The 57,671-nt window shown below is 57.1% G+C and carries 51 protein-coding genes (1 of these 51 running past the window's edge); 28 read left to right on the forward strand and 23 right to left on the reverse strand.

Annotated elements, in window-relative coordinates; all coding sequences use genetic code 11:
* Positions 1 to 481 precede the first annotated feature (481 nt).
* Together malP and malQ are read left to right on the forward strand one after the other, a co-directional pair.
* Positions 482 to 2,872, forward strand: coding sequence for a maltodextrin phosphorylase (gene malP, locus V6942_RS20530; protein WP_333501755.1), 2,391 nt, complete (start codon positions 482 to 484; stop codon positions 2,870 to 2,872).
* A 10-nt stretch (positions 2,873 to 2,882) separates the two neighbouring features.
* Positions 2,883 to 4,964, forward strand: coding sequence for a 4-alpha-glucanotransferase (gene malQ / locus V6942_RS20535; protein WP_333501756.1), 2,082 nt, complete (start codon positions 2,883 to 2,885; stop codon positions 4,962 to 4,964).
* A gap of 136 nt (positions 4,965 to 5,100) precedes the next feature.
* Here the strand turns inward: malQ and gntT are convergent, their stop codons facing one another.
* The 3 genes from gntT to gntX form a co-directional block, all read right to left on the reverse strand.
* A complete protein-coding gene (gntT, locus tag V6942_RS20540) occupies positions 5,101 to 6,417 on the reverse strand; it encodes a gluconate transporter (RefSeq protein WP_106925114.1) in 1,317 nt (438 codons plus the stop codon).
* Positions 6,418 to 6,882: 465 nt separating this feature from the next.
* On the reverse strand, positions 6,883 to 7,458 hold the full coding sequence (nfuA, locus tag V6942_RS20545) for a Fe-S biogenesis protein NfuA (protein ID WP_106925116.1): 576 nt from the start codon (positions 7,456 to 7,458) through the stop codon (positions 6,883 to 6,885).
* A 58-nt stretch (positions 7,459 to 7,516) separates the two neighbouring features.
* On the reverse strand, positions 7,517 to 8,191 hold the full coding sequence (gene gntX / locus V6942_RS20550) for a DNA utilization protein GntX (protein ID WP_333501757.1): 675 nt from the start codon (positions 8,189 to 8,191) through the stop codon (positions 7,517 to 7,519).
* Between the two features lie 38 nt (positions 8,192 to 8,229).
* On the opposite strand from gntX, the gene bioH reads away from it, so the two are divergent.
* Positions 8,230 to 9,006 carry a pimeloyl-ACP methyl ester esterase BioH gene (bioH, locus tag V6942_RS20555; protein WP_182966854.1) on the forward strand — a complete coding sequence of 259 codons (777 nt, stop codon included), beginning with the start codon at positions 8,230 to 8,232 and terminating at the stop codon, positions 9,004 to 9,006.
* A gap of 113 nt (positions 9,007 to 9,119) precedes the next feature.
* Complete coding sequence (locus V6942_RS20560) at positions 9,120 to 9,389, forward strand: YdgH/BhsA/McbA-like domain containing protein (protein ID WP_106925119.1); 270 nt, start codon at positions 9,120 to 9,122, stop codon at positions 9,387 to 9,389.
* 49 nt (positions 9,390 to 9,438) lie between these two features.
* On the opposite strand, the gene feoC is transcribed toward V6942_RS20560, so the two are convergent.
* The 5 genes from feoC to greB all read right to left on the reverse strand — a co-directional run bounded on the left by feoC (position 9,439) and on the right by greB (position 15,622).
* Positions 9,439 to 9,675, reverse strand: coding sequence for a [Fe-S]-dependent transcriptional repressor FeoC (gene feoC / locus V6942_RS20565; RefSeq protein WP_106925120.1), 237 nt, complete (start codon positions 9,673 to 9,675; stop codon positions 9,439 to 9,441).
* A 9-nt stretch (positions 9,676 to 9,684) separates the two neighbouring features.
* Positions 9,685 to 12,003, reverse strand: a complete 2,319-nt coding sequence (feoB, locus tag V6942_RS20570) for a Fe(2+) transporter permease subunit FeoB (RefSeq protein ID WP_182966856.1) — start codon at positions 12,001 to 12,003, stop codon at positions 9,685 to 9,687.
* Between the two features lie 31 nt (positions 12,004 to 12,034).
* Positions 12,035 to 12,259 (reverse strand): ferrous iron transporter A, encoded by a 225-nt coding sequence (feoA, locus tag V6942_RS20575; protein ID WP_106925193.1) that lies wholly within the window; start codon positions 12,257 to 12,259, stop codon positions 12,035 to 12,037.
* 459 nt (positions 12,260 to 12,718) lie between these two features.
* Positions 12,719 to 15,049, reverse strand: a complete 2,331-nt coding sequence (locus tag V6942_RS20580) for a Tex family protein (RefSeq protein WP_333501758.1) — start codon at positions 15,047 to 15,049, stop codon at positions 12,719 to 12,721.
* A 99-nt stretch (positions 15,050 to 15,148) separates the two neighbouring features.
* A complete protein-coding gene (gene greB, locus V6942_RS20585) occupies positions 15,149 to 15,622 on the reverse strand; it encodes a transcription elongation factor GreB (protein WP_106925123.1) in 474 nt (157 codons plus the stop codon).
* Positions 15,623 to 15,850: 228 nt separating this feature from the next.
* Between greB and ompR the strand changes: the two genes are divergently transcribed.
* The gene (gene ompR / locus V6942_RS20590) at positions 15,851 to 16,570 is read left to right on the forward strand and encodes a two-component system response regulator OmpR (protein WP_001157751.1); all 720 of its coding nucleotides are present in this window, start codon (positions 15,851 to 15,853) and stop codon (positions 16,568 to 16,570) included.
* Complete coding sequence (gene envZ / locus V6942_RS20595; RefSeq protein ID WP_106925124.1) at positions 16,567 to 17,919, forward strand: two-component system sensor histidine kinase EnvZ; 1,353 nt, start codon at positions 16,567 to 16,569, stop codon at positions 17,917 to 17,919. The genes ompR and envZ overlap by 4 nt, the downstream gene beginning before the upstream one ends.
* Before the next feature lie 153 nt (positions 17,920 to 18,072).
* On the opposite strand, the gene pckA is transcribed toward envZ, so the two are convergent.
* Positions 18,073 to 19,689 (reverse strand): phosphoenolpyruvate carboxykinase (ATP), encoded by a 1,617-nt coding sequence (pckA, locus tag V6942_RS20600; RefSeq protein WP_106925125.1) that lies wholly within the window; start codon positions 19,687 to 19,689, stop codon positions 18,073 to 18,075.
* 378 nt (positions 19,690 to 20,067) lie between these two features.
* Between pckA and V6942_RS20605 the strand changes: the two genes are divergently transcribed.
* The gene (locus V6942_RS20605) at positions 20,068 to 21,783 is read left to right on the forward strand and encodes a DUF4153 domain-containing protein (RefSeq protein ID WP_333501759.1); all 1,716 of its coding nucleotides are present in this window, start codon (positions 20,068 to 20,070) and stop codon (positions 21,781 to 21,783) included.
* 94 nt (positions 21,784 to 21,877) lie between these two features.
* Here V6942_RS20605 and hslO read toward each other — a convergent pair whose 3' ends face one another.
* The 4 genes from hslO to V6942_RS20625 all read right to left on the reverse strand — a co-directional run bounded on the left by hslO (position 21,878) and on the right by V6942_RS20625 (position 26,075).
* On the reverse strand, positions 21,878 to 22,756 hold the full coding sequence (gene hslO / locus V6942_RS20610; protein WP_182966865.1) for an Hsp33 family molecular chaperone HslO: 879 nt from the start codon (positions 22,754 to 22,756) through the stop codon (positions 21,878 to 21,880).
* A 23-nt stretch (positions 22,757 to 22,779) separates the two neighbouring features.
* Positions 22,780 to 23,181 carry a ribosome-associated heat shock protein Hsp15 gene (gene hslR / locus V6942_RS20615; RefSeq protein ID WP_106925127.1) on the reverse strand — a complete coding sequence of 134 codons (402 nt, stop codon included), beginning with the start codon at positions 23,179 to 23,181 and terminating at the stop codon, positions 22,780 to 22,782.
* Between the two features lie 2 nt (positions 23,182 to 23,183).
* On the reverse strand, positions 23,184 to 23,861 hold the full coding sequence (yrfG, locus tag V6942_RS20620) for a GMP/IMP nucleotidase (protein ID WP_106925128.1): 678 nt from the start codon (positions 23,859 to 23,861) through the stop codon (positions 23,184 to 23,186).
* Positions 23,862 to 23,927: 66 nt separating this feature from the next.
* Positions 23,928 to 26,075, reverse strand: coding sequence for an intracellular growth attenuator family protein (locus V6942_RS20625; protein WP_333501760.1), 2,148 nt, complete (start codon positions 26,073 to 26,075; stop codon positions 23,928 to 23,930).
* Positions 26,076 to 26,383: 308 nt separating this feature from the next.
* On the opposite strand from V6942_RS20625, the gene nudE reads away from it, so the two are divergent.
* Positions 26,384 to 26,947: an ADP compounds hydrolase NudE gene (gene nudE / locus V6942_RS20630; RefSeq protein ID WP_106925130.1), complete on the forward strand. Its 564-nt coding sequence runs from the start codon at positions 26,384 to 26,386 to the stop codon at positions 26,945 to 26,947.
* Positions 26,948 to 27,024: 77 nt separating this feature from the next.
* Here nudE and mrcA read toward each other — a convergent pair whose 3' ends face one another.
* A complete protein-coding gene (gene mrcA, locus V6942_RS20635) occupies positions 27,025 to 29,577 on the reverse strand; it encodes a peptidoglycan glycosyltransferase/peptidoglycan DD-transpeptidase MrcA (protein ID WP_333501761.1) in 2,553 nt (850 codons plus the stop codon).
* Positions 29,578 to 29,697: 120 nt separating this feature from the next.
* Between mrcA and V6942_RS20640 the strand changes: the two genes are divergently transcribed.
* The 12 genes from V6942_RS20640 (at position 29,698) to trpS (ending at position 39,777) form a co-directional block, all read left to right on the forward strand.
* The gene (locus V6942_RS20640) at positions 29,698 to 30,486 is read left to right on the forward strand and encodes a pilus assembly protein (RefSeq protein ID WP_106925132.1); all 789 of its coding nucleotides are present in this window, start codon (positions 29,698 to 29,700) and stop codon (positions 30,484 to 30,486) included.
* Positions 30,477 to 31,019 carry a PilN domain-containing protein gene (locus tag V6942_RS20645; protein ID WP_146145696.1) on the forward strand — a complete coding sequence of 181 codons (543 nt, stop codon included), beginning with the start codon at positions 30,477 to 30,479 and terminating at the stop codon, positions 31,017 to 31,019. Before V6942_RS20640 ends, V6942_RS20645 begins: the two co-directional genes overlap by 10 nt.
* A complete protein-coding gene (locus V6942_RS20650; RefSeq protein ID WP_106925134.1) occupies positions 31,006 to 31,464 on the forward strand; it encodes a hypothetical protein in 459 nt (152 codons plus the stop codon). Before V6942_RS20645 ends, V6942_RS20650 begins: the two co-directional genes overlap by 14 nt.
* The gene (locus V6942_RS20655; protein WP_227673939.1) at positions 31,454 to 31,894 is read left to right on the forward strand and encodes a HofP DNA utilization family protein; all 441 of its coding nucleotides are present in this window, start codon (positions 31,454 to 31,456) and stop codon (positions 31,892 to 31,894) included. Before V6942_RS20650 ends, V6942_RS20655 begins: the two co-directional genes overlap by 11 nt.
* A complete protein-coding gene (gene hofQ, locus V6942_RS20660; protein WP_333501770.1) occupies positions 31,782 to 33,002 on the forward strand; it encodes a DNA uptake porin HofQ in 1,221 nt (406 codons plus the stop codon). Before V6942_RS20655 ends, hofQ begins: the two co-directional genes overlap by 113 nt.
* Before the next feature lie 280 nt (positions 33,003 to 33,282).
* Positions 33,283 to 33,804 carry a shikimate kinase AroK gene (gene aroK / locus V6942_RS20665; protein WP_035892101.1) on the forward strand — a complete coding sequence of 174 codons (522 nt, stop codon included), beginning with the start codon at positions 33,283 to 33,285 and terminating at the stop codon, positions 33,802 to 33,804.
* Positions 33,805 to 33,862: 58 nt separating this feature from the next.
* A complete protein-coding gene (gene aroB, locus V6942_RS20670; RefSeq protein WP_106925137.1) occupies positions 33,863 to 34,957 on the forward strand; it encodes a 3-dehydroquinate synthase in 1,095 nt (364 codons plus the stop codon).
* 84 nt (positions 34,958 to 35,041) lie between these two features.
* Entirely contained in the window at positions 35,042 to 36,364 is a 1,323-nt protein-coding gene (gene damX / locus V6942_RS20675) for a cell division protein DamX (protein WP_333501762.1), read from the forward strand.
* A gap of 117 nt (positions 36,365 to 36,481) precedes the next feature.
* Positions 36,482 to 37,315 carry an adenine-specific DNA-methyltransferase gene (gene dam / locus V6942_RS20680; protein WP_106925139.1) on the forward strand — a complete coding sequence of 278 codons (834 nt, stop codon included), beginning with the start codon at positions 36,482 to 36,484 and terminating at the stop codon, positions 37,313 to 37,315.
* Between the two features lie 33 nt (positions 37,316 to 37,348).
* Positions 37,349 to 38,026 carry a ribulose-phosphate 3-epimerase gene (gene rpe / locus V6942_RS20685; RefSeq protein ID WP_182966872.1) on the forward strand — a complete coding sequence of 226 codons (678 nt, stop codon included), beginning with the start codon at positions 37,349 to 37,351 and terminating at the stop codon, positions 38,024 to 38,026.
* A complete protein-coding gene (gene gph, locus V6942_RS20690) occupies positions 38,019 to 38,780 on the forward strand; it encodes a phosphoglycolate phosphatase (RefSeq protein ID WP_106925141.1) in 762 nt (253 codons plus the stop codon). Before rpe ends, gph begins: the two co-directional genes overlap by 8 nt.
* A complete protein-coding gene (gene trpS / locus V6942_RS20695) occupies positions 38,773 to 39,777 on the forward strand; it encodes a tryptophan--tRNA ligase (protein ID WP_106925142.1) in 1,005 nt (334 codons plus the stop codon). The genes gph and trpS overlap by 8 nt, the downstream gene beginning before the upstream one ends.
* Positions 39,778 to 39,939: 162 nt before the next feature.
* Here the strand turns inward: trpS and cysG are convergent, their stop codons facing one another.
* From cysG to tsgA, 4 genes are all read right to left on the reverse strand, one after another.
* Positions 39,940 to 41,313: a siroheme synthase CysG gene (gene cysG / locus V6942_RS20700; RefSeq protein WP_333501763.1), complete on the reverse strand. Its 1,374-nt coding sequence runs from the start codon at positions 41,311 to 41,313 to the stop codon at positions 39,940 to 39,942.
* A 147-nt stretch (positions 41,314 to 41,460) separates the two neighbouring features.
* Positions 41,461 to 41,787: a nitrite reductase small subunit NirD gene (gene nirD / locus V6942_RS20705; RefSeq protein WP_106925144.1), complete on the reverse strand. Its 327-nt coding sequence runs from the start codon at positions 41,785 to 41,787 to the stop codon at positions 41,461 to 41,463.
* Positions 41,784 to 44,327: a nitrite reductase large subunit NirB gene (gene nirB / locus V6942_RS20710; RefSeq protein WP_182929913.1), complete on the reverse strand. Its 2,544-nt coding sequence runs from the start codon at positions 44,325 to 44,327 to the stop codon at positions 41,784 to 41,786. Before nirB ends, nirD begins: the two co-directional genes overlap by 4 nt.
* A gap of 249 nt (positions 44,328 to 44,576) precedes the next feature.
* Positions 44,577 to 45,758, reverse strand: a complete 1,182-nt coding sequence (gene tsgA, locus V6942_RS20715; RefSeq protein ID WP_333501764.1) for an MFS transporter TsgA — start codon at positions 45,756 to 45,758, stop codon at positions 44,577 to 44,579.
* Positions 45,759 to 46,036: 278 nt separating this feature from the next.
* Here tsgA and ppiA point away from each other — a divergent pair, with 278 nt between their 5' ends.
* From ppiA to argD, 3 genes are all read left to right on the forward strand, one after another.
* Positions 46,037 to 46,609: a peptidylprolyl isomerase A gene (ppiA, locus tag V6942_RS20720; RefSeq protein ID WP_106925148.1), complete on the forward strand. Its 573-nt coding sequence runs from the start codon at positions 46,037 to 46,039 to the stop codon at positions 46,607 to 46,609.
* A 96-nt stretch (positions 46,610 to 46,705) separates the two neighbouring features.
* Positions 46,706 to 47,269 carry an aminodeoxychorismate synthase component 2 gene (pabA, locus tag V6942_RS20725; protein WP_182929914.1) on the forward strand — a complete coding sequence of 188 codons (564 nt, stop codon included), beginning with the start codon at positions 46,706 to 46,708 and terminating at the stop codon, positions 47,267 to 47,269.
* An 83-nt stretch (positions 47,270 to 47,352) separates the two neighbouring features.
* On the forward strand, positions 47,353 to 48,570 hold the full coding sequence (gene argD / locus V6942_RS20730) for a bifunctional acetylornithine/succinyldiaminopimelate transaminase (RefSeq protein ID WP_106925150.1): 1,218 nt from the start codon (positions 47,353 to 47,355) through the stop codon (positions 48,568 to 48,570).
* Here argD and V6942_RS20735 read toward each other — a convergent pair.
* Both V6942_RS20735 and crp read right to left on the reverse strand, forming a co-directional pair.
* Positions 48,563 to 50,638, reverse strand: a complete 2,076-nt coding sequence (locus V6942_RS20735; protein WP_182930582.1) for a YccS/YhfK family putative transporter — start codon at positions 50,636 to 50,638, stop codon at positions 48,563 to 48,565. The genes argD and V6942_RS20735 overlap by 8 nt on opposite strands.
* A gap of 51 nt (positions 50,639 to 50,689) precedes the next feature.
* A complete protein-coding gene (gene crp / locus V6942_RS20740; protein ID WP_000242758.1) occupies positions 50,690 to 51,322 on the reverse strand; it encodes a cAMP-activated global transcriptional regulator CRP in 633 nt (210 codons plus the stop codon).
* A 304-nt stretch (positions 51,323 to 51,626) separates the two neighbouring features.
* Here crp and V6942_RS20745 point away from each other — a divergent pair, with 304 nt between their 5' ends.
* Complete coding sequence (locus V6942_RS20745; protein ID WP_333501765.1) at positions 51,627 to 52,031, forward strand: OsmC family protein; 405 nt, start codon at positions 51,627 to 51,629, stop codon at positions 52,029 to 52,031.
* Between the two features lie 116 nt (positions 52,032 to 52,147).
* On the opposite strand, the gene V6942_RS20750 is transcribed toward V6942_RS20745, so the two are convergent.
* Genes V6942_RS20750 through V6942_RS20760 form a run of 3 tightly spaced genes read right to left on the reverse strand, consistent with a single transcriptional unit; the run spans position 52,148 to position 54,306 of the window.
* A complete protein-coding gene (locus V6942_RS20750; protein ID WP_182966878.1) occupies positions 52,148 to 53,011 on the reverse strand; it encodes a phosphoribulokinase in 864 nt (287 codons plus the stop codon).
* A 57-nt stretch (positions 53,012 to 53,068) separates the two neighbouring features.
* Positions 53,069 to 53,287, reverse strand: a complete 219-nt coding sequence (locus V6942_RS20755; protein ID WP_106925153.1) for a YheU family protein — start codon at positions 53,285 to 53,287, stop codon at positions 53,069 to 53,071.
* Positions 53,284 to 54,306 (reverse strand): hydrolase, encoded by a 1,023-nt coding sequence (locus V6942_RS20760; RefSeq protein WP_333501766.1) that lies wholly within the window; start codon positions 54,304 to 54,306, stop codon positions 53,284 to 53,286. Before V6942_RS20760 ends, V6942_RS20755 begins: the two co-directional genes overlap by 4 nt.
* A 250-nt stretch (positions 54,307 to 54,556) precedes the next feature.
* Between V6942_RS20760 and mdcA the strand changes: the two genes are divergently transcribed.
* The 4 genes in view from mdcA to V6942_RS20780 are tightly spaced (at most 9 nt apart) and all read left to right on the forward strand, a layout consistent with a single transcriptional unit that may run on beyond the window.
* The gene (gene mdcA / locus V6942_RS20765; protein ID WP_182929915.1) at positions 54,557 to 56,212 is read left to right on the forward strand and encodes a malonate decarboxylase subunit alpha; all 1,656 of its coding nucleotides are present in this window, start codon (positions 54,557 to 54,559) and stop codon (positions 56,210 to 56,212) included.
* Positions 56,212 to 57,069, forward strand: coding sequence for a triphosphoribosyl-dephospho-CoA synthase (locus V6942_RS20770; RefSeq protein ID WP_182966882.1), 858 nt, complete (start codon positions 56,212 to 56,214; stop codon positions 57,067 to 57,069). The genes mdcA and V6942_RS20770 overlap by 1 nt, the downstream gene beginning before the upstream one ends.
* Positions 57,070 to 57,078: 9 nt before the next feature.
* Entirely contained in the window at positions 57,079 to 57,378 is a 300-nt protein-coding gene (gene mdcC, locus V6942_RS20775; protein WP_106925157.1) for a malonate decarboxylase acyl carrier protein, read from the forward strand.
* On the forward strand, positions 57,371 to 57,671 hold the 5' portion of the coding sequence (locus tag V6942_RS20780) for a biotin-independent malonate decarboxylase subunit beta (protein WP_106925158.1). The gene runs 533 nt beyond the window's last position; only the first 301 of its 834 coding nucleotides appear in the window; the start codon lies at positions 57,371 to 57,373; the stop codon falls past the right edge of the window. The genes mdcC and V6942_RS20780 overlap by 8 nt, the downstream gene beginning before the upstream one ends.

A 57,671-nucleotide genomic window follows, 5' to 3' on the forward strand; every position in this document is an offset into this window, starting at 1 on the left:
TTAATCAGCGAGTCAGCTTGGGAAGAAATGACCTGCTTATTCGCACCTTCCCTAGGTTTCGCAGGGTCATCTGCTTACGAACGAAATAAATTTACGCAGTTTTACGTCATTAATCGCATTTAAGAAATTTCTTGCATGGTCATTTTCCATAGAAACAATACGTATTAATTTGTTGCTTATTTTCGAAGGGTAATTGTTTCCCTATTTACATATTTATCGCGGAACATGATTTCATTTTTTGACCTGGCGCGGAGAATCGGCGGCCATCATCCTCGAGACTGTGGACAGCAAGAGGACCGTCTCATGCTGGTTGAAAAATGCGCGAATTCGCCGTCAGCGGCTAACGTTATAGTGGCGGCGATCACACTTTTCGCTCATCCCTGCGACTCCTCCCCGCCTAATCCAGGACAGGAGGAGGAAGTCATGCATTCAGCCAGGCACACTACCGCTAATGTTTATGTAAAAAGGATTCGATTTCGCTATGTCACAGCCTACTTTCAATCACGATTCATTCCAGGCTGCCCTGACGCGTCAGTGGCAGCGTTTTGGCCTGCAGGCCGCTTCCGAAATGACGTCTCATCAATGGTGGCAGGCTGTGAGCGGCGCGCTGGCAGAACAGCTGTCGGCGCAACCGGCAGCGAAGCCCGCGAAGGATCAGCGCCACGTGAACTACATTTCGATGGAGTTTCTGATTGGGCGCCTGACCGGCAACAACCTGCTTAACCTGGGCTGGTATGAAGGCGTGAGCGAGGCGCTGAAAGCCTACAACATCAACCTGACCGACCTGCTGGAAGAAGAAACGGACCCGGCGCTCGGCAACGGCGGCCTGGGACGTCTGGCTGCCTGCTTCCTTGACTCAATGGCGACCGTAGGCCAATCGGCCACCGGTTATGGTCTGAACTACCAGTACGGTCTGTTCCGCCAGTCCTTCGATGACGGCCACCAGATGGAAGCGCCGGACGACTGGCAGCGCGGCAGCTATCCGTGGTTCCGCCACAACGCGGCGCTCGACGTGCAGGTCGGGATTGGCGGTAAAGTTGTCAAAGGCGAATGGCAGCCAGCGTTCACCCTCACCGGTGAAGCGTGGGATCTGCCGGTACTGGGCTACCGAAATGGCGTAGCGCAGCCGCTGCGTTTGTGGCAGGCCAAACACGCGCACCCGTTTAACCTGACTAAATTCAACGACGGCGATTTCCTGCGCGCTGAGCAGCAGGGCATTGATGCGGAAAAACTGACGAAGGTGCTGTACCCGAACGACAACCACACCGCGGGTAAAAAACTGCGTCTGATGCAGCAGTACTTCCAGTGCGCCTGCTCGGTAGCCGACATTCTGCGTCGCCATCATCTGGCGGGCCGCAAGCTGCACGAGCTGGCAGATTTTGAAGTGATTCAGCTTAACGATACCCACCCGACGATTGCTATTCCTGAACTGCTGCGCGTGCTGATTGACGAGCACCAGATGAGCTGGGATGACGCCTGGGCGATTACCAGCAAAACGTTCGCCTACACCAACCACACCCTGATGCCGGAAGCGCTGGAGTGCTGGGATGAGAAGCTGGTGAAGGCGCTGCTGCCGCGTCATATGCAGATTATCAAAGAGATCAACGACCGCTTTAAGAAGCTGGTAGATAAAACCTGGCCGGGCGATGAAGCCGTCTGGGCGAAGCTTGCCGTGGTGCACAATAAACAGGTGCGTATGGCCAACATGTGCGTCGTGAGCGGCTTTGCGGTTAACGGCGTCGCGGCGCTGCACTCTGACCTGGTTGTGAAGGACCTGTTCCCGGAATACCATCAGCTGTGGCCGAACCGCTTCCACAACGTGACCAACGGCATTACGCCGCGTCGCTGGATTAAACAGTGCAACCCGCAGCTCGCCGCGCTGCTGGATAAAACGCTGAAGAAAGAGTGGGCGAACGATCTCGATCAGCTGATCAACCTCGAAAAATACGCCGACGACGCGAAATTCCGTCAGCAGTATCGCGACATCAAGCTGGCAAACAAAGAGCGTCTTGTGAAGTTTATTAAGGCGCGTACCGGCATTGAGATTTCCAGCAACGCCATTTTTGATATTCAAATCAAACGTCTGCACGAGTACAAACGCCAGCACCTGAACCTGCTGCACATCCTCGCGCTGTACAAAGAGATTCGCGAAAACCCGCAGACCGACCTCGTACCGCGCGTGTTCCTGTTCGGGGCGAAGGCGGCGCCGGGCTACTATCTGGCGAAGAACATTATCCTGGCGATTAACAAGGTCGCTGAGGCCGTAAACAACGATCCGAAAGTGGGCGACAAGCTCAAAGTGGTATTCCTGCCGGATTACTGCGTATCGGCGGCCGAGATGCTGATCCCGGCGGCGGACGTGTCCGAGCAGATCTCTACTGCCGGTAAAGAAGCCTCCGGCACCGGCAACATGAAGCTGGCGCTCAACGGCGCGCTGACCGTCGGTACCCTGGACGGCGCAAACGTGGAAATCGCCGAGAAAGTGGGCGACGAGAACATCTTCATCTTCGGTCATACCGTCGAGCAAGTGAAAGCGCTCAAGGCCAAAGGCTACGATCCGCTGAAATGGCGTAAAGCCGACAAACTGCTGGATGCAGTGCTCAAAGAGCTGGAGAGCGGCAAGTACAGCGATGGCGACAAGCATACGTTTGACCAGATGCTGCACAGCATCGGCAAGGAAGGCGGTGACCCGTATCTGTTGATGGCCGACTTCGCCGCCTATGTTGAAGCGCAGAAGCAGGTTGACGTGCTCTACCGCGACCAGGAAGCCTGGACCCGCGCCGCCATCCTGAACACCGCGCGCTGCGGCATGTTTAGCTCCGATCGCTCGATTCGCGATTACCAAAAACGTATCTGGCAGGCAAAACGCTAAGGACTGGCCTATGGAAAGCAAACGCCTCGATAATGCCGCGCTGGCGGCGGGTATTAGCCCTGACTATATCAATGCGCACGGCAAGCCGCAGTCTATCGGCGCGGACACGAAGCGGCGCTTGCTTGACGCGATGCACCGTCCCGCGACCGATGCGGTCGCGGCGACGCCGATACCGAACGTGATGGTCTGGACGCACGGTAAGAAAATGGCGCTGCCGGTTTCCGGCAGCGGCGAATTCAACTGGATCCTCACCACCGAAGAGGGCAATCAGCACCACGGTAAGGCGGAGGGCGGCAAGAATCTTAGCCTGCCGACGCGCCTGCCGGAGGGGTATCACTCCTTAACGCTGACCCAGGATGACCAGCGCTGGCACTGCCGGGTGATTATTGCGCCCGAGCGCTGCTATGAACCACAGCCGCTGAAAGAAGCGAAAAAGCTGTGGGGCGCCTGCGTGCAGCTGTACACCCTGCGTTCGGAAAAGAACTGGGGCATCGGCGACTTCGGCGACCTGAAGGCGATGCTGCCGGAAGTGGCGAAGCGCGGCGGGGCGTTTATCGGCCTCAACCCGATTCACGCGCTGTACCCGGCAAACCCGGAAAGCGCCAGCCCGTACAGCCCGTCATCGCGCCGCTGGATGAACGTTATCTACATTGACGTGAATGCGGTCGAGGATTTCCGCCTGAGCGAAGAGGCGCAGGCGTGGTGGAAGCTGCCCGCCACTCAGCAGAAGCTGAAAGCCGCCCGTGACGTTGAACAGGTGGATTACACCGCCGTAACCGAACTGAAAATGACCGCGCTGCGCATGGCGTGGAAACGTTTTGCACTGCGTAGCGATGAGCAGATGACCGCCTTCCACTACTTTGTCGACAAAGAGGGCGAAAGCCTGTACTGGCAGGCGGCGTTTGACGCGCTGCACGCTCAGCAGGTGAAGGAAGATAAGCTGCGCTGGGGCTGGCCGGCCTGGCCGAAGGCGTATCAGAATATCGAAAGCCCGGAGGTCCACGCGTTCTGTAAAAAGCACGCCGATGAGGTCGATTTTTACCTCTGGCTGCAGTGGCTGGCCTACACCCAGTTTGCCGAGTGCTGGGAGACCAGCCAGCGCGACGCGATGCCCATTGGCCTCTACCGCGATCTGGCGGTGGGCGTGGCCGAAGGCGGCGCGGAAACCTGGTGCGATCGCGAGCTATACTGCCTGAAGGCCTCCGTCGGCGCGCCGCCGGACATCCTTGGCCCGCTGGGGCAGAACTGGGGCCTGCCGCCGATGGATCCGCATATCATTGCTGCGCGCGCCTACGAACCGTTTATTGAGCTGCTGCGTGCCAACATGAAGAACTGCGGCGCGCTGCGTATCGACCACGTGATGTCCGTGCTGCGCCTGTGGTGGATCCCGTACGGTGAAACCGCCGATCACGGGGCTTATGTGCAGTATCCGGTGGATGCGTTGCTGTCGATTCTGGCACTGGAAAGTAAGCGTCACCGCTGTATGGTGATTGGTGAAGATCTGGGGACGGTGCCGGTTGAAATTGTTGGCAAACTGCGTAAGAGCGGCGTCTACTCGTACAAAGTGCTCTATTTTGAGAACGACAGCGAGAAAACCTTCCGTGCGCCGAAAGCCTATCCGGAACAGTCAATGGCTGTAGCCACGACCCACGACCTGCCAACGCTGCGCGGCTACTGGGAAAGCGGCGATCTGACGCTCGGTAATGAACTGGGTCTCTATCCGGATGCCGATGTGCTGCGCGGGTTGTATCAGGACCGTGAGCGGGCGAAGCAGGGGCTGCTGGATGCGCTGCATAAATACGGTGCGCTGCCTAAGCGCACAGGGCATAAGGCATCGCTGATGTCGATGACGTCAACCCTGAGCCGCGGCATGCAGCGTTATATTGCCGACAGCAACAGCGCGCTGTTGGGCCTGCAGCCGGAAGACTGGCTGCAGATGTCCGCGCCGGTCAACATTCCCGGCACCAGCACCGAGTATCCGAACTGGCGTCGCAAGCTCTCAACCTCACTGGAAGCGATGTTTGCCGATGAGGGTGTGAATAAGCTGATTAAAGATTTGGATAAGCGCCGGAAAGCGGCAAGCAAGAAGTAGTAACGTAGGCCGGATAAGGCAAGGCCGCCATCTGGCAATGCTGCGTGCTGTCGTTGCCTGATGGCGCTACGCTGATCAAGCCTACCAATAAAAATGCCGGGCAAGCCCGGCATTGTTGTATCCAGAGTTTGTGGTATTACACCACCATCCCCAGCAGCAGACAGCCTACCAGACCGCATACCGAAATAATGGTTTCCAGCATTGACCAGGACTTGATGGTCTCGCCGATGGTCAGGTTAAAGTACTCTTTGAACAGCCAGAAGCCCGGATCGTTCACGTGCGAGAAGATAACGGAACCGGAACCGACCGCGATAACCATCAGCTCCGGGCTTACGCCGGTGGTGGCAATCAGCGGAGCCGCGATGCCGCCTGCGGTAATTGCGGCAACGGTGGCAGAACCCAGTGCGATACGCAGTACGGCGGCGATAGACCACGCCATAAACAGCGGTGAAACGTTGGATTCGTTCATGATGGAGGCGATGTATTTATCAACGCCACTGTCGACCAGCACCTGCTTGAAGGCGCCGCCGCCGCCGATGATCAGCAGCATCATGGCAATGATTTTAATCGAGGAGATCAGCGTATCGTTGATGCTGTCCATCGAGCGGCCACGGTTCAGGCCAAAGGTGAAGATAGCAATCAACACCGCGATCAGCGTCGCCATCACCGGGTCGCCGAAGAACTCAGCGGCAGGCAACAGGGCGTGGCCTTTTGGCAGCACCATTTCAGCAATGGCGCGCATGGCCATCAGAATAACCGGAACCAGGGATGTCCAGACGCTGACGCCAAAGGACGGCATCTCTTCTTCGGTAAAGGTTTTTGGGTTGTGCAGACCTTCCGGAATCGGCTTGTCGATGCTTTTCAGGCAGCGGGCGTAAACCGGGCCAGCCAGAATCACCGTTGGGATAGCCAGCAGGGTACCGTACAGCAGGGTTTTACCCATATCGGCATGGAAGATGGTGGCGATAGCGGTCGGACCCGGGTGCGGCGGCAGGAAGCCGTGAGTCACGGACAGTGCGGCAGCCATCGGGACACCGACGTACAGCAGCGGAATACGCGCGTTAGCGGCGATGGTGAACACCAGCGGCAGCAGCAGCACGAAGCCCACTTCATAGAACAGCGCGAAGCCCACGGTGAAGCCGGTCAGTACGACCGCCCACTGGATGTGCTTGCGACCAAATTTATCAATAAGGGTGGTGGCAATACGCTGTGCGCCGCCGCAGTCGGCGAGCATTTTGCCGAGCATAGCGCCGAAGCCCATAATCAGCGCCAGGCTGCCAAGGGTGCCGCCGACGCCATTTTTAATGGAGACGATCACTTTGTCCAGCGGCATACCCTGCATTAAACCGACCGCGAGCGCGACCAGCACCAGAGCGATGAACCCGTTCATTTTGAAACGGATCATCAGCAGTAATAAGAGGATAACCCCGATAGCTACGATGATTAATGGCATAACTTATCCAGCCTTTAATTTGTTATGGGTAACTTCACTGTTGTTGCGACAACGTCCAATTGTCCCTACAGAGGGAATAGGTACTCGTTTCTTCACATCATCGTTATGTTGTGGGCCTGACTGTAAGAATAGCTGGCTATTATTTAACGTGATGATGCTGGAATGGATGATACGGGTAACATAGTGGGGTTGAGAATATCCTCAGGCCTGGAAATGTGAAATATGCGACCTTAGTCAAACTATTCACGGGATTTTTGCAGCGTTGCGAGGTGACATTTGCGCGGAATGTTGCGCGGTAACATCGAGGAAGGCGTTAAAAATCAGGTAGAAATGCCGAAATGGAGAATGATTATCGTTAGCAAAAAAAGCCCGGGAGTGACGAAAACGCCTCACCCAGGCCGCGTTGACCGCCATCCGGAGCCGACGTGATATCGCTCCGGCACATGACGGCGTCTGGCCGATAGCTTAGTAGTAGGAGTGCTCGCCGCGCTGGTGCTCGGTGAGATCGCGCACGCCTTTCAGGTCAGGGAACTCGGCCAGCAGCTGTTTCTCAATGCCGTCTTTCAGCGTGACATCGATCATCGAGCAGCCGTTACAGCCGCCGCCAAACTGCAGAATGGCGTAACCGTCGTCGGTGATTTCCATCAGCGACACGCGGCCGCCATGGCCTGCCAGCTGCGGGTTAACCTGCGACTGCAGCATGTATTCCACGCGCTCCATCAGCGGGGCGTCGTCGGACACTTTACGCATTTTGGCGTTTGGCGCTTTCAGCGTCAGCTGGGAGCCCAACTGATCGGTAACGAAATCAATTTCCGCATCTTCCAGATACGGAGCGCTCAGCTCGTCGACATAGGCGGTGAGCTGTTCAAATTTCAGGGCTGTATCACTTGCTTCCACCGCATCCGGCGGGCAGTAAGAAACGCCGCATTCTGCGTTAGGCGTACCAGGGTTAATCACAAATACGCGGATTTGTGTCCCTTCTTCCTGATTTTGCAGAAGTTTGGCAAAGTGCGCTTGCGCAGTATCGGAAATACGGATCATAGCTTTGACCTAATAGTTGACTACTTTAGTTGGTTATAATACGCCCATCGCTGGGGGTCTACAAGGTGCGGCACAGACACCATACCTGAACGCTCGCCGCGCCGTTTTGCAAAAGCAGGCGGGAAATCTCGGCAACGGTACTGCCCGTGGTGACGACATCATCCACAATAACCATATGGCGACCCTGCACCGGTAATTCAAGCTGGAAGGCGTGCTTCAGGTTGTGTTTACGCAGCCTGGCGCTGAGCTGATGCTGCGTGGCAGTGGGGCGAACGCGCGTCATCGCTCGCGACTGATAGCGGAGGCTCAGCCAGCGCGCCAGCGGGCGGCACAGTAGTTCACTTTGATTATAACCTCGCCGCCAGTGGCGGCGCTGCCACAGCGGCACGCTGATGAGCTGCTGTGGGGCGGGCAAATCGCTGCGCTGGCGTACGGCAAGCAGCAGTAGCCGCGCGAGGGCCGGCGCCAGCTCGGCCGTGCCGCTGAATTTAAAACGATGAATCAGCGTGCTCAGCGGCGGGTGGTAATCGCTAATTGCCACCAGACGCTGCCACGGCGGCGGTTTTTGTACACAACGGCCGCACGGCGTATGCGCCGTTGCCGAGGGTAAACCACACTGCGGGCAACGCCCCTGACGGGCAAACAGCGCCCGGGTGCAGTGTGAGCAGATGCCCCATGCCGGCCGCGCCAGCGGCATTTGGCATAGCCAGCACGCGCTGTGGACTGTTAGCATAATCCCTCCTTAAGGCGAAGAAATGAGAACGATAGCTGATGAACGACATCTGGTGGCAAACCACGGGCGAAGGAAATTGTCATCTTGTGCTGCTGCACGGATGGGGGCTGAATGCGCAGGTCTGGGATTGCATTGCGCCGGAATTAAACGCGCACTTTACGCTACACCGGGTCGATCTACCGGGCTACGGACGCAGCGGCGGATTCGGCGCGCTGAGCCTGGAGGATATGGCTGAAAAGGTGCTGGAAAGCGCACCAGAACGCGCTATCTGGCTGGGCTGGAGTCTGGGCGGGCTGGTCGCAAGCCAGGTGGCATTGCGCCATCCGCAGCGCGTGCAGGCGCTGGTCACCGTGGCCTCGTCCCCGTGCTTTAGCGCTCATGGCGACTGGCCGGGCATCAAGCCGGAGGTCCTGAGCGGCTTCCAGCAGCAGTTGAGCGAAGATTTCCAGCGGACCGTGGAACGTTTCCTGGCGCTGCAAACGTTGGGCACCGAAAGCGCACGTCAGGATGCGCGGGCGCTCAAGCAAACGGTGCTGTCGCTGCCGATGCCGTCATCAGAGGTGCTCAACGGCGGCCTTGAGATCCTCAAAACCGCCGATCTGCGCGAGCCGCTGGCCGCGCTGACCGTGCCGTTCCTGCGCCTGTACGGCCGGCTCGACGGCCTGGTGCCGCGCAGGATCATCCCGCAGCTGGACGCCCTGTGGCCGCAGAGCCAATCGCAGGTGTTTGATAAGGCAGCCCATGCGCCGTTTATCTCGCACCCGCAGGCGTTCTGCGCGCCGCTGCTCGCGCTGAAAACGCAATTGCAGAATTAATTATGTCGCCACGTGGTAAAAAAGATTTTCGTAGCAATACTTAAGCTGTTGCGCAGGTGAAAGTTTCACTCGACGAGCGCAGCGCAAATAACAACCTTAAGGAGAGTAGAACGATGAAACTTGTTACAGGTATTGTTGCATCTCTGGTGATTGGTTCCCTGTCTTTTGGCGCGTTTGCAGCAAAAGAGATTCAAAAGGATGATGTCGCGAAGATGAATTTGACCAAAGTTGGCAATATCACCACCTCGCGTACCACCTCGCCGATGGACGCAAAACGCGATCTGTCGAAGAAAGCGGATGAAATGGGCGGGAAATACTTCGTGGTGATTGCGGGAGAGAAAAACGAGAAAACCGTTCACGCGAATGCGGACGTGTATAAATAAGTTCGGGGTCATTTCGCTCCGGCGCGACGCGTCGCGCCGGAGTTCTGTGCTAACGAAGCGCCCACCACTCTCGTAAGCAGGCTTTCCCTTCCGGGCAGCTTTTGCAGCTGCCGGTCAGACAACCGTCGGGCTCTTCGTTGATTTTCACCACTTTACCCATGGCTTCTAATCGGCTTAGCATGGCGTCGATCAGCGCTTGCGGCGTGTGCAGTTGGGCGCTGAGCTGTGTGGCCTCCATGCGTCCTTGCAGCGCCAGCATATCGCGTACTTCAATCAATGACGCCATCATCGCTCCTTAGTGGCAATCGCCGGTCGGGCTTGAGCAGCATGAGGTCGGCGTTTTACGCGTTGCCAGCAGGGAAACGTCCACCCGGCTACGGGCACGGCGCAGCAGACCAATCACCACCACGTTGAACAGAATCACCGCCAGGATGCACACCAGGCTGTAGCGTGGGTGCTGGCTGAAGCTCACCGCCTGGTAGTACAGCGTAGACAGTGAGTAGGCGATGTTCAGACCCCACAGAATGGAGAAGGTCATCCAGCCGCGGCTCGACTCACGGGCAATCGCCCCCATCACCGAGATGCACGGAACATAGAGCAGAACGAAAATCAGGTAGCTGTAGGCTGCTGCCGCGCTGCCGAATTTACTGCTCATCACGCCCATCGCGCCGGTTTCCATCACGCCGTCGCCTTTACTGGCTTCGATTGGGTTAGCCAGTACGCTCAGACTAAAGGTGTCTTTCAGTCCTTGCCAGGTTTCATCTGCTGCGGCGAGCAGCTCTTCACCCAGACTGAACTCCTGTGGGTTAAATTCTTCGTTCTGAATGTTTTCGGCGGTGTAGAGGGTGTTCAGCGTACCGACCACCACTTCTTTCGCCATTGCACCGGTAAACAGACCCACGGTGGCCTGCCAGTTATCATCATGCACGCCAATCGGTTTAAACACCGGGGTGATCGCGCGGCTGACGGAGGCCAGTGCGGAATCGTTGATGTTGTCGACGATTTTACCGCTGAAGGAGAAGCTGTTCAGCGCGCTCAGGAAGATACTGACGATAACGATAACTTTACCTGCACGCAGTACGAAGCCTTTCAGGCGCTGCCAGGTCTGGATAATCAGGCTCTTAATGTGCGGTACGTGGTACACCGGCAGTTCCATCACGAACGGAGACGCTTCGCCGCGCATGATGGTGTATTTGAGCATCAGGCCGGTCAGAATGGCGATAACAATACCGAGCACGTACAGGGAGAAGACCACCAGCGCGCCGCCCTGGCCAAAGAAGGCGGCGGCGAAGACGGCGAAGATAGCCAGACGCGCGCCGCAGGACATAAACGGCGCCATCATGATGGTCATCAGGCGTTCACGCGGGGCATCGAGGGTCCGCGCGCCCATAACCGATGGTACGTTACAGCCGAAGCCGACGATCAGCGGCACGAACGATTTACCCGGCAGGCCCAGCGCCTGCATCAGGCGGTCCATGACGAATGCGGCACGGGCCATGTAGCCGGAATCTTCAAGGAAGGAGAGGAACAGGTACATCATGCCGATTTGCGGCACGAGCGGCAGCACGGTGTTGATACCGCCACCAATCCCTTGAGCCAGGAAAACGGTCAGCCAGTCCGGGAAGTGCAACTGGTACCCAACCCACTGAATACCGTGGATAAAGATAGCAACGGAACCGCCGTCAAAGATGGGCTGCAACGCGCCGCCGATGTTAATCGCCAGCAAGAACATCAGGTACATCACAAACAGGAAAATCGGCAGACCCAGCACGCGGTTGAGGACGATTCTATCCATCGCGGCGGTGAAGCGGCTTGGCTCAGCGGTCAGCGTGTTGCTGACGGCATCGCAGATAGCGGCAATGCTCTGGTAACGCGCATCGGCGATGTGCAACGCCGGGTCATCGAGCTCTTCGCTCAGGTGGGCCAGCGAAACGTCCAGCTTATGCGCGGCGTCACCGGCGTAGGCGCGGCTATAGATATCGCCCTCCAGCATCTGCATGCCCAGCCAGTTGCGCTGGCGTTCAGGAATATCCTGCGCCATTTCTTTCGCCAGATTGCTGGCCTCACGCAGCAGCGGCTGCGGGTAATGCACCAGCTCCAGCGGCTGATTGCCCTGGTGACGGTCGATGGCCATTTTCAACGCTTCAATGCCGCGGGCGCGGGTAGATACCAGCGGAACCACCGGGCAGCCGAGGCGGGCGGAAAGGGCATCAACGTCGATACGAATCTGCTGTTTCTCAGCGATATCGAGCATGTTCAGCGCAACCACGCACGGAATACCCAATTCGAGCAGCTGTAAGGTCAGGTACAGATTACGCTCCAGGTTGGAGGCGTCGACCACGTTAATCAGCAGATCGGCATCGCCGCTGAGAATATAGTGGCAGGCAATCTGTTCATCCAGTGAGGTTTGCGAAGAGATGGTGGTTAGCGAGTAGGTGCCCGGCAGGTCAACCAGCGTGACCTGATGATCGGTGGTGGCGAAGGCCCCTTCTTTACGTTCTACCGTGACCCCTGCCCAGTTGCCCACGCGCTGACGTGCGCCGGTTAACTGATTGAATAATGTTGTCTTGCCGGAATTAGGATTACCAATTAAACCGATGGTTAATTTTTTCATTTTTCAGACTCTTAGTGCCGGGCTGAAGTTATTATGCGACGGACTCTAATTCTATTAACGCGAGATCTTTTTTACGCAGTACCAGGCTAACGCGGCGCGTTTCAATGTGAATGGGGTCACCTAACGGCGCAACGCGAACCACATTAAATGATGAGCCTGGCAACATGCCCAGGGAGAGCAGTTTCTGACGATAAGCGGGGCTAATTTCGCGGGAAAAACCAACAATCTTCCACGCAGTATCCGGTGTAAATTGCATAGAACCTACTTGTAGTATCGCTAGCTGGACGAGGGGGTGCCGCATGCGGTCTGCTAGCTGCAAGGGCATCGTCAACGAATTAAGGTCTAAAAGTACTGTAAATGATGATAATGAGAATGGTTTTTATCATCAATACATAATATGCGATTGGCGATAATTTCGCGCATTATTTGCACTTTTTTTGATATGACTCAAGCAATGCATTGTAGCGACAAATGTATTAAATATTATTTTCTGTTCTTAATGTTTAATTAAGGTTTCATTGGTTAAGAAAATAAAACATGATGAGGCTTATTATTAAAAACCGATATGAAAGTAATAATGGCTAAGGCTCGTCATATATCGAGGAAGGAAAGGTAGGCCTGATAAGCGTAGCGCCATCAGGCACAATGCGAGCACGTTGCCAGATGGCGGCGTACACGCCTTATCCGGCCTACAAACGGATAAGGCGTTTATCGGTTAGCGTTTTTTACCCATGGCTGCGGCTAAGGCGTCCATCATGGCGCTGTTACCGGCTGGCTGAGCGTCACGACCGCGCGGCTTCGCGGCTTTTGCCGCCGGGCGCGCGTTACCCTGAGGGCGTTCGTTACCGCCGCGACGGGCGTTGGTTTCACCCGGCTGCTCGTCCAGACGCATGGTCAGGGCGATACGCTTACGCTGCAGATCGACTTCCAGCACCTTCACCTTCACGATGTCGCCCGCTTTCACAACGGTGTGCGGATCTTCGACAAACTTATCCGCCAGCGAAGAGATATGCACCAGGCCGTCCTGGTGTACACCGATATCAACAAACGCACCAAAGTTGGTGACGTTGGTCACGGCGCCTTCGAGGATCATACCCGGCAGCAGGTCGTTCATGGTTTCGACACCATCGGCGAACTTCGCGGTCTTGAACTCCGGACGCGGGTCGCGGCCCGGTTTTTCCAGCTCTTTGATGATGTCGGTGACGGTCGGTACGCCGAAACGCTCGTCGGTAAACTCTGAGGCCTTCAGGCCGCGCAGCTCGCTGCTGTTGCCCATCAGATCCTTCAGCGCCTGCTGGGTTGCCGCCAGAATACGCTCAACCACCGGATACGCTTCCGGGTGAACGGTAGAGGCGTCCAGCGGGTTATCACCGTGGTTGATGCGCAGGAAGCCCGCGCACTGTTCGAACGCTTTTGGCCCCAGACGGCTTACCTTCAGCAGCTGCTGGCGGTTCTGGAACTGACCGTTTTCGTCACGACAGGCGACGATGTTCTGCGCCATCATGCGCGTCAGGCCCGCTACGCGGGTCAGCAGCGGCACGGACGCGGTGTTCAGGTCAACGCCGACGGCGTTCACACAGTCTTCTACCACCGCATCCAGCTTACGCGCCAGCTGCGTTTGGCTGACGTCGTGCTGGTACTGGCCGACGCCGATCGATTTCGGGTCGATTTTCACCAGCTCGGCCAGCGGGTCCTGTAAACGACGGGCGATAGAGACCGCGCCGCGCAGGGAAACGTCGAGATCCGGGAACTCCTGCGCCGCCAGCTCGGAGGCGGAGTAGACGGACGCGCCCGCTTCGCTGACGATCACTTTCTGAGCGGTGACTTGCGGGAACTGTTTCTGCACATCAAGGAAGAAGCGCTCGGTTTCTCGTGAGGCAGTACCGTTGCCGATAGCTACCAGTTCAACGTTGTGTTTTTCACACAGCGCCGCAACGGCAACGGCCGCTTTCGCCGCCTGGCCGGTGTGCGGGTAGATGGTGTCGGTGGCGACCAGTTTGCCGGTGCCGTCAACCACCGCTACCTTCACGCCGGTACGCAGCCCGGGATCGAGGCCCATGGTGGCGCGCAGCCCCGCCGGAGCGGCCATCAGCAGATCGTGCAGGTTACGGGCGAAAACGTTAATGGCTTCGTCTTCGGCGCGCTCGCGCACAGTGCTCATCAGCTCGGTTTCGAGGTGCATCAGCACTTTGATGCGCCAGGTCCAGCTCACCACGCCCTTGCGCCAGCTGTCCGCCGGAGCGTTGTTCAGGCGCAGACCGAGGTGATCGATAATAATTTGTTCGCAGTAGCTCTCTTTCGGCGGCTCATCAAACTGTGGGTCTGCGTTGAGCGAAAGCTGCAGCACGCCTTCGTTACGCCCGCGGAACATGGCCAGTGCACGGTGAGAAGGGGTGGTGGAAATGGGTTCGTGATGGTCGAAATAATCGCGAAATTTCGCGCCTTCCTCTTCCTTGCCGCTGACGACTTTGGCAACCAGATGGGCGTTCTTCCATAGGTAGTCACGCACTTTGGCCAGCAGGCCTGCGTCTTCGGCGAAGCGCTCCATCAGGATATAGCGTGCGCCATCAAGGGCCGCTTTGGTGTCCGCAACGCCCTTATCGGCATCGATAAATTTGGCTGCTTCGGTTTCCGGGTCGTGGGACGGCTCGCTCCACAGCAGGTCCGCCAGCGGCTCAAGGCCCGCTTCAATGGCAATCTGCCCACGGGTGCGGCGCTTTTGTTTGTACGGTAAGTAGAGGTCTTCCAGCTCGGTCTTGTTGAGCGTGCCGTTGATCGCTTTTTCCAGCGACTCGGTGAGTTTGCCCTGTTCGCCGATGGATTTCAGAATGGCCTGACGGCGGTCTTCCAGCTCGCGCAAATACCCCAGTCGGGTTTCCAGATTACGCAGCTGCGTATCATCCAGACCGCCGGTGACTTCCTTACGATAACGTGCAATAAACGGCACGGTGTTCCCTTCATCAAGCAGGCGAACGGCGGCAACCACCTGTTCGGCTCTGGCCTGAAGTTCACCCGCAATAATGCGGCAGAGCGAATCATTCATCATGGCTTGGTTTCACTGTTAGGTCATAAAATCAGGGGACAGTTATACGGATTGACTGGCAAAAATGCCAGTCATCAGCGGGGGCTTCGGATTGTTCCGGCGCTATTTTACGTAGTCGATCGCATTCACGTACCAGCTGGCTTCACCCGCCGGGGTGTTCACCACCGCCAGGTCACCCACCTCTTTTTTCAGCAGCGCGCGGGCCATCGGCGAATCGATGGAGATATAGTCCTTGCGACCAAATATTTCATCGTAGCCAACGATACGAAAACGCTTGATGTCGCCGTCGTCGTTTTCAATCTCGACCCAGGCGCCAAAAAAGACTTTGCCTTCCTGCTGCGGCGAATAATCGACAATCCGCAGATTCTCCAGACATTTGGTTAAATAACGAACGCGGCGGTCAATTTCCCTTAAGCGTTTTTTATTATACTGATAGTCAGCATTTTCACTGCGATCGCCAAGGCTCGCGGCCCAGGTCACTTTTTTCGTTACCTCCGGACGTTCTTCACGCCAGAGATAATCCATCTCTTGTTTGAGCTTTTCGTACCCTTCGCGGGTGATCAACGGTGTTTTCATCTTAAGTGCTTACCTGCTGCCGAGGAACCATTGCGCACAATACGTATTACGTGAGCATACCGACAGAATAAATAATGTGTATTAAGATTCATTGTATACTTAACTCGCTGTTAAATATGCTTTGTAACAATTTAGCCTGGAATTTATACCAGATTTAGCTGGTCGCCAGCGCAGGCTTTTTTGAGAATACATGCGGATAATTGTTGCGAACCTTTGGGAGTAAAAACAATGCAAGAGAATTATAAGATTCTGGTTGTGGATGACGATATGCGCCTGCGCGCGCTGCTGGAGCGTTATCTGACCGAGCAGGGTTTCCAGGTTCGAAGCGTCGCTAACGCCGAACAGATGGACCGACTGCTGACCCGTGAGTCGTTCCACCTGATGGTGTTGGATCTCATGTTGCCAGGCGAAGATGGTCTTTCCATCTGCCGCCGTCTGCGTAGCCAGAGCAACCCGATGCCGATCATTATGGTGACGGCGAAAGGGGAAGAGGTTGACCGTATTGTAGGGCTGGAAATCGGCGCCGACGACTACATTCCGAAGCCGTTCAACCCGCGTGAGCTGCTGGCCCGTATTCGTGCGGTGCTGCGTCGTCAGGCGAACGAGCTGCCGGGCGCTCCTTCTCAGGAAGAGGCGGTGATTGCCTTTGGCAAATTCAAGCTGAACCTTGGCACCCGTGAAATGTTCCGTGAAGATGAACCGATGCCGCTGACCAGCGGTGAGTTTGCGGTGTTGAAAGCGCTGGTGAGCCACCCGCGTGAACCGCTGTCACGCGATAAGCTGATGAACCTGGCCCGTGGTCGCGAATACTCTGCGATGGAACGTTCCATCGACGTGCAGATTTCTCGCCTGCGCCGCATGGTGGAAGAGGATCCAGCGCACCCGCGCTATATTCAGACCGTGTGGGGTCTGGGCTACGTCTTCGTCCCGGACGGTTCTAAAGCATGAGGCGACTGCGCTTCTCGCCACGAAGTTCATTTGCCCGCACGTTATTGCTGATTGTCACCCTGCTGTTTGTCAGCCTGGTGACAACCTATCTTGTGGTGCTGAACTTCGCGATTCTGCCCAGTTTGCAGCAGTTTAATAAGGTTTTAGCCTACGAAGTCCGTATGCTGATGACCGATAAGCTGCAGCTGGAGGACGGCACGCAGCTCGTTGTGCCGCCGGCGTTTCGCCGCGAGATTTATCGTGAGTTGGGCATTTCGCTCTATTCCGATGAAGCCGCAGAAGAGGCAGGCCTGCGCTGGGCGCAGCACTACGAGTTTCTGAGCCAGCAGATGGCCCAGCAGCTCGGCGGGCCGACCGAAGTGCGCGTGGAAGTGAATAAAAGTTCGCCTGTTGTCTGGCTGAAGACCTGGCTGTCACCCAACATCTGGGTGCGCGTACCGCTGACCGAAATCCATCAGGGGGACTTCTCCCCGCTCTTCCGTTATACCCTGGCGATTATGCTGCTGGCGATAGGCGGCGCGTGGCTGTTTATCCGTATCCAGAACCGACCGCTGGTCGACCTGGAGCACGCGGCGCTTCAGGTCGGTAAAGGGATTATTCCACCACCGTTGCGCGAGTATGGCGCGTCGGAGGTGCGTTCGGTGACCCGAGCCTTCAACCACATGGCGGCGGGCGTCAAGCAGCTTTCGGACGACCGCACGCTGCTGATGGCCGGGGTCAGCCACGACCTGCGTACGCCGCTGACGCGTATTCGTCTGGCGACAGAGATGATGGGCGAGCAGGACGGCTATCTGGCGGAATCGATCAATAAAGACATTGAAGAGTGCAATGCCATCATTGAGCAGTTTATTGATTATTTGCGCACCGGTCAGGAAATGCCGTTGGAGTGTATCGATCTCAATACCGTGCTCGGTGAGGTGATCGCCGCAGAAAGCGGCTACGAGCGTGAAATAGAGACCAACCTGCTGGAAGGGGATATTCCGGTACGCGTGCACCCGCTGTCCATCAAGCGCGCGCTGGCCAATATGGTGGTGAACGCCGCGCGCTACGGCAACGGCTGGATTAAAGTCAGCAGCGGCCGTGAAGCGCATCGCGCCTGGTTCCAGGTGGAGGACGACGGCCCGGGTATCAAGCCTGAGCAGCGTAAGCATCTGTTCCAGCCGTTCGTGCGTGGCGACAGCGCGCGAACCATCAGCGGAACGGGGCTAGGATTGGCTATCGTGCAGCGTATTATCGATAACCACAACGGGCTGCTGGAGCTGGATACCAGCGAACGCGGTGGGTTGCTGATACGCGCGTGGCTGCCGATACCGGCAAACCGCATGCCGGGGCCGACGAAAGAGAGCTAAAAAAAACCGCTGGGGGAAACCCGGCGGTTTTTGTTTCGCGACCCCATATTGTAGGCCTGATAAGCGCAGCCCATCAGGCACGGTGTGGCTTGGTGCCGGATAGCGGTGTAAACACCTTATCCGGCCACAAACGGCACCGGGCATTAGCCTGAACTACAGCTTTGGCCCTGCGCTCACCAGCGCTGCGCCTGCAGGGGTGTCGGTGTACTTCTCAAAGTTCTCTTTGAACAGCTTAGCCAGCGTTTCGGCTTTTTCCTGCCATTGCTCCGGCGAACCGTAGGTGTTGCGCGGATCGAGGATGTGAGTATCCACGCCCGGCAGCGCGGTTGGGATCTGCAGGTTAAACAGCGGCAGAGTGAAGGTTTCCGCTTCGTCCAGCGAGCCGTCGAGGATGGCGTCGATAATGGCGCGCGTATTCTGAATAGAAATACGTTTGCCGGTGCCGTTCCAGCCGGTATTCACCAGGTAAGCCTGAGCGCCTGCAGCCTGCATACGTTTCACCAGCACTTCAGCGTACTGCGTCGGGTGCAGCGACAGGAATGCTGCGCCGAAGCAGGCAGAGAAGGTTGGGGTGGGCTCGGTAACGCCGCGCTCAGTGCCTGCCAGCTTGGCCGTAAAGCCGGAAAGGAAGTGATACTGCGTCTGGTCCGCGGTGAGGCGTGATACTGGCGGCAGCACGCCGAAAGCATCAGCGGTCAGGAAGATAACCTTGGTCGCATGGCCCGCTTTTGACACCGGCTTCACGATATTGTCGATGTGGTAAATCGGGTACGACACGCGGGTGTTTTCGGTTTTTGAGCCGTCATCGAAATCAATGCTGCCATCGGCGCGTACCACCACGTTTTCCAGCAGCGCATCACGACGAATGGCGTGATAGATATCTGGCTCCGCCGCTTCCGACAGCTTAATGGTCTTGGCGTAGCAGCCGCCCTCAAAGTTAAACACGCCGTCATCGTCCCAGCCGTGTTCGTCATCGCCAATCAGGCGACGTTTCGGATCGGTAGAGAGGGTGGTTTTACCGGTGCCGGACAGGCCGAAGAACACCGCTACGTCACCTTTTTCGCCGACGTTAGCGGAACAGTGCATGGAGGCGATGCCCTGCAGCGGCAGCAGGTAGTTCATGATCGAGAACATCCCTTTCTTCATTTCGCCGCCGTACCAGGTGCCGCCAATCAGCTGGATACGCTCTGTCAGGTTAAATGCGACAAAGTTTTCCGAGTTGAGGCCCTGCTCTTTCCACTGTGGGTTAGTGCATTTAGCGCCGTTCATGACGATAAAGTCGGGCTTAAACGTCTTCAGCTCTTCGTCGGTTGGGCGAATAAACATGTTCTTGACGAAGTGCGCCTGCCAGGCCACTTCGGTGATGAAACGCACGGACAGGCGGGTGTCTTCGTTCGCGCCGCAGAACGCGTCAACGATAAACAGGCGCTTGCCGGATAGCTGATTGGAAACTAAACCTTTCAGGTGTTGCCAAATTTCAGGAGAGAGAGGTTTATTGTCATTTTTCCCGTTGCCCTTATCAGACCACCATACCGTATCGCGGGTGGTGTCATCGCGGACGATATATTTGTCCTTCGGGGAACGGCCGGTAAAGATACCGGTGTCGACAGAAATGGCTCCCAGGTTCGTCAGTACACCACGCTCATAACCTTCCAGGTTAGGATCGAGTTCTTCTCGATACAATGTATCGTAATCGGGGTTGTAGACGATATCCTGTACGTCGTTAATACCATAAGCCTTGAGGTCCTGCGGGGTTATACCGTTGCGCATTTCACTGCTCCTTAGCCAATATGTACTACCATAAATTCTATGGGTATTTTAGGGGTGTTGACCGCGACCAGGCTCATAGATTTACGTATCCCGACAAACGTCTTACTTACGAAAACATTGTGACTCCTGTCACGAAGCGTCAGGGATTATGACAGGAAACACCGCATATTTGGCGCGAATGTTCTCAAATGGTTACAAAATGGTTTAAATGACGGTGTAAATGTGAATCGAATCGCATTTATGAAAGAAAATTACGTAATGCTTTCAGGACAAAAATCGATTCACCTCGCTGAGCTGTTTTCCGAATTTTTTGCCTTTTGAATCGATTTCTAAGATGTGATGCGATAATGACGCACTCTACTGATATCGGATAGCAACATGGATAACGTTGAACTCTCTCGTCCCACCCGATGGGGAATGGTGGCAACCGGCCTGGTTCAGGGGCTGGTGTGCTATCTGCTGATGACCTGGCTTGCGCCAATAAACAGCGGCTGGATGTTTTATGGGATGCCCGCGACCCTTGCCTTCTCTTCGGCACTGCTTTTTTCCGTCACCTCGTTTAAACAGGCGCGCTTATGGTGCTGGCTGGCGATTATTTTTATCGCCGTGTTGGCGATGAGCGGCTGGCAAAAGTGGCTGATGGCCGGAATGGAAGGCTGGAGAGCCAGCAGCGCGCTCTGGGCTTTTAGCTGCTACCTGTTGCTGATGGTGCTGATGCTGTTGCCGTGGATGCAGCAGCAGCTTAATCCGCGGCAGGAAGGGGGGCGTTACGCGCGGTTTTACCATCTGATGTGGCATAACGCGTTAACGCTGTTAGTGATTGTTATCGCCAACGGCCTGGTGTGGCTGGTGCTACTGCTCTGGAGTGAGCTGTTCAGGCTGGTGGGGATCGCTTTTTTCCATACGCTCTTTTTTGATACCGACTGGTTTATTTATCTCACTATCGGGCTGATTACCGCCCTGTCGGTGATCCTGGCGCGTACGCAGTTCCGCTTGATTGCCGCTATCCAAAAGCTGCTGACGCTGATTGCCACGGGCTTGCTGCCGTTGGTATCGCTGCTGACGCTGCTGTTTATCGTTACGCTGCCGTTTACCGGGGTAGCGTCGATTTCCCGCCACGTCTCCGCTGCCGGTTTACTCTCTTCATTGACGCTGATTCTCCTGCTGCTGATGGCGATTGTCCGCGATCCGCAAAAAGCATCGTTGCCCTATGGGGGCGTGCTGCGCTGTCTGATTAAAACCTCGCTGCTGGTGGCACCCGTTTATGTCCTGATTGCCGGATGGGCGCTGTGGGTTCGCGTGGCGCAGCATGGCTGGACGGTGGAGCGTCTGCACGGCGTGCTGGTGGTTGTGGTGCTGCTGGTATGGTCTGTCGGTTATCTGCTGAGTATCGTTCGGCGCAAGGCGATAAACCCTTTGTCGCTTCAGGGGAAAGTGAATCAGGCGCTGTCGCTGCTGGTGCTCGTCGTGCTTATGCTACTGAATTCGCCGGTACTGGATAGCTGGCGAATCAGCGTGAATAGCCAGATGGCGCGTTATCACAGCGGTAAAATTAAGCCTGACGATCTGACGTTGCACATGCTGGTGAACAGCGGTCGTTATGGACGGGAGGCCCTGACGTCGCTGAAAGACGATGCGGAATTTATGAAAGACAGGAACCGTAAGCGCTACCTGAATACTCTTTTAGAAGGCGAGCGGAAAAACACGGATTCACTCACCGCTGAAACGCTGGCGGAGAAGGCATGGATCGCCCCCGGCGCGGATAAACCGGATATTGCTTTCTGGCAGCGTGTTCACGGGGAACGCTACAGGCTGGCAAGCTGTGCGGAGAAAAATGCCTGCATGCTGGTCGCGCAGGATCTGAATAACGATGGTCTCAAGGAGCGGATCTTTTTGGTGTTTGAGGACAATTCTGGCGCGATCTATACCTACGATCCTGCGAAGAAAGGATGGGAGCGTCAGGGGTATATTCGGTTACCTCAAACGCTAACGCCGCAGACGGTTATGCGTGCCGTAGAGGAGGGTAAGCTGTCGTCGAAGCCAAAAGTGTGGCGGGATCTGGTTATTGGCGATCAAACGCTGGAAACTCGCTAAATTGCCACCTGGCAACGCCTGATGGCGCTACGCTTATCAGGCCTACAGATCCCCAGTAGGCCGGATAAGGCGAAGCCGCCATCCGGCGCTGTTTTTAATGCACCTGCGGATCTGCCGGAGAGGCGTCATTACGGATTTCGGCGATATCCATCGCGTTGAAGACGTAGTGGCTACCACAGTAGTCGCAGTGCATATCGATCTCGCCTTCTTCTTCCAGAATGCTGTTGATCTCTTCATCCGGCAGCGTTTTCAGCGCGCCAGCACAGCGTTCGCGAGAACAGGTGCACTTGAACTCGACGCCCTGCGGATCGTACAGCGTGACTTCTTCTTCGTGGTACAAACGCCACAGCACATCGTTCGCCGGCAGCGTGAACAGCTCTTCGGCTTTAATGGTGTCGGTCAGCGCCGCCAGGTGTTCAAAATCTTCCGCCTGCGCGTTCTGCGCTGGCATCACCTGCAGCAGCATACCGCCTGCGGCCGGCTTACCTTCAGACTCGCCGGTACGGATGATCAGGCGTGTCGGCAGCTGCTCGGAACGCTGGAAGTAATCTTCCAGACACGCCGCCAGCGTATCGCCTTCCAGACCCACCACGCCCTGATAACGTTCGCCTTCGGCCGGGGTGATGGTAATCACCAGGTAGCCGTTGCCGATCAGCGTTTTCAGGTCAGCATCCGCCGGAATCTCGCCCTGCACGCGCGCGACGCCGCGCAGCTGCTGGTGGTTATTACCGTTGATCACCGCCAGCGTCATCGGACCGTCGCCCTGCAGCTGCACGGTAATGTCGCCTTCAAACTTCAGCGTTGCGGTCAGCAGGCTGGTTGCCACCAGCAGTTCCGCCAGCACGTTTTTGACCGGCTGCGGATAGCTGTGGCCTGCCAGGATCTGTTCGAGCGTCTCGGATACGGTGACCAGTTCGCCACGTACGGCATAGTTTTCAAACAGATAGCGATGTAATTGATCGTGTTGAGTCATAATTTTCTCTCTTGAGGCGGCAGTCATTCGCTGTCACCGTATTTAAATCTCATCAGGTCGCGCCGCTCTTTTTTATCCGGGCGTCGGTCCGGATGCGGCATCGTCAGCGCGTTGAGCTTGCGCGCCAGCGCGACTTTTTCGCGCTTCTCAATACTCTCTGCCGTCTCTTCGTACAGGTTGACGGCTTCCGTCGCCGGACGTCGCTGCTCGGTGATGGCTTTCACGACCACGGTGCGTTCGTCATTTCCCTGGCGCAGCGTCAGCTGGGCGTTCAGTTCGACAACTTTACTGGGCTTGGAGCGCTGCCCGTTATAGTGAACCTTACCGCCTTCAATCATCTCTCGTGCCAGCGCGCGGGTTTTGTAAAAACGCGCAGCCCACAGCCACTTATCCAGCCTGACGCCGTCGGTGGATTTCTCTTTCATTGTCACTCCTTCACGTGCAGTGAGGGGATCAGATGACGATAATCGTTAAGTGCGGGATGACGCAGATACGCTTTATCCGCCATACCCGAGTCGGGGTTGGTGACGCCGAGGCAATAGCGGATACCAAAGCGTGCGGCGGCATCCAGAATCGGCTCGCTGTCATCGATAAACAGCGTGCGTTCGGCCTCCAGGCCCGTCCGTTCTGTCACCGCTTGCCATAACCGCTGATCCTCTTTCGGATAACCAAATGTATGGGTGGAAAGTAATAAATCAAGGTGTGCGTCGAGGCCCGTGTGTTTCAGCTTCACTGCCAGGTTGTGCGGATGGGCGTTGGTCAGCAAAATGCGGCGTTTACCGCTGGCCTTCAGCGCATTGAGGAAGGGAACGGTGTCATCGCGCAGCGCCGCGCGCGGGCCCTGTTCACTGGTCATCGCGCAAATATCGAGACCCAGCCGTTCGCTCCAGTAGTCCAGACAGTACCAGTTTAGCGTATGTTGCACCGCGTGGTACTCCTGGCGAATAGCGTCCTGTGCCGCCTGCGGGCTGATCCCCAGCTTCGCGCCGTAGGTTTCCGGCACCAGCTTTTGCCAGAAATAGTTGTCGAAGGCGAGGTCGAGAAGCGTGCCATCCATGTCCAGAAGGACGGTATCTACCTCCTGCCAGGCGATATCAAAATGCATGGTAAATCTCCAGACGGAAGAAATGCGCGACAGAGTAACATAACTCTGCCGCGGCGGGGGAGGCGGCTAGCGGGTCGGGAAGTCGGACGTAAAATCGTCCGGCGATGAGAGCAGTGCCGGGGTAGTGCAGCTTTCGTAATATTTCTGAATTTGCGCCAGACGCTCGCGATGACGGTGATAGCGGCGCAGCGCCTGCACCCCGTTATAAACGGCGCAGATAACCATCGCCAGCATCAGCAGCGTGGTGGCCAGATAATGCCACAGCCCGCTGCTGTCGGGCATCCGGTGCAGATTGATATGCTGCGTGCCGTTGGCGTCGGTATAGAGATTGGTGACAATCCCTTCAGCGTGGAACGGCGTATGCATCAACATCCCTGCCAGGCGCTGGAATTCGTTCCACTGCTCGTGGGCGGGGTAGTCGTACAGGCTGGCGGTGGGGTACGGTTGGCTGACGAAATCGCTGCCTTCATCGCTGGTGATAAGGAAACCACCCGGCGCCGGGCTGTTTAACGCCTGTGCTGCGCGGGCCGTTTCGCGCAGGATAAACGGCGCGGTGGAGGTATCGACCAGGTTATCCAGCGACTCGGCGCTAACCGGGCGCAGCAGGACATTCACGCCGTCCAGCTTGCCGGAATTGGCGCGTTTGACCAGCGCATCCCAGTCGCGGGTATTACCCAGGTTAACCAGCGCGTTCTTCAGCCGCACGCAGTCGTCGGCGGCGGAGCAGAGATCTTTGGTTTTCAGCACGATATCAGCAAAATCATCCAGCAGCACCATGCCGGACTTCTGAATCGCCGAGCGCAGCGCCGGGCTGACGCGCGAGTCGTCGCCTTCGGCTGGGTGCAGCTGACGATTCACCGCCTGTACCAGCGCCGTGGCTTTGTTCACGGTTTCCGATTCCGGCAGCGGCAGGCGCGGCGCATCGTTCCAGATAATTTGCGAACAGTCGAACGGCAGGAACGGCGAGCTCTCCTGGGCCGTCCAGGTGCCGGGCGAATGAATGTTACACATCCCGATGCCGCTGAGATGCAGCGTATCGCCGACGCGAACGCCCGCCTTTTCCAACTGGCGCACGTCTTTTGCTTCTACGGTTTGCGCGCCTTTCAGCCATGAAATTGTAAACTTAAACGGCATGTTTAACGGCACGCTTATCCACATCATCACGGCCACCAGCAGCGCACCGCCACCAATAACGGCGCTGCGCAGCCAGTGCTGTAGCGGGAAGTTTTTCACTTCATCATGCAGAGAAAGGAAGCGACCCTGACGGACGACGTGACGATCAAGGTAGATATCAATATCGGTTTTCTGCCCCAAATCCTGCGCGACAAAGGGCTGCCAGTGGCGCGGATAGATGAGATCGATGATGCCAAGCGAAATGTTGTTAATCTGCTCCTGATCGTTTTCGCCAAACAGCCCCCAGCGCTTCGGCGTGCCGCGCAGGCAGTGGATCTCGCGCAGGGACGATTTTGTTGGCGGGGCGAAGAGCCCCCATAGCCCGCCGCCGAGCAGCAGCAGCGCACCGCCGAGTACCCAGGGCGTGAACACCGCAGGGGCAATCAGGCTGCAATAAAACAGGACAAACGCCGCGACGATCAGCAGCGCCTCGCGCAGCCCGTCCGGCCGGCCGAGCGCGTGCTCTTCATGCGTTTCCTGGCGAATATTGAGCAGCTCGATTTGTTCGCTTTCCTCGCCACGGATCGACGCCTGCGTTGAGCTTGTCGACTCCAGCGCCAGCCGTTGCTTCTCGCGTGAGTAGGTCTTCAGCGAGTGGCCGTTCAGGGCGATGACCAGCGGCATATCGTCGGTAACGATAAGATCGATGCTGTTTTCATCAGTAATGTGCTGCTCCCAGAACGGCGGCAGGTGCACTTCCACAGAGTCGAGAAAATAACGCCATTTGTTGGGATCGTCGGTGGTAATGCCATAGCGAGTGATGGCGCGGGTCAGCGTGAATACGGTACCGCTTTGCGCATTGAGCGTCAGCGTGGTTGGCGCGATCGTCGAACCGGACGGCGGAAGCTGCAGGTCGCGGTTCAGATCGTCGAGATAGTTTTCAACGCCCTGGCGCTCTTCGTCGGTGAGCTTGCGCGTGGTCGCGCCAGGAAACAAGTGCAGCCACGGCAGATGAAGGCGTTTTGCCCTTTTACGGAAGAACCAACCGACCAGCACGGCGCAGATCAGTATCGCTACGGTAAAGATCATCAATGTGCCCATGCTTTTCCCATCATACTTTTTCTTAGAGGTCTCTTAAGTTGCCTGCTTTTTTTATACATCATCGGCACATATTACAGAGGTGATAAAAAGAGTTTATAGACTCTCGCAAAACGTAAGCATAACAAACCCCTTTGCCAACGAGTATCAGTAAATTCCCAATTGTAATTCAACCTCTTGACATTTATCCAGAAATGAGAGATGGAAGAACATGAACGTTGCAACGATGTAAATAAAACGCTTTATACATTGCTGGAACCTCGTACCTATCGCACAATGATAAAAGTCACCACAGCAAAGACCCCGGCCCAATGAGCAAATCATTACAAAAACCTACCATCCTCCATGTTGAAACCGTCGCAAAGTCGCGCCTGTTTAATGTGGAAAGCGTCGATCTCGAGTTCAGCAACGGCGTCCGTCGCGTTTATGAGCGGATGAAACCCTCCTCGCGCGAAGCGGTAATGATTGTGCCTATTGTCGATGAACACGTCATTTTGATTCGCGAATACGCGGTGGGAACAGAATCTTACGAGCTGGGTTTTTCGAAGGGGCTGATTGATCCTGGCGAAACGGTCATGCAGGCGGCTAACCGTGAACTAAAAGAAGAAGTGGGCTTTGGCGCGCATGAGCTGACGTTCCTGAAAAAGCTCAGCATGGCGCCATCCTATTTTTCCAGCAAAATGAATATCGTTGTGGCGGAAAACCTCTACCCGGAATCCCTGCCGGGCGATGAGCCAGAACCGCTGCCGCAGGTGCGCTGGCCGCTGGCTAACCTGATGGATCTGCTCGACGATCCTGACTTTAGCGAGGCGCGCAACGTGAGCGCGCTGTTCCTGCTACGCGAGTGGCTGAGGGCACAGGGCAGATTGTCATAAAAAAAGGCGCCAACGGCGCCTTTTTTTATGACCCCGCGCGGCAGCGTGCCGTCGGGGTCAGTTGCCCGCGTTACGGGTCAGAACAGCTCGTGGGTTTCCCCGTTATCAATCACTTCAGTACCGACCTCGTGAACCGCCTGCTGTGTAGGCTGCGTTCCTTCAATGAAGTATTCCTGACGACTGCTGCCGCCATTGGCGAGCTGCCCGGTGTTGCGGTCAATATTGACCGTCACAATCCCCGGCGGCGGGGTCAGCGGTTCTTCAGGCACCCCGGCCAGCACGGCCTTCATAAAGGCATCCCAGGCAGGCTGAGCGCTCTTGGCTCCGCCTTCATAGCCTGAAATCTGATCCTTAATTGCGCCTGAAGCCGTGGTGCGCCCCAGGTCACGGCGGTGATCGTCGAAGCCAATCCATACGGAGGTCACCACGCCCGGACCGTAACCGGAGAACCATGCGTCTTTTGAGCTGTTGGTGGTCCCGGTTTTGCCGCCGATGTCGTGGCGGCCAAGATCGCGACCGGCACGCCAGCCCGTACCCTGCCAGCCTGGTTCGCCGAAGATGTTGGTATTCAGCGCGCTCTTAATCAGGAACGACAGCGGCGTGTTGATCACGTGCGGGGCGTACTCCTGGACACCGTTCTGAGCAACCAGCGGCTGATTCGGCTGCTCAATCTGCGGCATGGGAACGACGGCATTCTGCGGCGTTTGTGATATGGCAACATCTTCAACATCCTGATTTTCCAGAACGTTCGATTTCGGCGTGTCGCCGTAGATCACCGGCAGATTGCACTCAGGGCAGGCGATTTTCGGTTTCGCTTCAAACAGCACGCCGCCCTGGTCGTTTTCAATTTTACTGATGTAGTACGGCTCCACCAGGAAGCCGCCGTTGGCCATCACCGCATAGCCGCGCGCGACCTGCAGCGGGGTAAAGGACGCAGATCCCAGCGCCAGCGATTCCGTATGCACAATATTTTCAGCCGGGAAGCCGAAACGCTGCAAATACTCTGCGGCATAGTCCACGCCCATGGCGCGCATGGCGCGTACCATCACCACGTTTTTAGACTGGCCCAGCCCCTGGCGCAAGCGGATCGGGCCCGCGTATTGTGCCGGGGAGTTTTTGGGCTGCCAGTCGGAACCGGCGCCAGCATCCCAGCGGGAAATAGGCACGTCATTGAGCATGCTGGCGAGAGTTAAGCCCTTATCCATCGCCGCGGTATAGAGGAACGGTTTGATGTTAGAGCCGACCTGACGCAGCGCCTGGGTGGCGCGGTTAAACTTACTCTGGTTGAAGTCGAAGCCGCCGACCAGCGCGATGATTGCACCGTTTTTCGGGTTAATTGACACCAGCGCGGAGTTAACGTCCGGCACCTGCGCCAGCCACCAGCTGTCGCCATTCTGACGCACCCAAATCTGCTGCCCGGCCTGCACGACATCGGTCACTTTACGCGGGGTGGGTCCCTGCGCAGTATCGGAGCGGTAAGGCCGCGCCCAGCGCATCCCTTCCATCGTTAACGAGACCGATGTGCCGTCGGCTAACATGACGGTAGCTTCCTGCGGGTTAGCGGCGGTCACCGCAGCCGGTAGCAGCGGGCCATAAGAAGGCAGAGGGCGCAACGAGGCGCGAATTTTCTTGCTGTCCCACGGCGTTTCACCTGCTTTCCACAGCACGTTGGCCGGACCGCGGTAGCCGTGACGCATGTCGTAATCCATCACGTTATTGCGCAGCGCCTGCTGGGCTGCCTGCTGGTTCTTACGCGTAATCGTGGTGTAAACGCGGTAGCCGTCTTCGTAGGCCTGTTCACCGTACTGCTTGACCATATCCTGGCGCACCATCTCCGTCAGATACGGTGAAGAGAAGGCGATTTCCGGCGCATGGTAGTTGGCGTCAATGGCTTCGTTACGCGCCTGGTCGTACTGTGCCTGGGTGATATAGCCTTCGCTCAACATACGCGACAGCACCACGTTGCGGCGAGCGGTGGCGCGGTCAAGCGAGTAGAGCGGGTTGAAGGTAGACGGCGCCTTCGGCAGGCCTGCAATCACCGCCATTTCGCTCAGACTCAGCTGGTCGGCCGGCTTGCCAAAGTACACCTGTGCCGCAGCCCCCACGCCGTAAGCGCGGTAGCCGAGATAGATCTTGTTCAGGTACAGCTCAAGAATTTCATCTTTACTCAGCAACTGCTCAATACGGATGGCCAGGAAGGCTTCCTTGATTTTGCGCATCAGCGTTTTTTCAGGGCTGAGGAAGAAGTTACGCGCAAGCTGCTGGGTAATGGTACTGGCCCCTTGAGAGGCGTGCCCGTTGACCAGCGCGACGCTGGCGGCACGGAAGATACCAATCGGGTCAATCCCGTGGTGCTCATAGAAGCGGCTATCTTCGGTGGCAATGAACGCTTTCACCATTTCGGGTGGGATCTGGCTAAGGGTCATTGGAATACGACGCTTCTCGCCGTACTGCGCAATGAGCTCGCCATCTGCGCTATAGACCTGCATAGGTACCTGCAGGCGCACGTCTTTCAGCGTAGCGACGTCTGGCAGCTGCGGCTCAATATATTTGTAGAGGCCATAAATCGAGCCTGCTCCCAGCAGAATGCAACAGACTGCAAGGATGAATAAATACTTTACGAACTTCACCGGAGATTTCCCATTGAGTGGCATTTGGGCAGTTTATAAACAAACGCGCGGTAGTATAAAGGCAAGCCTGATTCATTGATATAGCCGTCACGCTGTTGGTGGCGTAAGGAGAATCGTGAAATGGCTTTCAACTGCTGGCAGGTCGGGCTTCATATTCAGCAAGATAATATCTTTATCATCGCACTCCAGCGCGCGCGCAGCGGCTGGTCTCTGCGCCGTTGGTGGCAGCTACCGCTGTCTTCCTCGGCGTCCCCCCATGAACAAGATGAACGCCTGCTGGCCGCGCTGGCGCCGTGGCGTCACGAGCTGCCCTGGCAGCATACGGTGAGCGTAGCCTTTCCCGCCCGGCGCACGCTGCAAAAAAGTCTGCCGGGCGCGGCCATCACCCTGCAGGAGCACGAGCAGCGTCAATGGATTGCCAGCGCGATGTCGCAGCAGCTTGAGATGCCTGTCGATGCACTGTGTTTTGACTATCATCTGGCGGAGCCCGCGGGGCAGTGGAACGTCACCGCCGCGCAGCAGCGCGAGGTGGCCAGTCTACAGCAGCTGCTGCGCCGCCTGCGCTTACACACCGCGGCGATTACGCCGGATGCCTGCGCGCTCCAGGTTTTCCTCCCGCTAATGGTAGACCCGCGAGCCGTACTGGTCTGGCGAGACGCATCGCACTGGCTGTGGGCGCACAGGGAAGGCTGGGGAAGCGGTGCGTTAAGCGACACTGCATCACCGTTGCTGCTGGCTGAGCGGCTGGACGTTGACCCGGCACGGCTGGTGCACATTGGCGCCAATGATCTCGGCGGCCCCTGTTTCGACCCCTGGAGCGCCATCGCGCAAAAGCAGCCGCCGCTACCCACCTGTGGTGATGCCTTTGCCGTGGCAATTGCACTGGCGATGGGGGCGGTATGGCGATAGTTCATACGGTTAATTTTCTGCCGTGGCGGCGAGCCCGATTCTATCGGCATCTACGGCGCTGGGTGGCCGGCGTGGCGGCATGCTGGCTGCTGAGTATGGCGGTGGCATTTTCCTGCCAGCTCAGCGGCAAGGCGAGGCGGGCTGGAGACGACATTCACGCCGACGCGGAGCGGCAGATAACGCAGCAACTGGCGGCGCGCGAACGTGAATGGGCGGCGCGGGCGCAGCAGCAGGCTCTGCTCGCGCAGCGGTTAGCACACCGACGTACCACGGAAGCCTGGGCGGCGCGGTTGAGCACGCTGGCTGAGCAACTTCCTCCCCAGGCGTGGCTTAACGAGCTGGTTTACCGCGAGCGCACGCTGCTGTTATCGGGGACGCTCATACAGTTTGCGGCTCTGGCGGGGGTCGAGCAGGTGCTGACAGCGCTACCCGGTTTCCAGCCCGCAACGGCGGGAAAAATTCAGCGCGATAACGCTGGCCGTTGGCAGGTTCACTATCAGTTGCAGGAGGAGACTGACGATGCGGCTCCCTGACGGCTGGTGGCCGCTCTCGCGGCTGAATGCGCTGCGCCTGACGGCGCTAGCCGCTGCGCTGGCGGGGGCGAGTGTTTGCTATCGCCTCGGGGCATCGGCGTTACAGACGACCGAATCTGAGGCCCGACAGCGTCAGCACGCGCAGTACGCGGCAAGCTGGCGTCGGCTCATGCCGTTGCGTGCGGCGCGAGTCCTCTCACCGGCACGCTCAGATCCTTATGTTCGCTTTTCGCCAACGGCCTTCCAACAGTCCGGGGCCCGGCTGGTGAGCTGGCTTCCTTCAGACAAGGGCGGCGAGCTGGTGCTGGACACTCCGTGGGCACAGGTGGCCCCGACCTTCCTGCGGCTGGCAGCGTGCGGTATGCAGGTCACGGCATTCGCGCTTACCGGGGAGAACGGTACGCTGCGCTTGACGTTAGGGCTGGTGCGCAACGATGAACCTTAAGCTTCCGCTGGCTGTGATCGTTGCGGTGCCGCTGCTGTGCGGCATGCGCGATCCTTTTGTTCCCATTGAAGACCCGTGTCATCACGCACAGCTCAGCCTGTGGCGCTATCGCGGGGCGGCGGCGTCGGGCGATCGTCTGATCGGTATCGTTCAGCGCGGTGACGATAAATGGCAGAGGGTAGAAAAAGATGCCGTGCTGCATACCGGCTGGCGCGTATTGCAGGTAACGCCGGAAAATCTGATGGTCGAGACGGGTACGGGCTGCGAGCCGCAGCGCTGGCAATGGACAAGAGAAGGAACGACAAAAAATGAACAGGATAAGCCTGCTAATACTGCTGCTTCTGGCGCCGCTGAGCCCGGCGAAAAACGTCACGCTGGTGGTGGACGACGTGCCGGTGGCCCAGGTGTTGCAAAGCCTGGCCGACCTTGAACAGAAGAATCTGGTGATTGCACCCGATGTGCAGGGCTCGCTCTCGCTGCAGCTGCGTAATTTACCGTGGAAGCAGGCGTTACAGACGGTGATGACCAGCACCGGGCTGGTTATGCATCAGGAGGGAAGCGTGCTCTTCGTCTATTCGCAGCGCTGGCGTGAAGAGAAGCAGGCGCGAGCGCTGGCGGAACGGGTGCGCCGTCAGCAGACGTTGCCGTTGAAACACGCCAGTATTGTGCTGCAGTACGCTGATGCCAGCGAACTGGCAAAGTCCGGAGGCAAACTTCTCAGCGCGCGCGGCACGCTGACCGTTGACAAGCGCACCAACCGGCTCATCGTTCGCGATGACGGTGAACATCTTCAGGCGTTTAGCGCGTGGGCAACGGAGATGGATATTCCCGTCGGCCAGGTTGAGCTGGCTGCACATATCGTCACTATCAATGAAACCAGCCTACGTGAGCTGGGTGTGAAATGGAGCCTCGCCGAGGCTGAAGGGGCAATAGGGGCTGGTAAAATCACCTCGCTGAGTAGCGATTTGTCGGTAGCCGATGCCACGACGCGCGGTGGTTTTAATATTGGCCGCATCAATGGTCGCCTGCTTGAGCTGGAGCTGTCCGCGCTGGAACAAAAGCAAAAGGTGGATATTATCGCCAGCCCGCGGCTTCTGGCTTCACATTTGCAGCCCGCGAGCATTAAGCAGGGTAGCGAGATTCCCTATCAGGTCTCGAGCGGAGAGAGCGGGGCCACTTCGGTCGAATTTAAAGAAGCGGTGCTGGGCATGGAGGTGACGCCGACGGTGCTACAGAATGGTCGGGTTCGGTTGAAGCTGCATATCAGCGAAAATATGCCGGGCCAGGTGCTACAGCAGGCGGATGGCGAAGTGCTGGCCATCGACAAGCAGGAGATTGAAACCCAGGTTGAGGTTAAAAGTGGCGAAACGCTGGCGCTGGGCGGCATTTTTTCGCAGAAGAATAAAAACGCCAGCGACAGTGTGCCTTTTTTAGGCGATATCCCTTTGTTGGGTCATCTTTTTCGCCGTGATGGGAAAGACAATGAACGACGTGAACTGGTGGTGTTTATCACGCCACGTATTATTTCTGTGCAATAGCAGCGAGTAATCATGCGAATTTAGCAGCGAAGGTGCGCCGTGGGTTTGACGTGGGAGCAGATTTAGCATACAAGGAGTACCGATTTGAGTGTCAACGTATGCCGCTCGTACTCCTGTAGTCTGCTGATTTAATCTGTTGCCAAACCAGCCGGAGTATTGAGATAATTTTCAGTCTGACTCTCGCTCTATTGCATAAGAGGTTTCAGTTCATGTCCTGCGACGCGTGATGTTCTGCGGCGCGGATTTATCATTAACGAATAGTCTTAGTAGTACCAAAAAAATGGCAGAGAAACGCAATATCTTTCTGGTTGGGCCCATGGGTGCCGGCAAAAGCACTATTGGGCGCCAGCTGGCTCAACAGCTCAATATGGAATTTTACGATTCTGATCAAGAGATTGAGAAACGAACAGGCGCTGACGTGGGCTGGGTCTTTGATGTCGAAGGCGAAGAAGGTTTCCGTGACCGCGAAGAAAAAATCATCAATGAGTTAACGGAAAAGCAGGGTATTGTTCTGGCAACAGGCGGTGGCTCTGTAAAATCACGCGAAACGCGCAATCGTCTCTCCGCTCGTGGCGTGGTTGTCTATCTGGAAACCACCATTGAAAAACAGCTCGCTCGCACTCAGCGCGATAAAAAGCGCCCGCTGCTGCAGGTTGAAACGCCGCCGCGCGAAGTGCTCGAAGCGCTGGCCGACGAACGTAATCCGCTGTATGAAGAGATTGCTGACGTCACTATTCGTACTGACGATCAGAGCGCAAAAGTTGTCGCTAACCAGATCATCCATATGCTGGAAAGCAACTAATACTGGCCTGAAAAGTAGAATGCCAGCGAATAACAGTCACTAAGGTGGACGTCGCGTTATGGAGAGGCTTACAGTAACTCTCGGGGAACGTAGTTACCCGATTACCATCGCGGCTGGTTTGTTTAACGACCCAGCTTCCTTCTTACCGCTCAAGTCCGGCGATCAGGTTATGCTGGTCACCAACGAAACGCTGGCACCGCTTTATCTGGACCAGGTTCGCTCCGTGCTCGAGCAGGCTGGCGTGAAGGTTGATAGCGTCATTCTGCCGGACGGCGAACAGTATAAAAGCCTGGCCGTCATGGATACCGTTTTCACCGCGCTTTTGCAGAAACCACACGGTCGTGATACTACGCTGGTGGCGCTGGGCGGCGGTGTGATCGGTGACTTAACCGGTTTTGCGGCGGCGAGCTATCAGCGCGGCGTACGCTTTATCCAGGTGCCTACCACTCTGCTGTCGCAGGTGGATTCTTCGGTTGGCGGCAAAACCGCGGTCAACCATCCCCTTGGTAAGAATATGATTGGCGCATTCTGGCAGCCGGCCTCCGTTGTGGTTGACCTGAACTGCCTGAAAACGCTACCGAAACGCGAGCTCTCCTCTGGCCTTGCCGAAGTCATTAAGTACGGCATCATCCTGGATGCGCCGTTCTTCGACTGGCTGGAAGCGAACATCGACGCGCTGATGGCGCTGGATGAAAAAGCGATGGCGTACTGTATTCGCCGTTGTTGTGAGCTGAAAGCCGATGTTGTGGCTGCCGACGAGCGCGAAACCGGGTTACGTGCTTTACTCAATCTTGGGCATACGTTTGGCCACGCCATTGAAGCCGAGATGGGTTATGGCAACTGGCTGCACGGTGAAGCCGTGGCGGCGGGTATGGTGATGGCGGCTCACGCCTCCGAGCGCCTGGGCCAGTTTGACGCTCAGGATACTCAGCGCATCATCGCACTGCTTAAGCGCGCAGGGCTGCCGGTTGCGGGTCCGCAGGAGATGACGGCGCAAGCCTATCTGCCGCACATGCTGCGAGATAAAAAAGTCCTGGCTGGCGAAATGCGCTTAGTGCTGCCGCTGGCTATCGGGAAAAGTGAGGTACGCGGTGGCGTATCCCACGATGTGGTTCTTGGCGCTATTGCTGATACCCAGCAGGCGCAACTATAAGAAAGGTCTAGCCGCGTTCGTGCGGTGTTTTAACTTCAGGTGATGTGCAATTGTCGTGGCATAAGCCTTTTAGTGGGGTGTTAAATGGATGAATTTAAACCAGAAGACGAGCTGAAACCCGATCCCAGCGATCGTCGTACTGGTCGCTCTCGTCAATCTTCCGATCGTGACAGCGAGCCACAGATCAACTTTGATGATGTGGAACTCGATGCGGATGAGCGTCGTCCGTCCCGTAGTCGCAAAGCACGTGAAGAAGCCGAGCCGGAAGACGAATACTACGAATCTGAAGAAGCCGATGACGCTGACGCAGAGGAAGTGGTAGAGCGCCGCCCGCGTAAACGTAAAAATGCCGCGCCGCGTAAACCGGCTTCCCGCCAGTACATTATGATGGGGCTGGGCGTGGTTGTGCTGCTGGTGTTGATTGTCGGCATCGGTTCGGCACTGAAAGCACCTTCTTCAAACGATCAAAGCGCATCGTCGGAGAAGAGCATCTCTCTGTCGGGCGATAATACCGATCAGGCCAATGCTTCTCAGCCTCAGCCTGCACAGGAAAACAACCCGCAGCAGGACGTCACGCTGCCGCCAATCTCCTCTACGCCGACCCAGGGCCAGCAGACCGCTGCGCCGGACGGTCAGCAGCGCGTCGAAGTTCAGGGTGACCTGAACAATGCGCTGACGCAGCCGCAGGGCCAGAGCGACGACACGGTCGTGAACTCTACGCTGCCGACGGAACCGGCTACCGTGGCACCGATTCGTAACGGTGCGCGCCCTGCGGTCACTGCGCCGGTGGAAACGCCGCGTCAGACCGCGACGGCTCCGCGTCCGGAACGTAAGCATACGGTTATCGAAACCAAACCGCAGCCGATGGCCACGGTGAAAACGCAGGCTCCGGCCGCGCAGAGCAAACCGGTTGAAACGAAGCCGGTGACCACTGCGCCGAAACAGACCGTAACGGCGGCCACCTCAACGCCGGCAAAAGCGCCTGCGGCTGAAGCGGCAAAACCGGCGGCAACCACCGCTGCGCCTGCGGCTACCGCCACGACGGCTACGGCCGCTGCAACCGCAGCGCCTGCCGCGACGGCAACCGCAGCGCCTGCCGCGACGGCAACCGGCAAGTCGGCGGGCGACGTGGGCTCGCTGAAATCAGCTTCTGGCTCACATTACACGCTGCAGCTCAGCTCTTCTTCTAACTACGACAACCTAAACGGTTGGGCGAAGAAAGAGAACCTGAAAAACTACGTGGTGTATGAAACCTCTCGCAATGGCCAGCCGTGGTATGTCCTGGTCAGCGGCATCTACGCATCGAAAGATGATGCCAAACGCGCCGTGACCACGCTGCCAGCCGACGTACAGGCCAAAAACCCGTGGGCGAAACCGCTGCATCAGGTACAGTCTGACCTGAAGTAACCGTCGTTTCGTTGTCGACCGCCCCGTCTATATCGCATGGTATAGGCGGGGCGTAGAAGCGCAGGATGCTGTCGGAGCTTTCTCCACAGCCGGAGAGAGTGTAAGTAGTCAGGCCGCATGAAAAAAAATCGCGCTTTTTTGAAATGGGCAGGGGGAAAGTACCCGCTGCTCGATGAAATTCAAGGCCATCTGCCCGAGGGCGATTGTCTGGTTGAACCCTTCGTTGGTGCTGGATCGGTATTCCTGAATACCGATTTTTCGCGTTATATTCTGGCTGATATCAACAGCGATCTCATTGAGCTCTATAAAATCGTTAAAACGCGCGCCGATGAGTACGTTGAGCAGGCGAGGACGCTGTTTGTTCCCGAAACCAATAACGCCGAGCGCTACTATCAATTCCGCGAAGAGTTTAACGCCAGTACCGACCTGTTCCGTCGCGCGGTGCTGTTTTTGTACCTCAACCGCCACGGCTACAACGGCCTGTGCCGTTATAATCTGCGCGGTGAGTTTAACGTCCCGTTTGGCCGTTATAAGAAGCCCTATTTCCCGGAAGCCGAGCTGCGCCATTTCGCTGAGAAGGCGCAAAACGCCGAATTCTACTGCGAGTCTTATGAAGACTGCATGAAGCGCGCCGGCAAAAATGCCGTAGTCTACTGCGATCCGCCCTATGCGCCGCTGTCAGCTACGGCCAATTTTACGGCTTATCACACCAATAGCTTCAGCCTGGAGCAGCAGGAGATTCTGGCGCGAAAGGCGGAGGAGCTGATGGCGAAGCGGATCCCGGTACTGATTTCGAACCATCGTACGCCGCTGACGCTGGAATGGTATAAAAACGCGACGGATACGCACGTCGTCAAGGTTCGACGCAGTATTAGCCGCAACGGCGGCACGCGTAAAAAGGTGGACGAACTGCTGGCGCTGTATCGCCCGCCAGGCAAAAAACAACGTTAAAGACCCTAATGGATAGGCTCTGAGGAGATGCGGATGAAACAGTACCTGATTGCCCCTTCAATTTTGTCGGCCGATTTTGCCCGCCTGGGGGAAGACACGGCCCGTGCGCTGGCCGCCGGGGCGGACGTGGTTCATTTCGATGTTATGGATAACCATTACGTGCCTAACCTGACCATCGGACCGATGGTGCTGAAAGCGCTGCGTGATTACGGCATTACCGCCCCTATTGATGTGCACCTGATGGTGAAACCGGTTGACCGTCTGGTGCCGGACTTTGCCGCCGCAGGCGCCAGCATCATCACTTTCCATCCGGAAGCCTCTGAACACGTTGACCGTACGCTGCAGCTGATCAAAGAACATGGCTGTAAAGCGGGTCTGGTGCTGAACCCGGCTACGCCGCTAAGCTACCTCGACTACGTGATGGACAAGCTGGACGTCATCCTGCTGATGTCGGTTAACCCAGGCTTCGGCGGTCAGTCCTTTATTCCACATACGCTGGACAAGCTGCAGGAAGTGCGTCGCCGCATTGATGCGTCCGGCTATGACATCCGTCTGGAAGTCGACGGCGGCGTGAAGGTGAATAATATTCGCGAAATCGCGGCGGCCGGGGCGGATATGTTTGTCGCCGGGTCGGCGATTTTTGGCCAACCAGACTACAACAAAGTCATTGATGAAATGCGCAGTGAGCTGGCAAAGGTAAGTCATGGATAAATTGCAAACCATTCGCGGCGTCGCGTTTGACCTCGACGGTACGCTGGTCGACAGCGCGCCGGGGCTGACGGCGGCGGTGGATAGCGCCCTGTATGCGCTGGAGCTTCCGGTCGCGGGCGAAGACCGCGTCGTTACCTGGATTGGCAACGGTGCCGACGTTCTGATGGAACGGGCGCTGAACTGGGCCCGCCAGGAACGCGCTTCCCAGCGCGCGGCGCAGGGGAAACCCTCCGTCGATAGCCACGATATTCCGCAAGACGAGCAGCTTCGCGTGCTGCGACGTCTGTTCGATCGTTATTATGCCGAGTTTGCCGAAGAGGGTAGCTTCCTGTTCCCGCACGTTGAGCAAACGCTGGCCGCGCTGCACGCCAGCGGCTTACCGCTGGCGCTGGTGACCAACAAGCCAACGCCGTTCGTGGCACCGATATTGGCGTCGCTGGGCATCGACAGCTATTTCTCCGTGGTGATTGGCGGGGATGACGTGCAGAACAAGAAGCCGCATCCCGAGCCGCTGCTGAAGGTGGCGGAAAAGCTTTCTTTGGCCCCGGAAGCGCTGTTGTTTGTCGGTGACTCGCGCAATGATATTCAGGCCGCTAAGGCTGCGGGCTGCACCTCCGTTGGTCTGACCTACGGCTACAACTATGGCGAAGCCATCGCGCTGAGCGAGCCGGACGTCGTCTTTGACCACTTCAATGAACTTTTGCCCGCTCTCGGGCTTGCAAACAGTGAAAATCAGGAATCAGAACATGACTAAGCCCATCGTATTCAGCGGCGCACAGCCGTCAGGTGAACTGACCATCGGTAACTACATGGGTGCACTGCGTCAGTGGGTCAACATGCAGGATGACTATCACTGCATCTACTGCATCGTTGACCAGCACGCGATTACCGTACGTCAGGACCCGCAGGCGCTGCGTAAGGCGACGCTCGACACGCTGGCGCTGTATCTGGCCTGCGGAATCGACCCGGAAAAAAGCACCATCTTCGTACAGTCTCACGTGCCGGAACACGCACAGCTGGGCTGGGCGCTGAACTGCTACACCTATTTCGGCGAGCTGAGCCGTATGACTCAGTTCAAAGATAAATCTGCCCGCTACGCGGAAAACATCAACGCCGGCCTGTTTGACTACCCGGTGCTGATGGCGGCAGACATCCTGCTGTACCAGACCAATCAGGTGCCGGTTGGTGAAGACCAGAAGCAGCACCTGGAGCTGAGCCGCGATGTCGCCCAGCGCTTTAACGCCATCTACGGCGATATCTTCAAAGTGCCTGAGCCGTTTATTCCGAAGTCCGGCGCGCGCGTAATGTCGCTGCTTGAGCCGACCAAGAAGATGTCCAAGTCCGATGACAACCGCAACAACGTGATTGGCCTGCTGGAAGACCCGAAATCGGTAGTGAAAAAGATCAAACGTGCGATGACCGACTCTGAAGAGCCGCCGGTTATTCGCTACGATCAGAAAGAGAAAGCGGGCGTTTCTAACCTGCTGGATATTCTCTCCGGCGTAACCGGCCAGAGCATTCCTGAGCTGGAAAAACACTTCGAAGGCAAGATGTACGGCCACCTGAAAGGGGAAGTGGCGGAAGCCGTTTCCGGTATGCTGAGCGAACTGCAGGAGCGTTATCATCGCTTCCGTAACGACGAAGCTTTCCTGCAGAAGATCATGAAAGAAGGCGCAGAGAAGGCCAGTGCGCGTGCATCTCAGACGCTGAAGGCGGTGTACGAAGCGATTGGCTTTGTGGCCAAACCGTAAGCATTAGCGCAAATTGCCGGGTGGCGGCTGCGCCATACCCGGCCTACATGCTCTGCAATATCAGTGGGTTGTGTGGGTTTATGTAGGCCTGATAAGCGAAGCGCCATCAGGCAGCTATTTTGTCACCAACTTCAAACCGGGATAATCCCGGTTTTTTTACGTTTAATGGTTGGAGAACCAGTTCAACCGGTCGCGAAGCCCAACCACGCGCCCAACGATAATCAGCGCCGGGCTCGCCATCTGCTGCGCCAGCTCGCCGAGCTGCGTCAACTGACCATCGACCACGCGCTGGTTTACCGCCGTACCGTTCTCGACGATGGCGACCGGCATATCGCCCTGCATTCCGTGCTCAATCAGCTTCTGTTGAATAGTGGCTGCCTGGTTCAACCCCATGTAGAACACCAGCGTTTGCTTTTCTGCCGCCAGGTTTTCCCAGTCCAGTTCGCCGCCGGTCTTCAGGTGGCCGGTGACCAGGCGTACGCTTTGTGCGTAGTCGCGATGGGTCAGCGGAATGCCGGAGTAAGCCGAGCAGCCTGAAGCGGCCGTGATCCCCGGCACCACCGAGAAAGGAATACCCGCATCGCACAGGGTTTCCAGTTCTTCACCGCCGCGACCAAAAATAAAGGGGTCGCCGCCTTTCAGGCGCACCACGCGTTTACCCTGCTGTGCTTCACGCAGCAGAATCTGGTTAATTTCATCCTGCGGTACGCAGTGGTAGCCCGCGCGTTTACCGACGAATACGCGGTCTGCGTCGCGGCGAACCAGATTCATGATGTCATCAGAGACCAGTCGGTCGTATACCACGACGTCAGCCTGCTGGATCTGCTGTAGCCCTTTGAGCGTCAGGAGCCCGGCATCGCCCGGCCCGGCGCCGACCAGCACCACTTCACCACGGTGGTCGAGCGGGGCGGTCAGCAGCTGTTCGGTCGTTTCTTCAATGGCCTGGCGGTCCTGGTTAGCCAGCGACTGCGCCAGGCGATCGTTCATGAACATTTTTTCCCAGAAGCGGCGGCGTTCGCCCATCGTGGAGAACTGTTTTTTCACCCGTTCGCGTAGCTTTCCGGCATAGGCCGCAACCTGGCCCAGATGCTGTGGCAGCATCGCTTCCAGCTTCTCGCGCAGCAGGCGCGCTAGCACCGGTGAGGTGCCGCCGGAGGAGACCGCTACCATGAGCGGCGAGCGGTCGATAATCGATGGCATGATAAAGCTCGCGGCTTTCGGCGCATCCACCACGTTGCAGAAAATGCGTCGAGCTTCCGCCTCATCGCTGACCTGCTGATTGATCGCATCGTCGTCGGTGGCAGCAATGGCCAGCCAGCAGGGGTCGAGCAGAGCGGGCTGGAAGTCGCCCGCGACCAGCGTCAGCATTCCCGCCTCGGCCCAGACGTGGAACTGCGGGACGTAATCCCGCGCATTTACCGTGAGGCGAGCGCCCGCGTCCAGCAGTAGACGCGCCTTGCGTTCGGCAACATCACCGCCGCCGACCAGCAAACATTCGCGATCGCGCAGTTGGCAAAAGATGGGTAAGTGATCCACGGGGCAACCTCACGGAATTAGCAATAGAAATGCGGGGAATGAATAATGCGGGTAAGGATAACAGCAGACATCGTACGGAATACACGATTTTTCCTGCTGTTACCCCTTTAAGGTCATAAGTTTTTGGTATTACTTATGCCTGAACGTTCAGGCCTTGAGCTGCACCTGGCCGTCTTTAACGCGCGCTTCGTAATGGGCGACGGAATGGCTCTCATCTTCCATGCACAGCCCATCACGCAGACGGAAGCGCTGTTTTTTCAGCGGGCTTGCCACCCACAGCTCGCCCTGATGTTCGGCAATCAGGCCGCGAGACAGCACGCTCGATTCGAAGAACGGGTCGATGTTGCTGATGGCAAAGACCCGATCATCGGCATACGGGCGGAAGATCGCCACCTGCTGGTCTCCCAGCAAGGCGCAGACGCCGGTCGCTGGGACAATAGCGTCAATTTTGCAGATATTTACCCACTGGCTCATGCGTTTTCCTCCACCAGAGTGACCGGAATACGTTCATACGGCGTAGCAGGGCGGTGCTGGGCACGCTCGGCAACCACCTGGACGTTCGGGTCACGTTGTTCGCTGTTGATAAAGTGTTTGAAGCGTACCTGAGCGGCCGGGTCGTTTACGGTCTCGGTCCATTCGCAGGCAAACGCTTCACGCAGACGGGCGATTTCAGCTTCCAGATGTTCGTTCAGGCCCAGCTTGTCGTCGATGATCACGGAACGCAGGTAGTCGATACCGCCTTCCAGGTTATCCAGCCACGGCGCGGTACGCGTCAGCTTATCGGCGGTACGGATGTAGAACATCATGAAGCGATCGAGGTATTTGATCAGCGTTTCGCGATCGAGGTCAGCCGCCAGCAGATCCGCGTGACGTGGCTTCATGCCGCCGTTACCGCAGACGTACAGGTTCCAGCCTTTCTCGGTGGCGATGATGCCAACGTCTTTGCCCTGCGCTTCTGCACACTCGCGGGTACAGCCGGAGACGCCAAACTTCATTTTGTGCGGCGTACGAATGCCTTTGTAGCGGTTTTCTAACTCCACGCCGAAGCCCACGCTGTCGCCCACGCCGTAACGACACCAGGTGCTACCGACGCAGGTTTTGGCCATACGCAGCGCTTTCGCATAGGCGTGACCGGTTTCGAAGCCTGCTTCAATCAGCTGACGCCAGATTTCCGGCAGATCGTCTTTCTGCGCACCGAACAGGCCGATACGCTGGGAGCCGGTGATTTTGGTGTACAGATTGAATTCTCGCGCGATACGGCCAACGGCCACCAGGCCTTCTGGGGTGATTTCACCGCCGGCGGAGCGTGGGATCACCGAGTAGGTACCGTCTTTCTGGATATTGGCCAGGAAGTTGTCGTTGGTGTCCTGAAGCGGCGTATGCTGCGGCTTGAGGATATATTCGTTCCAGCAGGAAGCCAGCAGGGACCCCACGGTCGGTTTGCAGACTTCACAGCCGTAGCCTTTGCCGTATTTTGCCAGCAGCTCGTCGAAGGTTTTGATGCCTTCCACGCGAATCAGGTGATACAGCTCCTGGCGGGTGAACGCAAAGTGTTCACACAGGCTGTGGTTGACTTCAATACCCTGTTTCGCCAGCTCGGCGTTGAGGACCTGGGTGACCAGCGGAATACAGCCGCCGCAGCCGGTACCGGCTTTGGTTTCGGCTTTCAGCGCCGCCACGGTGTGGCAACCTTTGTTAATCGCGGCGATCAGATCGCCTTTCGAGACGTCGAAGCAGGAGCAAATTTGCGCGCTGTCCGGCAGCTTATCGACGCCGATAGACGGTTTACCGCTGCTGGCGTGCGCCGGCAGAATCAGCGAATCCGGGTTTTCCGGCAGTTCGATGGCGTTCAGCGCCAGCTGCAGCAGGTTGCCGTAGTCGCTGGTGTCGCCGACCAGCACCGCGCCGAGCAGCGTTTTGTTATCTGCGCTGACGATAAGGCGTTTGTAGACTTCTTTGCTTTCGTCGAGGTAGACGTAGCTGCGCGCACCCGGCGTACGGCCATGCGCATCGCCGATACCGCCTACGTCAACGCCAAGCAGCTTCAGCTTGGCGCTCATATCGGCACCCTGGAAGCTGTTTTCGCTGCCGAGGATGTGGTCAACGGCAACCTGAGCCATTTTGTAGCCCGGCGCCACCAGGCCGTAGACGCGGTTCTTCCAGCTGGCGCATTCGCCGATGGCGTAGATATCCGGATCGGATGTCTGGCAGCGGTCATTAATCATGATGCCGCCTCGCTGGGCGACTTCCAGACCACACTGGGTGGCCAGCTTGTCGCGCGGGCGAATGCCGGTAGAGAAGACGATAAAGTCGACTTCCAGCTGGCTGCCGTCGGCAAAGCGCATGGTTTTACGGGCGTTCTCGCCTTCCTGCACGATCTCTTTGGTGTTTTTGCTGGTGTGAACCTTCACACCCATGCTTTCGATTTTGCGCTTGAGCTGCTCGCCGCCCATCTGATCGAGCTGTTCCGCCATTAGCATCGGGGCGAATTCGATCACGTGGGTTTCAACGCCGAGGTTTTTCAGCGCGCCGGCTGCTTCGAGGCCGAGCAGGCCGCCGCCGACCACCGCACCGCGTTTGCTACGGCGGGCGCAGGATTCAATGGCGTTCAGATCTTCAATGGTACGGTAAACGAAGCAATCCTGAGTTTCAGACCCTTTAATCGGTGGGATCCACGGGTAAGAACCGGTCGCCATAATCAACTTGTCGTAAAAGACGGTACGACCCGCGCTGGAGTGGATCACCTTCTCTTTACGGTTAATGGTGATGGCGCGTTCGCCGACCAGTACCTTCACACCATGCTTCTCATAGAAGCCCTCACGGACCAACGACAGCTCTTCCGCCGTGTGGTGTGAGAAGTAGGAGGAGAGGTGGACGCGGTCGTAGGCGATGCGGGGTTCTTCACAGAAGACGGTAATGTCGAAGTGGCTGGCATCGGATTTATCGAGAAGATCCTCGATAAAACGGTGGCCGACCATGCCGTTACCGATAATTGCGAGTCTGACTTTGCTCATTTTTGCCTCGATTTCTATTCTAATACTGCCTACCTTAACGATTCAGCTAGGGGGATTATTGATTCAAATCAATTTAGCCTTTACCTACCACTTAATGGGTATGGCTATGATTTTAAAGTGGTTTTGTAAGTTGCGGATAATACACAACTTTCTTTGGTGTTTGTTTTTTGTTCAAAATGAGCAAATAAGCGGCGGGGGGCAGAGCTGGAGAAAGGTGCCCCTTTTCAGGTTGAAAAGGGGCGGTAAGGATTAGTGTCCGGCAACCGTAGCATGCTGACGGTGGCGGCTAACGAAGCCGAGGATCAGACACATCACAAACACGACAGCGTAGAGTCCGTTCGCCGTGGTGAGCGCAGCCAGCGGGCCGCTGCTGGCAACGATCGGGCCGGTTACCACGAAGGTCAGCATGGTGCCGATGGTGCCACAGGTCAGCACGAAGTTAACCAGTTTTGGGGAGGCGACTTTGGTCTGTAGCGAACCCAGGGTGATAATTGAGGTATAAATGGCGCTGGAGAAGAAGCCCAGGGTCAGAATAAACCATGCCAGATGCTGCGGTTCGCCGTGGTTGAACAGGTACATCATCAGGGTCGCGATGCCAGCCAGCACGGTCAGGATACGCTGCAGGTCGAAGAAGCGTAGGATGAAGCTGAAGGCCCACATGCCGAACATGTAAGACATCCAGAAGTCGCTGACCAGTTTACCCGCGTCACCAAGGCTCATGCCCAGGCCTTTAGCATATTCCGGCACCCAGGAGATAAAGCCCAGCTGGCCGAGGATGTAGCACAGGGCGGCGATGGACAGGAACAGCACGCCAATGCCCCACTTCTCTTTGACCACTGGCTGGTCGTTGTGTTGGGCTTTTTTACCCAGCAGTGGGAACTCGCAGCCGAAGGTCAGCACGAAAATCGCGACGTAGATCAGGCCAATGCAGGCATAGACCCAGTACCACTCGATGGTACGAGCCAGTAGCCAGGCGGCGAGCATCGGGAAAATCATCCCCGCCATGCTGAAGAAGGAGTCGGTAAACAGCAGGCGCGCGCCGCGCTGACGGCCTTCATACATATGGGTAATCAGGAAGGTACCGATCGACATGGTGATCCCGCTGACCAGACCGAGCACGAACATGGCCGCCGAGAACAGCGCCAGGCTGTGGCTGGTCATCAGGCCGGCCACCGCCAGTACCATCAGAATGAAGCCAAAACGCAGCTGCGTCTTCAGGGGAACAATTTCCATCAGCCATGCATTGAGGAAAATCGAGATCAGAATACCGGCGTTCAGGAAGGTAAAGGTGTTACTCATGCTGGAAACGGGCAGATTGAAGTAATCGGCGATGTTCCCCATCACCATCCCGGTGACGATCACCAACGCACCGGTAAGGGCGTAGGAGAAGAAGCTAATCCATGTGAGCTTGATACGGTTGCTGTTAGTCATGACTGGCCTGTGAATAGTTGTGTAAAGCGCGTTGACACTGCGCTGAGCGGGCAGATTTTAGTCACTGAAGTGACGTATTCATAGTTTTATTACGCAAACGTTGGCGTATTACACTTTTCATTGTGATCTGGATCACAAAATCAAATGTGGCAATGCTTACCACGCTCATTATAAGCGTTGAGCCCAGGTAAACTTTGGTAAAGCACTGGCCTGAGGGGCTGTCCCTCTTTAGAATCAAGCCACTTGCTTTCTCTACTGCACCTGTTAAAGGAATTCTCATGCTCAAATCAACTCTGGCGGCCGTGGCGGCTGTTTTTGCTCTCTCGGCGATGGCTCCTGCGGCTTTAGCAGCAACCCAGAATCCGCACGTACTGCTGACGACCTCCGCGGGTAATATCGAGCTGCAGCTGGATAGCCAGAAAGCGCCGGTTTCCGTTGAAAACTTCCTGAAATACGTTAATAGCGGCTTTTACAACAACACGACGTTCCACCGCGTGATCCCGGGCTTTATGGTTCAGGGCGGCGGTTTTAACGAGCAGATGCAGCAGAAGCAGCCGAACCCGCCGATTAAAAACGAAGCTGACAATGGCCTGCGTAATACTCGCGGCACTATCGCGATGGCGCGTACTGCTGATAAAGATAGCGCAACCAGCCAGTTCTTCATCAACGTGGCCGATAACGCCTTCCTTGATCACGGTCAGCGTGATTTCGGCTATGCGGTATTCGGCAAGGTTGTGAAGGGCATGGACGTGGCGGATAAAATCTCCCAGGTGCCGAGCCATAACGTCGGGCCGTACCAGAATGTGCCGACCAAGCCGGTCGTGATCCTTTCCGCGAAAGTCCTGCCGTAAGCCATATCGGGCGGCGTCAGGCATGAGGCCGTCGCCCGTATCGCTAAAGTGGATGTCACCCGGTAGAATGGCGGCAGAAAGATAACCGGAGCCGCCATGATCCTGCTGATTGATAATTACGATTCCTTTACCTGGAACCTTTACCAGTATTTCTGTGAGCTGGGCGCCAGCGTAACGGTCAGACGTAACGATGACATCACTCTCGAGGAAATCGCCCTGCTGGCACCGGAGAAAATCGTTATCTCTCCAGGCCCCTGCACGCCGGATGATGCCGGTATTTCACTTGACGTTATTCGCCGCTACGCCGGCAAAATTCCCATTCTTGGCGTCTGCTTAGGTCATCAGGCTATCGCTCAGGCCTTTGGCGCGCGTATCGTTCGCGCCGCTCAGGTCATGCACGGCAAAACCTCGCCGATTTTCCATCAGCAGCAGGGCGTCTTTCGCGGGCTGAATAACCCGCTGACGGTTACCCGCTATCATTCGCTGCTGATTCAGCCGGATACCCTGGCGGACTGCTTTGAGGTTACCGCGCTTAGCGAAGCCGGTGAAATCATGGGGATTCGTCACCGCGAGTGGGATCTCGAAGGCGTACAGTTCCACCCGGAAAGCATTCTTAGCGAGCAAGGACACGCGCTGCTGGCCAACTTTCTCCATCGATAGTAGTTGCCATGATGTGATTTTTTATGCATATTTTGTGGATAGATTCTCACAATCATTGCTGCATCGTTGAAGAAGGGCATGACATGGTAACCAAACAACCTGCGATCACCCGCGCGACCTTCGATCAGGTCATTTTGCCAATTTATGCACCGGCCGAGTTTATTCCGGTGAAGGGCAAGGGCAGCCGCGTCTGGGATCAGCAAGGCAAAGAGTACGTTGATTTTGCAGGCGGTATTGCGGTGACGGCGCTGGGCCACTGTCATCCGGCACTGGTGGACGCGCTGAAAACCCAGGGTGAAACCCTGTGGCATACCAGCAACGTGTTTACTAACGAACCGGCGCTGCGCCTGGGGCAGAAGCTGGTGGATGCTACCTTCGCGGAACGTGTGGTATTCATGAATTCCGGAACGGAAGCCAACGAAACCGCCTTTAAGCTGGCGCGTTACTACGCGTCTACCCGCCATAGCCCGTACAAAACCAAAATTATTGCCTTCCATAACGCGTTTCACGGACGTTCGTTGTTCACCGTTTCCGTGGGCGGTCAGCCGAAGTATTCCGATGGTTTTGGCCCGAAACCGGCCGATATTGTCCACGTACCGTTTAACGATCTGCATGCGGTAGAAGCGGTAATGGACGATCATACCTGCGCGGTCGTGGTCGAGCCTATTCAGGGTGAAGGCGGCGTACTGGCGGCAACGCCAGAATTCCTCAAAGGCCTGCGCGCGCTGTGCGATAAGCACCAGGCGCTGTTGGTGTTTGATGAAGTGCAGAGCGGCATGGGCCGTACCGGCTCGCTGTTCGCTTACATGCACTACGGCGTGACGCCGGATATTCTGACCAGCGCCAAGGCGTTGGGCGGCGGTTTCCCGGTCAGCGCTATGCTCACCACCGAAGAGATTGCCAGTGCCTTCCACGTGGGGTCACACGGTTCCACCTACGGCGGTAACCCGCTGGCCTGTGCCGTGGCCGGGGCGGCCTTCGATATCATTAACACCCCCGAAGTCCTTAACGGCGTGAATGCTAAACGTGAGCGCTTTGTTCAGCATCTGCAGCACATTAACGCGAAGTACGATGTCTTCAGCGATGTGCGCGGCATGGGTCTGCTGATAGGTGCAGAACTGAACGCGAAGTATAAAGGCCGCGCGCGCGACTTCCTGTATGCTGCGGCGGATGCTGGCGTGATGGTGCTGAATGCGGGCCCGGACGTGATGCGCTTTGCGCCATCTCTGGTGGTGGAAGAACAGGATATCGACGACGGTATGCAGCGCTTTGCACAAGCCGTGGCAGCATTGATCAGCTAGACTGCCGTTTCAACCAGCCGCCGTGCCGCGGGCGCTGGCGCCAGGCCACCGACGAGATGGTGTGCATGGTGCTTAAGTGCCCTAAAATACGCTGGAGATGCTGTTCCATGGTGCTCAACGGCCCGTGGGACAGCGCGTCCGGCGCTTCCATAATGTTCACCTCGCCGCTGCTTCCCGCCTCATCGTATTCCAGACGCTGTTGACAGCGCTGGAGCGCGATTTCACACGACTCCAGATAGCGTTGGGCCAGATCCGGCGTCAGCATGTTGTGCTCGCGTGCCAGGGTCGTCATGGCGTTGATGTGCTCGACGATAAACTGGCTGTGGGTGACCCACAGCTTCATGTCTTCGAGATAGCGAGAGTTAAATCCCGGTTCCTGCATGGCCTGGTTGAGGGTGTTGTACAGCGTATTGTGCGCCTGGTTGACGCGCATGCGCTGATAGGCAAGCTTAGGCGCCTGCGGGTCGGGGCTGAGGATCAGACGAATGGCCTCCTGGTCAGCCTCCAGCGCCGCCTGAGCGTTCTGACGCAGCTGGCCGCTCTGCCACTGCGGCCACAGCCAGATCATCCCACCAAAGGCAATCAGGCAGCCGATCAGGGTGTCGATAAAGCGGGCGATAATAAACTCTTCGCCGTTGAGCGTCAGAAGCTGCAAGGTATACACCGCCGTAATCGTGAAGCCCACGGTGGCCCAGCCGTAGCTGCGGCGAATAATCAAGTAGCTTACCAGCGTCACGATCAGCATCCCAGCCAGCGCCCACCCTTGTGGCGTGTGGAAGTGTAGGGCGATAGCGGCGATGACCAGCCCGGCCAGAGTCCCTGCCGCACGATGGAAAATCCTTACGCGCGTAGCGCCGTAGCCGTTTTGCGTGACCAGCAGGACCGTCATCAGGATCCAGTAGGGTTTCGGCAGATGCAGCGCCATCCCCATCAGGCTGGCAATGCTTAACATGACGCTGAGGCGTGCGGCGTTGCGCAGCGCGGGCGACTTCAGCGACAGATAGCTTTTTAACGCCGGGATGAGCGGCAGGCGGCGCTCTTTGTCGGCCATCAGATTACGTGGGTAAAGCGGGCGCTGGCTACGCAGTACGCGGGCAATACGGCTGAAGTGCCAGGCGCAAAACTGGCCGACCGGGTTATCCGGATGCTGGCGGGCAATTTTATCCAGCGCGCCAATCTGTTTGTCCATCGTGAAGCGCGTGGGGTAGCGATGATAGAGAAGATCGTCCGCCAGCACGCGCAGGCGCGCGGAAACGGTCTGCGCGTTCCAGCGGATCACCGCTTCGGCGTGGCTTTGTTCAACCAGCTTCTGGACCTCTTCCGGCTGGTGCAGGCTAACGGAGATATGTTCCTGCAAATCCAGCCCCATCTGGAAAGCACGCAGCAGCCGCTTGTAGTCGTTATGTTGGTTAGCCGCCAGCATATGCAGCTGCTGGTAGCACTGGGAAATGAGATCCACCACCTTTTGCTGGCGAGTGAGCAGTGGCGGGAGTGCGCTGTTGGGGTCGGTATGCTGCGTCAGCAGACTATATTTTGCTTCGCAATAGTCGGCCAACTGGCGGTAGAGCAGGCTTAACGATTCACGCAGCGGCTGTTCGCGCCATATCCAGAACCACCACCAGTTGAATAATCCGTACCACAGGGTGCCCAGCGCGTAGATGAGCAGCGGCTGCCAGATGGGCATATTGCCGGCCAGGCTGAGCGTAAAAATGGCGGCGATCAGCGAGGCGGGCAGTAGCCGCCCGTGCAGCGCGCTGATCTCCGCCGTTACGCCCAGCAGCAGCGCTAGCCCGCTCAGGATCAGCGGCAGGGGAACGTCGCGCGCCAGCAGCAGCTGCACGGCAAGGCTGCACCCGGCAAACAGGCTGCCGCCGATAATCAGGCGTTTGAAAAAGCGCTTATGTGGGGTGTCGAGACCGGCGATGTTGCAGCAGGCGGGCACCAGCGAGAACAGCAGGCCCTGCTGAAGATGGCCGAAAAGCAGGCCAATAGCCACGGGCAAACACAGCACCAGCGTTTGCCGTAGTGCATAGTTGATTTCTGGGTGGTAAATCAGCCTGCGCCACATAGGGGAAAACAAAAGCGGCGTATTGCCTGGCAATACGCCGTTTAGGCTGGATTAGCGGGTACCGTAAACGACAATGGTTTTGCCGTGTGCGGAGATCAGGTTTTGATCTTCCAGCATCTTCAGGATACGGCCCACGGTTTCACGGGAGCAGCCCACGATCTGACCGATTTCCTGACGGGTAATTTTGATCTGCATGCCGTCCGGGTGGGTCATCGCATCCGGCTGTTTGGCCAGGTTCAGCAGAGTCTGCGCGATACGACCCGTCACATCGAGGAACGCCAGGTTGCCGACTTTCTCAGAGGTAACCTGCAGACGACGCGCCATTTGCGAAGAGAGACGCATCAGAATGTCCGGGTTAACCTGGATCAGCTGACGGAATTTTTTATAAGAGATTTCAGCCACTTCACAAGCGGTTTTTGCCCGTACCCACGCGCTGCGTTCCTGGCCTTCTTCAAACAGGCCTAACTCGCCGATAAAATCGCCCTGGTTGAGGTAAGAGAGGATCATCTCTTTGCCTTCTTCGTCCTTGATGAGAACTGCCACTGAGCCTTTTACGATGTAATACAGCGTCTCTGCTTTTTCACCCTGGTGAATCAGCGTGCTCTTCGAGGGGTACTTATGAATATGGCAATGAGACAAGAACCATTCGAGAGTCGGGTCTGTTTGCGGTTTGCCAAGCACCATGCGCGGTTATCCTCTGTTATAAGCTCTTCCCGGCGGCAAAAACCTGACGGCCACCGGTTGCAATAGTATCCTTCCCGTTACCTGGGAAGTCGGCTGTCGAGTTACGCCGCAGCCTGTAATGTGATGTCCTCTGCATACATGCAGTACGTTTATGTATTACCGTAGCATCCTGACTGTTTTAGCATAGCTTTCGCCGTGTGTCTCCTGGTGTCTCGCTTCAGCATGACGGCGATCGCCTTCCATTGCGAGAATTGTTATGTGCGCGTAATCTGAGAAGAATATTGCAACCTCGGAGTTAAAAATTATGCAAGCGCGTGTGAAATGGGTTGAAGGGTTAACCTTCCTTGGCGAGTCCGCTTCCGGCCACCAGATTCTGATGGACGGCAACTCTGGCGATAAAGCGCCAAGCCCGATGGAAATCGTGCTGATGGCCGCTGGTGGCTGTAGTGCTATCGACGTGGTGTCTATTCTGCAAAAGGGCCGTAATGACGTCACCGATTGTGAAGTGAAGCTGACGTCCGAGCGCCGTGAAGAAGCGCCGCGACTGTTTACCCATATTAATCTGCACTTCATTGTCACCGGTAAAGCGCTGAAGGATGCGGCGGTATCTCGTGCGGTCGATCTGTCGGCGGAGAAATACTGTTCGGTTGCGTTGATGCTCGAAAAAGCGGTGAATATCACCCACTCTTACGAAGTGATTGAGGGGTAAACCCTTAACAAGGGCGTATGCCGTGCGACTGTCGGGTGGCGGCTACGCCTTACCCGACCTACTCGTTTCGCAATATCCTGTAGGCCTGATAAGCGAAGCACCATCAGGCTTAAGGTTTAGTTGCGGCCTTCCATTAAACGCTGCACCAGCGGCGTCATAATCAATTCCATTGCCAGCCCCATCTTCCCGCCGGGAACGACCAGCGTATTCATATGCGAAATAAACGATCCCTGAAGCATGGCCAGCAGCCACGGATAGTCGATGTTTTTAAGATTACGGAAGTGAATCACCACAAAGCTCTCGTCCAGCGATGGAATACTTTTCGCGGCGAAGGGGTTAGACGTGTCGACCGTGGGCACGCGCTGGAAGTTGATGTGCGTGCGTGAAAACTGCGGGGTGATGTAGTTGATGTAGTCTTCCATTGAGCGCACCACCGAGTCCATGACCGCTTCGCGCGAGTGGCCGCGTTCGCTGGTGTCGCGAATCATCTTCTGGATCCACTCAAGGTTTACGATCGGCACCACGCCGACCAGCAGATCCACGTGGCGGGCCACGTCGTGCTGCGGCGTCACCACGCCGCCGTGGAGCCCTTCGTAGAATAGCACGTCGGTAGGCTCCGGCAGGGGCTGCCAGGGTGTGAACGTGCCGGGCACCTGGTTCCACGGTACCGCTTCGTCGTAGGTGTGCAGGTATTTGCGCGACTGCCCTTTACCGGTCAGGCCGTAATCGCGAAAAGTCTGTTCCAGCAGACCAAAGTCATTGGCATCCGGACCGAAGTAGCTGATATGGCGGCCCAGATCGCGGGCCTTGCGGATCGCCATGTCCATTTCCGGGCGCGTATAGCGGTGGAAGCTGTCACCTTCGACCTCGGCGGATCGCAGGTTAAGCTGGGCGAAGATTTTACGGAATGCGAGGCTGGTGGTGGTCGTACCCGCTCCGCTGGAGCCGGTAACGGCAATAACCGGGTGTTTGGCAGACATGCGAATAACTCCCTGAATACGTGACAGCAAGCAGCGTGCTTCCTGTCACTAGTATAGTTAACCGCGGAATTGGTTACGGGGCATGATATTGACGGTCTCGTGAAGTTCTGACCAGACCAGCACCGCTTCGCCTGTTTGTAGCTGCTGTTTGACGTCGGCGACCTTTTGCGCAAGTGAACGCTCATATTCACCATAATCAGTGCCTTCGCGCAAGACAAAGCTTTCAATCAGGTTATCCAGCGTTTGCGGGTCGAGGTCCTGCCATGGAATGATCATCCTTTCGTCCCCAGCCAGCGCATCAGCCAGGCGGGGATGCGTTTCTCCAGCCACATTTCCGGGTGGCGGAGAGTCCCACCGATAAAGCCCACGTGCCCGCCGTGCTCGGTCAACTGATACTCGACGTTATCCGGCAGCTCTTCCTGGGCGGGAATAGAATGATGATCCATAAACGGATCGTCCTTAGCGTGGATGATCAGCGTCGGCTTGGTGATTTTGCTTAAGATAGGCATCGCGCTGCATTGACGATAGTAGTCAATGGCATCGGCGAAGCCGTGAATTTTTGAGGTAATCGAGTCGTCAAACTCGCGGATGCGACGCATGCTTTTCAGCTGGCGTAAATCTACCGGCAGCGAGCCGGGATAGGCCTTGAGCTTGCGAGCCGCGTTGCCCTTGAGCAGATTGAGCAGGTAGCGCTGGTAGACGCGGGAAAAGCCCTTATCCATATGATAACTACAGGCTTCCAGCATAAACGGCGCTGAGACGATCGCCGCGGCATCCACCGGGACGTTATCACCTTCTTTCGCCAGCAGGCAGGCGAGCATATTGCCGCCCAGCGAATAGCCCACCGCTGCGGTCGGCACATGGCCGTATTCGCGCGCCAGCCAGTGCAGGAACCAGGTGCCATCTTCCGTTTCACCGGAGTGATAGATACGGTTCAGGCGGTTGGGCTCGCCGCTGCAGCCGCGAAAGTGCATCACGACGCACAGCCAGCCCTGTTCTTTTGCCGCATTAATTAAACCGTGAGCATACGGGCTGTACAGGCTGCCCTCCAGCCCATGGAACACCACCAGGCGCGGTTTATGGCGCGCGGCCTGCGGGTCTTCACTCCACGCCAGATCGACAAAATCGCCGTCCGGCAGCTCAAGACGCTGCCAGTGCGGCGTGAACTGCAGCTTACGGCGAATAAGGCGCGGCAGCATCGTTTGCAGATGGCGATTGCTGACGCCGCGCATCGGCACGAAGGTGGCGCTGCTGCGGGTGTCGATGTTGAGGTCGTGGTGGGTGGTTTCAGTCATGGCTACGCGATGTTTACTCGTTAATCTGCCGCCTACTATACCGTCACTTTGCCCTTGTGTTTATGAAAATGAGGCATGCGTAGCGCTTTTTATCCCTTTGGAGTCTGATCCTCCTCACAAATTGTTACTTCAATTATTACTCTCAAGCTAATGATTCTTTCCTACGCTTAATTGATGACTTTCTCACCAGAGTGCACACTCTTATCTGTGTTAAGCAATCAAAATGATTAGCTGAATCAGGAGGTTAATAATGTTATCTGGGCAAACGCCAGCACGCGTCTGGAACACGCGCCGCACGGAAAAACAGCGCCGTCTGGCTTCCGTTCCGGTGCAGGGTAAGGTTCTGCCGACCGCAGACCTGACCGCGATGCTGGAAAAACTGATCGCGCCGGGTGACCGCGTGGTATTAGAAGGCAATAACCAGAAGCAGGCAGATTTCCTGTCCCGCATGCTGGCTGAGGTTAACCCGCAGATTGTGCACGACCTGCACATGATTATGCCAAGCGTCGGGCGCAGCGAGCATCTGGATATTTTCGAGAAGGGCATCGCGCGTAAACTCGACTTCTCTTTCTCCGGTACCCAGAGCCTGCGTATTTCGCAGCTGCTGGAGGATGGCCAGCTGGAAATCGGCGCCATCCATACCTACATCGAACTTTACTCCCGCCTGTATGTTGACCTCGCCCCGAACGTGGCGCTGATCGCTGGCTACAAAGCCGACCGTAAAGGTAACCTCTACACCGGGCCGAGTACCGAAGATACCCCGGCGCTGGTGGAAGCTGCCGCATTCCACGACGGCATCGTTATCGCACAGGTTAACGAGCTGGTGGACGACGAGTGCGACCTGCCGCGCGTCGACATTCCTGGGTCGTGGATTGACTACGTTGTGGTTGCCGACAAGCCGTTCTTTATCGAACCGCTGTTTACCCGTGACCCGCGCCTGATCAAACAGGAACATATCCTGATGGCGATGATGGCCATCAAAGGTATCTATGCCGAACACCAGGTGCAGTCCCTGAACCACGGTATCGGTTTTAACACCGCCGCCATCGAGCTGCTGCTGCCGACCTACGGCGAACAGCTGGGCCTGCGCGGCAAAATCTGTAAACACTGGACGCTCAACCCGCATCCGACGCTAATTCCAGCGATTGAAAGCGGCTGGGTAGAAAGCGTGCACTGCTTCGGCGGCGAGCTCGGGATGGAAGAATACATCCGCGCCCGTCCTGACGTGTTCTTCACCGGTGCTGACGGCTCTATGCGCTCTAACCGCGCCTTCTGTCAGCTGGCGGGGCAGTACGCGGTCGATATGTTCATCGGCTCAACCCTTCAGGTTGATGGCCTGGCCAACTCCTCTACCGTGACCCGCGGTCGTCTGTCCGGATTCGGCGGTGCGCCAAATATGGGTCATGACCCGCACGGTCGTCGTCATGCGACGCCGGCGTGGCTGAATATGATCACTGAGCCAGACCCCATGCAGCGCGGTAAAAAACTGGTTGTGCAGATGGTCGAAACCTTCCAGGCCGGCGCGAAACCGACCTTCGTCGAAAAACTGGACGCGGTTGACGTGGCGAAAGCCTCCGGCATGCCGTTAGCGCCGGTCATGATCTACGGCGACGACGTGACCCACGTCCTGACCGAAGAAGGTATCGCTTACCTCTATCGTGCGAAAGATCTCGAAGAACGTCGTGCGATGGTGGCGGCGGTTGCCGGTATCACCGACATCGGTCTGGGCGTTGATGCTAAACGCGTGGCTGAACTGCGTCAGAGCGGCAAAGTGGTCTATCCGGAAGATATGGGTATCCGTCGTACCGACGCGACTCGTTCTCTGCTGGCGGCCAGCAGCGTTGCTGACCTGGTTGAATGGTCTGGCGGTCTGTACAACCCACCTGCGAAATTCCGGAGCTGGTAATGAAACTTCTGCCCCAGATTCAGGTTGAAGGCGGTGCCGAATGGCTGGCGCGAACCGCCACGCAGTGTCTGATTGACGAAGCACGATTAAGCCCGAAACCCGGTCTGGTGGACAGTCGGGGGAACGGCGCGCACCACGATTTATCGCTCGCGCTGATGGAGCGTTCGGCGCACAGCCTGACCCCCACGTTTCAGGCGCTAGCGCAACAAAGCTGGCAGCGTCCGGCGGATATTGCGCTGAGACAAACCGTAGGGCGACTCGGCCGTGCGGGTGAGAAACAGATGATGGCCGCTACCGACGGCGTAAACACCCACCGCGGCGCGATCTGGGCGCTGGGGCTGCTGGTGAGCGCGGTGGCCATGCACGGCGGTACCGGCAGTGCGCAGCAGGTTGCGGCCACCGCCGCCGAGCTGGCGAAGCTGCCCGATGCTGCCGCACCGAAGGTCTTCAGTAAAGGGCTGCGCGCCACGCATCGTTATCAGGTGCCCGGCGCGCGCGAAGAAGCGCAGCAGGCGTTTCCACACGTGATGCAGCGTGCGCTGCCCCAGCTACGGCTGAGCCGCCTTAACGGCAGCAGCGAAACGCACGCCCGGCTCGACGCGCTGATGGCGATCATGACTTCGCTGACCGACACCTGCGTTTTGTCGCGCGCGGGTCTGGAAGGGCTGGACGCTATGCAGGACGGCGCACGTGCGGTGCTCAGCGCCGGCGGCAGCGCCCATCCGGCAGGGCAACAAGCCTTGGCCGCGCTCGATCGCCAGATGCTGGCGCTGAACGCCTCGCCGGGCGGCGCGGCGGATCTGCTGGCCGCGACCCTGTTTCTCGATCGCATCGAATCGCCTTATTTAAAGCATTAAGAGGATGTTATGGAACACATTACGTTAACCGTACCGGCCAGCCGCACCTTACGCGGTAAAGCGCTGGCAGGCGTTGTGGGCTCCGGGGATATGGAGGTGTTATTCACCGCCGACCAGGGCCAGACGTTAACCGTCGATATCACCACTTCTGTCGATAACAGCCGCAGCCGCTGGGAAGCGCTGATTAACCGTCTGCAAACCGTCAGCAGCCTGCCGGCTGGCACGCTGACCATCCACGACTTCGGCGCGACGCCGGGCGTGGCGCGCATCCGTATCGAACAGGTTTTTGAAGAGGTGAGCTATGCGTGATGACCGCAGTTTTATCGAATTAAAAGCGCGCCAGCGTGCGCATGCGCTGCTGGATGAAGGCAGCTACCGTGAACTGCTCGACCCGTTTGAAGGCGTGATGTCGCCGTGGCTGGGCGCGCAGGGCATCGTTCCGCAGGCCGATGACGGCATGGTTGTGGCAAAAGGCACCATCAATGGCAAACCGGCCGTGGTGGTGGCGATTGAAGGTGCATTCCAGGGCGGCAGCATGGGCGAAGTGTCCGGTGCCAAAATGGCGGCGGCGCTGGAACTGGCGGCGGAAGATAACCGCAACG

Source organism: Kluyvera genomosp. 2, assembly GCF_036759865.1.
In the GTDB taxonomy this organism is placed as follows: Bacteria; Pseudomonadota; Gammaproteobacteria; order Enterobacterales; family Enterobacteriaceae; genus Kluyvera; species Kluyvera ascorbata_B.

Coding starts and splice junctions, on each gene's coding strand:
- malP (WP_333501755.1), top strand. CDS start 482: ATGTCACAGCCTACTTTCAATCACGATTCATTCCAGGCTGCCCTGACG.
- malQ (WP_333501756.1), top strand. CDS start 2,883: ATGGAAAGCAAACGCCTCGATAATGCCGCGCTGGCGGCGGGTATTAGC.
- gntT (WP_106925114.1), bottom strand. CDS start 6,417: ATGCCATTAATCATCGTAGCTATCGGGGTTATCCTCTTATTACTGCTG.
- nfuA (WP_106925116.1), bottom strand. CDS start 7,458: ATGATCCGTATTTCCGATACTGCGCAAGCGCACTTTGCCAAACTTCTG.
- gntX (WP_333501757.1), bottom strand. CDS start 8,191: ATGCTAACAGTCCACAGCGCGTGCTGGCTATGCCAAATGCCGCTGGCG.
- bioH (WP_182966854.1), top strand. CDS start 8,230: ATGAACGACATCTGGTGGCAAACCACGGGCGAAGGAAATTGTCATCTT.
- V6942_RS20560 (WP_106925119.1), top strand. CDS start 9,120: ATGAAACTTGTTACAGGTATTGTTGCATCTCTGGTGATTGGTTCCCTG.
- feoC (WP_106925120.1), bottom strand. CDS start 9,675: ATGGCGTCATTGATTGAAGTACGCGATATGCTGGCGCTGCAAGGACGC.
- feoB (WP_182966856.1), bottom strand. CDS start 12,003: ATGAAAAAATTAACCATCGGTTTAATTGGTAATCCTAATTCCGGCAAG.
- feoA (WP_106925193.1), bottom strand. CDS start 12,259: ATGCAATTTACACCGGATACTGCGTGGAAGATTGTTGGTTTTTCCCGC.
- V6942_RS20580 (WP_333501758.1), bottom strand. CDS start 15,049: ATGATGAATGATTCGCTCTGCCGCATTATTGCGGGTGAACTTCAGGCC.
- greB (WP_106925123.1), bottom strand. CDS start 15,622: ATGAAAACACCGTTGATCACCCGCGAAGGGTACGAAAAGCTCAAACAA.
- ompR (WP_001157751.1), top strand. CDS start 15,851: ATGCAAGAGAATTATAAGATTCTGGTTGTGGATGACGATATGCGCCTG.
- envZ (WP_106925124.1), top strand. CDS start 16,567: ATGAGGCGACTGCGCTTCTCGCCACGAAGTTCATTTGCCCGCACGTTA.
- pckA (WP_106925125.1), bottom strand. CDS start 19,689: ATGCGCAACGGTATAACCCCGCAGGACCTCAAGGCTTATGGTATTAAC.
- V6942_RS20605 (WP_333501759.1), top strand. CDS start 20,068: ATGGATAACGTTGAACTCTCTCGTCCCACCCGATGGGGAATGGTGGCA.
- hslO (WP_182966865.1), bottom strand. CDS start 22,756: ATGACTCAACACGATCAATTACATCGCTATCTGTTTGAAAACTATGCC.
- hslR (WP_106925127.1), bottom strand. CDS start 23,181: ATGAAAGAGAAATCCACCGACGGCGTCAGGCTGGATAAGTGGCTGTGG.
- yrfG (WP_106925128.1), bottom strand. CDS start 23,861: ATGCATTTTGATATCGCCTGGCAGGAGGTAGATACCGTCCTTCTGGAC.
- V6942_RS20625 (WP_333501760.1), bottom strand. CDS start 26,075: ATGGGCACATTGATGATCTTTACCGTAGCGATACTGATCTGCGCCGTG.
- nudE (WP_106925130.1), top strand. CDS start 26,384: ATGAGCAAATCATTACAAAAACCTACCATCCTCCATGTTGAAACCGTC.
- V6942_RS20640 (WP_106925132.1), top strand. CDS start 29,698: ATGGCTTTCAACTGCTGGCAGGTCGGGCTTCATATTCAGCAAGATAAT.
- V6942_RS20645 (WP_146145696.1), top strand. CDS start 30,477: ATGGCGATAGTTCATACGGTTAATTTTCTGCCGTGGCGGCGAGCCCGA.
- V6942_RS20650 (WP_106925134.1), top strand. CDS start 31,006: ATGCGGCTCCCTGACGGCTGGTGGCCGCTCTCGCGGCTGAATGCGCTG.
- V6942_RS20655 (WP_227673939.1), top strand. CDS start 31,454: ATGAACCTTAAGCTTCCGCTGGCTGTGATCGTTGCGGTGCCGCTGCTG.
- aroK (WP_035892101.1), top strand. CDS start 33,283: ATGGCAGAGAAACGCAATATCTTTCTGGTTGGGCCCATGGGTGCCGGC.
- aroB (WP_106925137.1), top strand. CDS start 33,863: ATGGAGAGGCTTACAGTAACTCTCGGGGAACGTAGTTACCCGATTACC.
- damX (WP_333501762.1), top strand. CDS start 35,042: ATGGATGAATTTAAACCAGAAGACGAGCTGAAACCCGATCCCAGCGAT.
- dam (WP_106925139.1), top strand. CDS start 36,482: ATGAAAAAAAATCGCGCTTTTTTGAAATGGGCAGGGGGAAAGTACCCG.
- rpe (WP_182966872.1), top strand. CDS start 37,349: ATGAAACAGTACCTGATTGCCCCTTCAATTTTGTCGGCCGATTTTGCC.
- gph (WP_106925141.1), top strand. CDS start 38,019: ATGGATAAATTGCAAACCATTCGCGGCGTCGCGTTTGACCTCGACGGT.
- trpS (WP_106925142.1), top strand. CDS start 38,773: ATGACTAAGCCCATCGTATTCAGCGGCGCACAGCCGTCAGGTGAACTG.
- nirD (WP_106925144.1), bottom strand. CDS start 41,787: ATGAGCCAGTGGGTAAATATCTGCAAAATTGACGCTATTGTCCCAGCG.
- nirB (WP_182929913.1), bottom strand. CDS start 44,327: ATGAGCAAAGTCAGACTCGCAATTATCGGTAACGGCATGGTCGGCCAC.
- tsgA (WP_333501764.1), bottom strand. CDS start 45,758: ATGACTAACAGCAACCGTATCAAGCTCACATGGATTAGCTTCTTCTCC.
- ppiA (WP_106925148.1), top strand. CDS start 46,037: ATGCTCAAATCAACTCTGGCGGCCGTGGCGGCTGTTTTTGCTCTCTCG.
- pabA (WP_182929914.1), top strand. CDS start 46,706: ATGATCCTGCTGATTGATAATTACGATTCCTTTACCTGGAACCTTTAC.
- argD (WP_106925150.1), top strand. CDS start 47,353: ATGGTAACCAAACAACCTGCGATCACCCGCGCGACCTTCGATCAGGTC.
- V6942_RS20735 (WP_182930582.1), bottom strand. CDS start 50,638: ATGTGGCGCAGGCTGATTTACCACCCAGAAATCAACTATGCACTACGG.
- crp (WP_000242758.1), bottom strand. CDS start 51,322: ATGGTGCTTGGCAAACCGCAAACAGACCCGACTCTCGAATGGTTCTTG.
- V6942_RS20745 (WP_333501765.1), top strand. CDS start 51,627: ATGCAAGCGCGTGTGAAATGGGTTGAAGGGTTAACCTTCCTTGGCGAG.
- V6942_RS20750 (WP_182966878.1), bottom strand. CDS start 53,011: ATGTCTGCCAAACACCCGGTTATTGCCGTTACCGGCTCCAGCGGAGCG.
- V6942_RS20755 (WP_106925153.1), bottom strand. CDS start 53,287: ATGATCATTCCATGGCAGGACCTCGACCCGCAAACGCTGGATAACCTG.
- V6942_RS20760 (WP_333501766.1), bottom strand. CDS start 54,306: ATGACTGAAACCACCCACCACGACCTCAACATCGACACCCGCAGCAGC.
- mdcA (WP_182929915.1), top strand. CDS start 54,557: ATGTTATCTGGGCAAACGCCAGCACGCGTCTGGAACACGCGCCGCACG.
- V6942_RS20770 (WP_182966882.1), top strand. CDS start 56,212: ATGAAACTTCTGCCCCAGATTCAGGTTGAAGGCGGTGCCGAATGGCTG.
- mdcC (WP_106925157.1), top strand. CDS start 57,079: ATGGAACACATTACGTTAACCGTACCGGCCAGCCGCACCTTACGCGGT.